Source organism: Sporosarcina contaminans, assembly GCF_042679045.1.
Taxonomy (GTDB): Bacteria; Bacillota; Bacilli; order Bacillales_A; family Planococcaceae; genus Sporosarcina; species Sporosarcina contaminans.
In genome coordinates, this window is the sequence record NZ_JBHTLT010000020.1 from 1 (window position 1) to 57,671 (window position 57,671).

Here is a 57,671-nt window from a genome sequence, read left to right on the forward strand (position 1 = left end):
GTGCGCCTGGAACGGAAAGCGACGGTTGTCAGGGGTTCCCCATTTATTCTCCAACCAGAAAGGGACTATCACAGAAAATCAGTTTTCACTGACTTTCTGGACAGCTCCTCTTTTTAATGTTTTGAAGCATCGTAATGAAGCTAAGGTATAAAACTCATAGCTCTCGATCAAGAAAAGCAACTGTCTCAAACATATTCGTCTTGCTTGCTCCTTTAATAAGGATTGTATCGTTTTTTTGAATGATCTTCAGTAATAATGCATGCAGTTTATCGCGGTCGGTAAAATGGAACACGTCACTTGGATGCATACCTTCTTTAATCGCTTGATTTCCAATTTCTTCTGTTCGGAAACCATACGTAATTAACAAATCGACCTTTTGCTTTGCTACATACGATCCGACTTTTTGATATTCTTGTTCCCGCAAGTCTCCTAATTCCCTCATTTGTCCGATAATCGCAATCTTCCTATGAGTAGATAGATTCATAAGTACGTCAATCGCTGCCTTCACACCCTCTGGATGGGAATGCACGGTATCATCGATCAGCTTAATATGATCTTTGCATTCATAAATGGTCAGTCTTCTTGGAGGCTTTTTGAATAACAATCCAGTTTTAATTTCAATAGGAGAAAATCCTAAATGATCGGCTATGGCTATTGCGGACAATGCATTATAAACGTGGTGCTCACCAAAAATTGGGATGAACATTTCGATTTCCTCGTGCTGTAAAGTCATTTTGAAGCTCATGCCACTGTCTGTATACGTAACATCTCTCGCCATATAGTCCGCTTCGTTTTGGATACCGACCGTTATGATTTTGCCTTTAAATTTGTCCGTCTCTAAAAACTTTGAATTGGCATTGTCATTATTTAGGCATAGAACCCCGTTTTGATCCATCCCGTGTATCAACTCTGATTTCGCCTTCGCGACTCCACGAGGATCACCACCGAAATTTCCGACATGTGCCAAGCCGACATTTGTTACAATGCTTATATTTGGCTGGATAATGCGGCAATGTTCGGTAATGACTCCTTTATACGCCATTCCATATTCCAAAACGACAGCTTGATGTGATGAATTAATTTCTGCAGCATGTTTTTTCGTATGCTCTGTCGTATTCCAATAATCCTTTGACTCAAACACTTTCCATTTTTTCGAAAGGATCGATGCTAAAAAAGCTTTCGTTGTTGTTTTCCCTGCACTTCCTGTTATTGCGATGACGGGGATTTCCCTATGATGCTTGGCGCGTTTTCGTTTCACTTCATCAATTTTAGCTTTGATGGCATGTTGGTTTTTGGCAATATACTTTGCGTAGAGAATTGTGTTTTTCACAACATCCAACTCTAAATAAAAAGCTGGGGGGCAGCCCGGACGCCAATTCACTTCGTATATCCATAATTTACGTTCTTCATCCATCCCAACGTCAACGCCTATTTCATCGATCGTCTCCCCGAACTTTTCCATTTGCAATTCATCTAAGTGGTTTGCTAACGACAACGAAAAGAACTCTAATTTCTTTCGAATATTAAATGCTTCCTCCCCGAATTCCTGCTCCAAAAACGGGTCTAAATAATTCGTGTATCCTCCGCTGTTAATATTGGCAATGATTGATCCTTTCGGTGCTACACGTGGATAAATGGTTGTGATTACCCAATTGCCTGTACCATTTTTTTGAACGTGCAAGCGGAAATCGAACACTTGGCCAGAATTTGTTACCGATCGAATGTATGGCTGAACGATAAATGTTTCATTCGATAATTTTTGTTTAATAAAGCCATTCATCTGGTTTTTTGTATACGTCCGATTTAATCCTTCCGCTTTTACAATGAACTTTCCATTTTCCTGGACTATGAAGTAGATGCCTTTTCCTTTTCTGCCGTCGATTGGTTTGAATACGACTTTATCAAATGCAGAAATAAACTTGAAAAAATGTTCCGGATTTTTTACTGATTCAGTTGGAATTAAATAATGGCTAAATTCTCCGGCTTCCTTCAACCGGCGATTCACGCTCCATTTATTTCCAATTGAATGGGTAGTGAATGGGATTTCCTGCTTCAGTTTATCTATAGTTTCCTTTGATTTCGATAGTTTCTCAGGACTACCAGCATTATAAATTACATCTGGAAAAGGCAGGATTTTCGATTTCCAAGCACCTTTCTCATACACTTGTCCGCGAATGGTCCGGTTCACAAAATTCACATCGCCCGGGGAAAAATAATAAAATACGCAGCCTTCAGCAACAGCTACAGCAGCAAAAGCGTATGCTTTAATGACTGTTACTGGATCTTTCCGGTGATGCAACATGCCGATAACTGTCATCATGTATCTCCTTCTCTCTTTTTCCAACTCCTTATAATACATTCAAAAAGCTTGGCAAGTGATAAGGACAACTGTTTATCAATAGGCATGAATGTAAAAACGTTATGATTTTGACTCAACAATCGGCAATGGTCGGATTAGAAGTTCAGGTGATAGCGGGGTGATAGCACAAAAGCAGCAAATATTAACAATAATGCAATGATCGGTCTTACGTAGCGCGAATAGATCGTTCATATGTAAAGTTTGCTGCCCTATCATATCAATTGGCTTTAGAAGCCGTAAACGAGCACAACAATTACTTATCAATTCTTCCAATCGGAAGTACGGTGTCGAACCGCGATTCAAAATGGCGGCAAAGGGAGTATGCTCGCCTGCTGTTTGCAGCATGAAAGGAATTGTGTCCAGCTTTTTTAATGCACATACAAATTGAAATGTACTGTGCAGCTTCGATAAAGTCTCTTGTTCTTCCAATAAAGTGTGCAGTTCCTCACATAGACAGCAATTTTTCATCTTCCCCTTCCACCTTTCAAATAGGATCAATATAAAACTTAATCAAAGCAACAGCCCGATCAGCATTTTCCTTCGCTTCCTCCGCCGTTTTTCCTTCTGCCATGACGTAGCCGTAACGCTGTCCCATAGAAACGGCAGGCAATAAAATTGTTCCAACTGCCGGCTTCACATGGACATCAATTACAGATGGACATTTTTTTGCTTCTTCTACGCCTTCCACTTTCAATAATTCTCCACAATGTTGGACTGTAATAAATGTCGTATGAACCGGCCGAACCCATTTCCACAATACATCCGGTTCATTTCCTAAATATAAGGAGATTGTCTCTTTTACTAAATGAATACCGAATGCGGATTCAATCATTTTATTCATCGCCCCGCCTGCAATTCGAGGATTCATCTCAATTAATTTCCATTGTCCAGAGCAAAAACGCAGTTCCATGTGGCATGCGCCGTTTGTTAAACCGATGTCCTCTACGATCGAGTGAACGGTCTGTCGTAGTTCTTTATAGAAAGATGGATCCATTTCAATAAGGACATCATATGCAGTCACAATAAATGATACATTTCTCTCAATTTCTTGTTTAATGACCGACACGATAATCGGATTCCTTCGTATAACGATCAATTCAACGACATATTGTTCACCTTCAACGTAGTCTTCAAGAATGAGTGGCTGCTTCGGAAATTTTTGTAACATTTTTCGCCATACTTCCACTATTTCAGCTTTATTTTCAATAAAACGAACTCCTTTTGATCCATTTGATAAGGTACTCTTCATTACTTTTGGAAAACGGTCGTTAACAAAAGACTCAAAATCACGAACCTCATTTAATTGTACAAAATCGATTGTAGCTCGATTCCCTCTTAATTTTTCTCGAACGAACAACTTATTTTCCATACAGCGCAAAGCTTGAGTTGAAATGGAACTATTGCAATATTCATTTGACAGCTCAGCTGCAAGAGAAACGTATGGATCTACAAAACTTATTATCGCTCTAATATGGTAACCAGAACTTAGGAGCTCGCTTATTTCTTTTTTAATTGAAGCTTCATCTATCTCTTCCATAAAAATGACTCGATGAATGAATGAAAGCAAATTATTATTATGAAATAAATAGTTGCGTTTTGTAATTGCAATCGATTGTAGCCCCATTTCATAGGCAGCTTTGAACGCTTCACTTGCCGACCCATATTGCGGGGTCTCTATGAATAGAATTGCGTCCACAATTTCACATCCGCTCTATTACCGATCCTTATTTTATTCATATGCTTTAAACGCCTAATTGCATAGGCAATCGGAGGAGCTGCAATATAAAAACACGAAGCCTCTTCACGCTTCGTGTTTTTGTATTAGGTTGAACCGTTTTAACTGGTCAATCAACCCTTCATTAAATAAGATATCGTGCTCATATTTACCAAATAAATCAAAATGAGGATAATCTGGACGCATATCGATCCATTCAGGCTTCAAACCATACTGCTTTCCCCATTCAACTAATTTTGCAAGATCAGCACAGCCCGCTTTCGTAACTGTTCTGCATTCAGGAAATCGTTCATCCAACCAATAATGGGTTAGAAAAGCGACCTCTCCCGAGCGAACAGCCTTTTGCCAAGCACGTAATTCAGTCCGGTCAATGCCGAATGCCATCAGTCCTGCACCCTTCTTATTTCCATATATTTTGCATCCCATATCGGATCGATTTTTTTCAAAGACACTGGACGGAAGCTGTCTTTCTTAACAAGTACATGTTCCGATGTCGCAGTTGCTGCAACTGTTCCATCTTCATGCAATATTTCATAGCCGTAAACAGTGCGCAATTTGCCGTGTGTTTCTATCCATGTACGCACCTTTGCAGTTTGGCCATAAGTCATTGCGGCTTTATATTGGATTGACAAGTCAATGACAGGTGACAAATAGCCTTCAGCTTCCAATCCGGCATATGTAAAACCTAAATCTTTAATTAAACTCGTCCTACCAATTTCCATCCATATTAAGTAATTCGCATGGTAGACGACACCCATTTGATCTGTTTCCGCGTAGCGAATTTCCACTTCTTTTTCACTAACAAACACTGTAATCACCTCTACGTTCCATTATACAAAATAGATCGGTACATTGCTGTTCATGCAACTTGTAACGAAAAGAAAACAACTATTTGTTGTTCGTTCGTATCAATCATGAAGTGAGTTCTAGCATTTTGTTCCTATTTCACTTTTTGTTAAATAATATTTCACACTAACTTCACAAAATAAAAATACCATAATTTGTTTAAAAATCCATGGGTTACATGTACTTCAAATATATAAAAGTAATTTAAGAACCTTTTGTGACAACGGTTCATAACTATTGTTTTCAAAATCAGAAAGGAATATTATATGTTGCACGAGGGAATTTATTTACTTTAAATGTCATTTAAATATCGGGTTATATTATTTCAAAATAATTTAAAGTGATAGATTTACTTCATCCTATATGAAAGAGGGGGTAACCCGTGAAGGCGAAATGGTTATTGGTTTCACTTTTCTTAACGCTTTCTTTACTTTTATCTGGTTGTGAAAATTCGTTGCTCATTTTTGATCCGAAAGGGCCACAAGCGAAAACATTGTCAGATACAATTCTTTTTTCCATCATTACGATGGCCGGAATCCTTTTTGTCGTGTATGTATTGTATACTTTCATGCTCGTTAAATATCGAGCCTCCAAAACTGGTGATGACTATGAACCGCCACATGAAGAAGGTAGTAAATGGCTAGAAATTACGTGGACAGCTATCCCAATCATCATTGTCATTATCTTATCGGTCGTTACTGTTCGATCCACAATGGATGTAGAAAGTGTGCCAGAGGCTTATGCAAATGAAGATCCGCTCGTAATCTATGCATCTTCTTCAAACTTTAAATGGCATTTCAGCTATCCTGAAGAAGGCATTGAAACGGTTAACTATGTAAATATGCCAGTAGACCGGCCGATTGAATTCCGGCTCTATTCCTATGGACCAATTACAAGTTTCTGGATTCCTCAATTGGCTGGCCAAAAATATGCGATGAGCGATATGGTGAACACAATCCATTTGGCAGCTGATACGACAGGATCCTTTGTTGGCAAAAACTCGAACTTCAGCGGTAAAGACTTTGCACATATGGAATTTGAAGCGCAAGTAATGACTGCAAAAGATTATGATGAATGGGTTCAAGATGTAAAAGATACTGCTCCTGCTCTAACTGAAGAAGAGTTCGATCAACTACTCGAACCAAGTGTGTTAGGACGTAAAACGTATTCTTCTACACACTTGACATTCAGACCAGCACCTGAAGGCGAAAATGCTGGCCATCATCACGGAAGTCACAAAGAAATGACAGATGAATCTTCTTCCCACAACATGCATGAAGAAGAGCATAAATAACCCATTACTCGAAAGGAGACAACATCTATGAAATGGGATGAATTTTTCGTCACGGGCGAGCCGATGATCTATGCGGCTATGGTTATGATTGTTGTCGTTTCTGTCGCCATCGTTGCTGGTCTTACCTATTTTAAAAAATGGGGCTATTTATGGCGTGAATGGTTAACGACAGTAGACCATAAAAAAATCGGTGTTATGTATATAATTGCAGCACTTCTAATGTTGTTCCGTGGAGGAGCAGATGCCCTCTTAATGCGTGCACAAACAGCTGTGCCTGAAAATGGACTGCTTGATGGACAACATTACAATGAAATCTTTACGACGCACGGAATTATTATGATTTTATTCATGGCAATGCCTTTCATCATCGGATTGATGAACGTTGTCATTCCACTTCAAATTGGAGCGCGCGATGTCGCATTCCCTCGTTTGAATGCAGTGAGCTTCTGGCTCTTCTTTTTCGGAGCGATGCTGCTCAATTTGTCCTTCGTTATCGGCGGTTCGCCTGATGCTGGATGGACAGCTTACTTCCCACTCGCAAGTACGGATTTCAGCCCAACAGTTGGGAATAACTACTATTCTCTGGCGCTTCAAATTGCAGGGATCGGTACGTTAATGACGGGGATCAACTTCCTTGTGACGATCCTAAAAATGCGTGCTCCAGGGATGACGCTAATGAAAATGCCGATGTTTACGTGGTCCATTTTGATCACAAGCATCATCATCATTTTTGCGTTCCCTGTTTTGACAGTTGCGCTTGCATTGATGATGTTGGACCGTCAATTTGGTACGCAGTTCTTCGCGATGCAAAATGGCGGGATGGATATGCTTTGGGCAAACTTGTTCTGGGTATGGGGCCATCCGGAAGTGTATATCGTTATTTTGCCAGCATTCGGTATTTACAGTGAAATTATTGCGACCTTCGCACGTAAAAACTTGTACGGTTACAAATCGATGGTCATCAGTATGGTTGCCATTTCCATGCTGTCATTCCTTGTATGGGTCCATCATTTCTATACAATGGGCCATGGGGTCATGGTCAACAGCGTTTTCTCGATAACGACAATGGCAATTGCGGTGCCGACCGGTGTGAAGATATTCAACTGGCTCTTCACGTTGCGGCGAGGTAAAATCAGCTTCTCTACCCCAATGCTATACGCATTAGCGTTTATTCCGATCTTTACAATTGGCGGAGTTACCGGGGTTATGTTGGCGATGGCAAGTGCCGACTACCAGTACCACAACACGATGTTCTTAGTCGCTCACTTCCATTATGTATTGATTCCAGGAACGGTGTTTGCGGTTATCGCGGGCTATCATTACTGGTTCCCGAAAGTGTTCGGTTTTAGATTGAATGAAAAATTAGGGAAATGGGCGTTCTGGTTCATTGCCATTTCATTCAACGTAACGTTCTTCCCGCTCTTCATTCTTGGATTGAACGGCATGACGCGCAGAATGTACACATATTCTGCAAGCACTGGATACGGTCCACTCAACATGCTCTCTATGGTTGGCGCGGTCGGACTCACTATCGGGTTTATTTTATTAGTTTACAATATTTACTGGAGCACTCGCTATGCACCACGCGATACGACAGGCGATCCGTGGGATGGACGTTCACTTGAGTGGAGTACACCAAGCCCTGTTCCGGAATATAACTTTGCGAAAACACCTGTCGTAAACAAATTAGATGCTTTTTGGTGGTCTAAAAAGGAAAATACGTCATTGACGGAAGGCGATTACGAGCCGATTCATATGCCGAATAACAACGGTCAACCGTTTATTATGGGCGTTGCATTTTTCTTGTTTGGATTCTTCATGGTATTTAGCTGGTGGGTTCCTGCTATTATTGCAGGTGCTGCCATTCTCTGTACAATGGCCTATCGCACTTTTGAGCAGGATCATGGTCACCACATTTCTGTCGAAGAAATCGAACGGACCGAAAAAGCATTGCGAGGTGAACAATCATGAAAGTAGATCATTCTATGCCACTTGAATATAGTACCGAGGAAAACCGTCTGAAGGTATTAGGCTTCTGGATTTTCTTAGGAGCGGAGATCGTTTTGTTTTCCACATTATTCGCCGTCTATTTCACTCTGGTGAATCGGACGGGAAATGGTCCCGCTGGCAGCCATATTTTTGAATTGACGCCAGTGATGATTGAGACGGTTGTACTACTTACGAGCAGTTTCACGATTGGTCTCGGCATCCATGCAATGCGGATCGGTTCAAAAAAAGCGATGATATCCTTTTTCGGTATTACCCTTCTCTTAGGAGCAGTTTTTTTAGGAGTAGAAATTACAGAATTTGTGACGTACGTTCATGAAGGAGCAACAATGCAGACGAGTGCATTCCTTTCAAGCCTCTTTACATTATTAGGTACACACGGAGCCCATGTCACTTTCGGTTTGCTTTGGGGCGGCGCGATTTTGTATCAGGTGAAAAAACGCGGGTTTACTCCTGAAACAGCAAATAAATCATTCATCTTTTCCTTGTACTGGCACTTCTTGGACGTTGTCTGGATTTTCATTTTCAGCTTCGTCTACTTGAAAGGAATGATGTGATATGAAACAGTTATTTCCCGTCCCGCATGTGATCGGATTCGTTTCATCCCTCCTCCTTTCACTTATTGCATTAGTCGTAGTAAAATTCAATTTGACCTTTGCAGCCGGTATGACGATTTTAGGAATCACAGCTTTATTCCAAGCAGGCTTGCAGCTCTTCCTTTTCATGCATGTCGGAGAAAATGAAGATAAACGATCTTTGCTCACAAATATCGCTTATGCACTATTCGTAGGGCTTGTCACCATTTTTGGTACATTGTTCGCGATGTTGTGGGGATATAATATGATTTGATTGCAAAAGGTACCTAGCCGAATCGGTAGGTACCTTTTCAATTTTTCTTCTGAAAGTAGAGAACGTATTAAAATAACTATTCTCTCAATCATTTATCGGTTTGTTATGTCCTTTTTCTATACTTATTTCATGATAATAATTCTTCTTGGATTGATCCAATACGAATAAATTCATGATAACTCCCAAAGCCAAAAAAGCAAAGGAGCCTATTAAATAGATGAACCGAATTCCATACAGCTCAGACAATACTCCAATTGCAGCTGTAAACACTATAATCAGTAATGCTTCCAATACTCCAAGGACACTTGAAAATCTACCCATTATATTTACAGGTACATTATTTTGATAGAAAGTGAAAAAGCCTGTATTTGCAAATGATAGAGCAAATGTCAATATGAAAAAACCTAACGACGCTGTAATAAAACTATGCGAAAATGCAAAAATCAAATAACCAATTGGTGTAAAGAGTGCTCCGAATCCTATAAGAATATTTGTTTTGCAGCGGTTAGCGAAAAAAGCATTTGTGATAGAGCCTATTATAATTCCGATACCGGCAACGCTGACAAGAAACCCATAAGCACTTTCAGATAGAGAGAGCACTTTTGTTGCAAATGAGGCTTCCAAAGAATCTAACCCAGTCATAAATACTGTCATTCCGCTAAATAGGACATAAATCAATGTAATATACGAGTTTGATTTGCTAAAACTAAGAATGTCTTTCCAATCATTTTTGATTAGCCTCAAGCTTACTTTTTCTTTCTTAATCGTATCTTCCTTTAATTCTAAATTCGGAAGCAAATAGATAATGATGGCTGATATACATAATGCTATGGCGTTTAATTGTATGGCTAAATTAGGAGTACCGATAATAAATAACAAACCCGCAATGGAAGGACCGATGATAAATCCGCTTGAATGAATGAAATTTCTAAGTGCGTTAAATCTTTGTCTATTTGTCTTCGGGATGAGCATTGTCATATAAACCATTGACGTAGGTTGGAATATCGAATTCGCAATGTTAATAATAAAAACCCATAAATACATTAAAATAAGTGAATCCATAATGGATAGCAAAATGATAAAGGTTGCTCTGAATAAGTCTAAGAAAATTATTACATTCCTTTTATTTAACCTGTCGATGAAGCTTCCAGACCAAAAATTTGTACATAAAGTAGCGATTGGTATTAAAATATATAGGACGGAAACAGCAAATGGTGAACCCGTCTTCTCTAAAACGATCAGATTAAGCGCGATCAAATAAATCCAAGCCCCTAAATTTGATACTCCAATCCCTAACAGAAGCAATAAGGGGTTTTTCCATTTTAAAAGCATCACGATCACTCCTAAATTCTTTTTTTGGAAACACAAAAAAGGAATCTCACCCCAAGTCAATAGACTTGAGGACGAGACTCCCTAAATTTAGAAGTTCGCGGTGCCACCTCAGTTTGTTCTTGTGTCACCACAAAAACCTTTTCAAGTATGTCTACAAAAACTGTAGATTTATACTCTATCTCATTAACGGGAGAAACCGGCACATCATCAATCTTGTAAAGGCAATATCCCATGTGCAGCTCCGAGGCTTGTTTCTATGTGCTTCTACATCCTCCTTCGCAGCTTACGGAGTTCTCTGTTATGCTTAAGCACATATACTTTTCTCATCATCGCTATTTGATTAAATCGTATATTACCACAGTTCGGTGAAAATAAAAATAGAGAGAATTAATAACCTAACAATGTTCAACCTTCAACGAACTACAGGATTACTATTTTTCAATCCGGCTAAAATCGTTACGATAATGCTGCAAATACTGACAATCATACCTATAATACCAACGACAATTACCCAAACATCAGGAATAAAAAAGCCGACAGGAACAAGTCCTAAAAACAAAATTACTGCAAAGCCTTGATAAATAGCAGAAATGATTTTTACGACCATATGATTAAAAAATGAAAAAATGAATGGGGGTATAAACAACATAATTACCATTCCGATGGATAGCATCAATATAAATGGCTCGTCAAAACTAACCGTATTAGGTCCTGTTGGATTTTTAGCGCCTAAAAGTAACGCAATAATCGCTAAAACCATAGTCAAAAATACGAAAGAAAATCTGATCCGCATGATTAAACCTCCCTTTATTGATCAGTATTTTTATTGTAGTCGGAATATAATATATCATCCATTTCACTCCTAACAGAATGAGCGGAAGTTGTAAAATGTATTAAGCCTTTAGCCTTAGCGAGATGAAGCTGGTAACTTGCAGCAGAAGACGAATGGCGGTAATGCTTTTTCTTACTTCCATATCCCGAAGAAAATTCGAAAAAAAAAGAGCTGCTTTTGCTGCTCTTCTTGTAAGTGGTGTAATTTCTGATAGTTAAACTCTTTCCAATTATTGATCATTAATGACTAACATATTTGAATTATCAAATTCCCAGTTTTCCCAATAAGCTACTTCCCAATAATAACCATCAAGGTCTGTAAAATGACCTCCATAGCCACCCAATCATTTTCCGTAGGTTCTTTTTGAAGAATAGCTCCTGCTTTTTTTGCTCTTTTTAAAATCTTATCAACTTCCTCCGCTGTCTTTGCATTATAAGATAGTGTTATTTCCGGGAAACCATTCGTAACAGCAGGTGGATTTTCCTCGTTTACATCTTTCGATAGTTCCTCTATTGGATACAAGGCAATTCTTGTTCGTTCATTTCTGAAAAAATAATGTATGGATTTGTTTCTGTCCCTCTAATGGAAGTATCAAATCTAAGCTCTTTAAAAAATTAATGAGATTTGACAATATCTTTGTACCTAATGTCATAAGATTTAATCTGTTTATCCATATTCTCCTAAAATATTATTTCTCAATCGATCTACTCTTTTTATCTGTTCTTTCCTTTACGTGCCAACAGAGGATCGTTAGAAAATGAATAAGCAAGTCTTAGGAAAGTTAATGTACAAATAAATCATAGTTGTGTAATAAACAATCTGTTTTTACTTCGCTTATTTTCCAATTTAAGTATTCAGTTCTTAATTGTATAATCATATGTTTCTTTACGAAACGTCTCTTGTTCAAGCGATTAATACGAACAAAATTGCCAATTGTCTACTCCTTTATACAGGCTAAATTTAGCTTTCATAATAATCACTTCGTCCATGCCTTGCCGATTTTCGATTTACAAATTCATTACATCTAACTCTTTTTCTAAAAACTCTTGAAACCACTCAGCACATTGAAATGTAGTTTCCCAATAAGGGTCACCGTCTTCTAAAGCCCAACACGCATATAATGTCGACATACCGACAGCTGCTTTCAATAAACGCTTACAATCCAATTGTAATAATTCGCAAATTTGATTAACTCGCTGGTGCAAAACTGACTTTGGGTCTTGCTTTTCCATAAGATGATTAATCAAATATGAAATTAAGTCAAAATACGGATCCCCTCCGACTCCCTTCGGATCAATTGCAAGCCATCCACGGCTTTCGGAATACAGTATATTCTCATGGTGCAGGTCGCCGTGCAATAAACGATAACCATCAGAAGTGTCCATCAATTCCTTAATGTATTTCGTCGCTGTATAAACAAATTCATTCGGTATTTTTCCCTCCGACTCTTTGTAATTGTCGATATATCGAGTGAGTGCAGTTGCCCATTCCGTTATCATCGGTATATTGTCATCTATAGGCAAATCTCTACGTAGTTTCATCCACACTGCTGTAAATATTGTTGTTGCCTGTTCGTCGTCGGTTACTTCCGAAAGCATCGTACCCGGATCTATTTTTTCAAGCAGTATCGCCCCATTTTCTTCATCCCATTTCACAATATTTGCGCAGCCAATTCCGTTATAAAGTTGCACAGTTTTCATTTCGTTGCGGCAATCAAAATTAGGAACACCTAACTTCAATATATAAGACACTTGTTGAGCATCTGTTACATTCAATACGTAATTATAAGAAAGATTCGATACAGGAGCTTTTATTGTTAAACCCCAATTGTCGGCAACATGATTTACTCTCTCATTTAACGTTAATAGCCACTTCTCCCCGTCTTTCCCAAAGCAGCTGCATATTTTCTGTTGAAATTCTTTTGGTATGTCCATATTGATTAGCTCCTAAACTTGTCTAATTCTGTTCCCTTGTCAGGGGAATTTGTAGGCATTAATACAACTCTTCACCCCTAAGCTTTATTAAATAGTACGTCAATATCCTCCCACCCATATGCCACTTCTATAAATTTCTCTCCACCAATCGTAATTGTTGTTTGATCAATTACTTTACCGCCAAGTCGCTCGTAAAAAAGCTTCGAACGATTTTGCTCAAGGACCCAAATAGGCATGGAAGTAAATCCGGTTGTTTGTAATTCAGTTGCCACTGCACGAATCAACGCAGTCCCGATTCCCTGCCCTTGTGCTTCTTTCAATAGATAGATTGCGTAAAGTTCCCCTTTATATTTATCGTATTTACCTGTCCTCTCTCTTCCTCCCGTTGCAAAACCGATTATTTTACCATCTTTACGTTCAGCAACATATAAAGGGTTCACCCCGATTCCCCTTTTCCAATTTGCTGTACGCTGTTCGTAAGACAAACCTTCTAGATAGGATGCTGCCACGATCCCTTCATAGGTTGTTCGCCAGCTATCGACATGCACTTTCGCAATACCGTCTGCATCTCGCAGGTCCGCTTTTCGAATGAACATTAAAACGCCCCCTAAAAAAATCCATCGACTGAATAATGAATCAATGAATACAATAAAAATCATATTAATTGATAATGCTGCTATGGAAAGTAATGTGAATGACCTTATCGCTTTTATAGGTTTAACAACTTTTACCCATAAAAAGCCAAGGCGCAATAAATAATAAAATTATAAATGGATGGATTCGCATAAATGCCACCTGCTATTTTTCCATTACGTCTGTTTTTACCATTATTCAAACTCTTCTACGGAAAAATTTTTAAATACACCTAAATAAATGGTTAGTAAATACCATTCGAGAAATAATGCCAAAATCCTTCAATTGGTAAATTTACGTTCTTCCATAATTTTTATCTTATAGATTGCAAAAAGATGTCGCTAACAGTAGCGACATCCATTCAAATATATTATTAACCAATTGCTCTTTTTTCTGTTCTCTTTGCAGGAATAATGGCGAGTACATTTTCGATGCTGAACGTCCGTTTTCCTTTTCGTAAGTAGCAAAATGCACGGAAAGAGGTGTTCCCGATTTGCAGCACTTTAATTGTACGCTTCGTAATTGTCCCGTCATTTGCCATATACACCATAAGCAGCACGTCGCCAAATTTCAAAGCTTTTTCAAGTTCTTTACGCACGAACGTTCCCCTCCTTAATTTTCATTATAGAGAATGCGCGTTCGCTTGTAAAGTTGATTGTTTTTCCATTTAAGTAAACAATTTTCTACTTCTAAATAGTACGACCGTTCCTATTAATAGCATTACACCTGATAACATAAATACCATTTGAACGCCAATTATATCTGACAAAATTCCCATCATGACAGAGCTGATGCCAAAAAGGCCCGTTCCTAAAGTACCTAAAGAGGTATATACAGCAGCCAATTGCTCCTTCGGCACACTTTTTTGTATGATTGTTTCCAAAGGTATGCTCTTTAATTGCCCAAAAAATCCAATGCATAATGATAAAATTAGAGCGATAATAGGGAAACGATTAAAGCTAAACAGCAATGTTACGACGCAACACGCAAGCGAGCCAATGAAGATAGAAGTTCCTACCCTCTTTTGAATAAAAGCAGCGTATTTTATACAATAGACACTTCCAATAATTAACCCGAAAAAGAATGCTCCGTTAATAAACCCCCACCATTTTTCATCTACGTTTAATGCATCGCTTACAAAAACATACAATATAGCGGCAATCCAAACTGTCCCTGCAATTGTTTCAACGGATTCAATCCAGGCGATTTTCCGCAAGACAGGCGTTTGAAATAATTTAATCCAGCCTTCTTTTATTTGCTCCAACTTTCCTGTTTCCTCGTTTTTCTGATGAGTTACATTTTGGAGTAGGCATAATAACATGCTTGATATCATAAATAAGCCAACTACCGCCCATGTTAGTTGAACTGGTCCTAATGCGACTAATAAAAGGCTTCCGGCAAACCACATAATCGTTTGAATCGTTTGCGTAACCGATTCAGATATACCATTCGCTTTCAACAAATGCTCATCCTTTACGTAATGTGGTATTAGCGTCTGTTTGATTGGGTTCGCGCAGCCATCAAGAAAAGCAATCATCCCGATCATTATAAAAAGCAAATAATAATTGGAAACTGTAATGGCATGTAAGGACAAGCAAAGAAAAGTGAGCAATACTGTTTTGCCGATTTGTGAACTTGCCAAGATCCATTTCAGATTCACTTTTCCGATAATTAATGGCGTTAACAAACTTGATAGAAACATAGACGTAGTAATTGTAAATGGAACAAATGAAGATGCAGCTGCCGAACCTGTTAAAGCAAAAATGGTACTAATAACGCTGAGCATATAAAGCACGTCACCAATATTCGCAATCGACTGGCCGGTTACAAGTAAAAAATAGTTTTTATTAAATTTCATATATATCTCCCATTGTTTAAAGCTTACATTACTTATTTTCGGGGGTTTTTAAATTGGACGAAACATCTCTATCATTCTCCTTTACGTAACGGACAAATCGGGGGATGAATTTATCGCAAATTTTGATTGCTACTGTATAGTGAAATTTCTGTTTTACTTGGCGATCGGTTTGCTTTATCTTGTCGTTTCTTGAAATTCAATGTCGACTAACTGTTCAGTTTCCGTTAGATATTTTACGTTAACGATCATACCGAATTCCCTGTTACCTTCTTTTAACCACAGTTTAAACTTTTCAATCGTCATACCATCATGCACCACTTTGCCTATGTGCAAGTAATCAATCACATTTGCGTTCGGATATTTTAATGCCGTTTCTTTAATGGCGATCTGGGACCATTTTGCATAAGAAGGAATTTGTTGTTGTGCAGAAACATTTGGCAACAGAATGCTATGTACTGAATGGGCTGTTGCTGTAATGGCAAATGCAATGAATAATTCTTTCCTCATTAAGCACATCTCCTTTTGAATAGGATGAATCATTCTCCATGAATCATTCTATATTGGAGATGCTTTAAACAAGATTCTTAGTAACTGCAATTTAATTTGCGATTATTACTTTTAGTTATAATGGATTTTTAATTGGTTCCATCTCAATTTCCAATTCTTTTGGTTGATTCGATTTTTATAAATGGCAATCCGTTCTTTCTTCTTTTGGAAGTGAATAGTAGGCTTAACTTCTAAATTTATTAAGTCCTTGATGCCATGGGGTGCTGTTAATACGATACGATCTTGGTCATCCAATTTTACTCCAATAGCGGTAGCTGTTTCAGGAAACTTGGAGATCGCATCGACAGATGATTGATATGGAGGCATATTGCTTTTCACATGCATTCTTGCTTCATTCTTTACCGACCAAGGGACAGTTGGGTTAAGAAAAGATAATTTTTCTTCAAGAAATAGATCTGCAGCTTCGTCTATATTTTTTGGATCAAAATAAATCACATCGATATCTGCAAGGGGCGTTCTTTCTTCGAAATTATGTAATATATCCCATACTATTGATCTAACAAAGCCGGCACAAATCCACCAATCCGGTAAGTGTAAAGATTCAACTAATTTTAAAAGCTCCATCATCCATTTGTCTTCTTTAATAATAGATATGATTTTATTCTCATCTAACACTAGGACTACCTCTTTCCAATTCAGTCTGTCTGTCTCGTTGAAGAAACTAACTCGGTACGATTCAAAGTACTTCTGACGAACGCCGCAAACTTCTCTTCTTCCTCAAAAAATGGATAATGATTGCTATAGTCAAATGAAGTGAATGTAGCATTTGGAAGGCATTCTGCTATTTCAACACCGAATTTATGCGGGCATTGGGCATCGTATGTACCTGCATATATATAAGCCGGTAAGTCAATTTGTTTCAAATCATCCCTGACATCATACGTCTTGCAGTCCACTTTTCTGAAATACGTCAATCGATCCCCGACCGTCTTGCCACTATTTGGTTTCTGAAAAGCCAACTCCATTTTCTCTTCCGAATGAAAAGACATCAAATTCCATTCACGGCCTAAAGCACGCCTTTCCTCCAATGCTACGTCTGGTGTATCGAGTCGATTCATTATTTCAACGATGCGTTCGAAATTCGGATTTTCTCGACAATAAATACTGTCTGGATCTGCACTATATTCAATGCTTGCAGCAGTGCCGCCAGCGATAATTTTCGTTAATGATTCTTTTCGCATCACAGCATATACAAGAGATAGCATGCCTCCTGTCGAATGTCCTGCAAATCCCCATTTCGGCAAATGGAGCGCTTCTCGTATCGCTTCCAAATCTAATACGGACTCTTTCATACTATATTGCTCTTCTGATTGTGCACACTCTGATTTCCCTGCTCCGCGTAAATTGATGAGGTAGACATAATAATAATCCGTAAAAGGATTTGCGAACGCATTTCCACGTTCATCATATTCACTGTATAGATGAGTGACGGCTAACGGCTCGCCTTCCCCTTTTTCAAAAATTTCAAACGTTCCTCTCGCCGTTTCAACGAATCTTTGTGTCCACATGTCAGAGCCCCCATAGTTCGATATTTTCTAACTATAATTAATTATAACTTTCCTATTTATGAAAAGAAATAGAAAAATAACCAAGCATAGTTACCGCTTGTAGTATAAGTATACTGTCATTGATAAGTATTTTGTGTTCACAAACGCAAGGAGATTCTCTGTGCACTTAGCTGCACTTTGTGCTCGCTCCTATACGTGCAGCTGCCATTATCAGAAATGCTGTGATCGGTAAGACGATTAAAGTTCTTAACAAGGTTTCTTCATTTACTTGTTCGATATTCCAAACTGAAACAATATGAAAACTACTAAATATGATTGTAAATAGCAGGCCGCCAATCATTAATGGCTGCAGTTGCTGTTGAGCAGGAATAAAAGTACTCGCACCAATTCCTAAACCGATAAAAATCGATAAATAAGCATAATTCAAGTTACCTATATCCCCGTCAATAAAAGCTTCACCAGTTGTCCATACTAACAAAATAGCAGATCCGTAAACGACTACGAATGAAGCAATCATCCCAATAAGAAAATATTTTAAAATAGGCTTGCTCAATTTGAAGTCCTCCCTCTCTTATGTAAGTATTAATAACTCTTCAATACTATTACGTTTTCTGTTGCGAATAGTAAACAAAAAAAAGAACCCTTTCGAGGTTCTTTTAAAAAAATTCTCGTTCAATATCGATCAACCGTAACACCTAAGACGGCAGTCCTAATATAGGGTGCATCCAAAAATTGTTTTAATTCATTAGGTTGCCCTGTCACAACAACACCTATAATAGGCAAACTTTCAGCTTCCCATTTACCCTTATCTTTCAATGCATTTATCATCTTCTTTGTTGGTTTTTTATACTGTCCACCATTTTCCTCTAACCACTCTAATTGCTGGACAAAAGACGTAGGTCCGCTTGCTTGAGAGAACCCGAACGTATCAAATCCAATAAAACCAGTTGCATCATCGCTGTTCAATTCCTCTTTCGAATATGTATCCACCCAGAACCAGCTTATATGATTCGAAAACATTTTTTCAACCTCTTTAATTGAATAAGAACGATCAAATGAAAAAGCGTATTCAACAACTTTCTTTTCATCAATTTCAAACAGTAAATTCCGTTCGTCAGGAAGATATTCATAATTTATGGTCGGGTGAAAAAACTCTATAACACGCTCTCCTTGATAATATAGAGGGATTCTCTTGTCAGTTATTGTTCCCATACCAAACATATTGAGTGATTTAGTCGAATTTGAACTTCCGAATATCGTAAAGGACTGCTGCCGTTTACCCCAAGGGAAAAGAATTCCATCCATATTTTTAATTTGTTCATTTACCGCTGAAGCACCAAAAGGCGAATAAATATACGACGTTCCTGCGTCCTCGACATTTGCCCCCTTTACATAATGCCATGCATTATCAATTTCAGATTGGCGTTCTAAACGGTATTGCATTATATACGAGCCAGCCATATATACGAATGTGAGAGATAATAGGCTGACCAAAACTGAAATAACAATATTTTTTATGTATGAAGTTCTTTTTGCCTTTTTTACAAGTTTCGAAAAGTCAGGATCATGAAAAGATAATCTTTCTTCTTCCATTTATATTTGCCTCCTAAATTTACTTATAAATTGCTTCCTTGCTCGATATAACGTAGTTTTAACTGAATCTGGTTGCATTCCATACATCTCAGCAATTTCCTGTATGGTCAAACCGGTGCTATATTTTAGTATTAAAAATTCACGATGCTTGCTGCTTACCTTTTGTAAAGTTTCTGTTATCTCTTTGCCAGTTTCTCGCTGCAAAACTTCTTCTTCGGCTGTTATCCCCTTAGATAACTGTTCCATATCAATCGATAAAATATGCTCTTTTCTTCGTTTTTGTTTTCTGCATAAATCGTAGTATTCATTGATCGCTACGCGAAATAGCCAACTTTTAATTGTATTAGGCTGTATCACATCCATATATTTAATAAATTTATAAGCAGTGTTTTGGATAATATCTTCTGCATCTTCCCTAGTGGCACCCATCTTTATTAAATAATTTAGGACAATCTGTAAATACTGGAATAGTTTTTTCTCTAATGTCATTTCATCCATTTTCAACCTCCCTTTTCTATAACGTTTTTGTACGCAAAAAGTGAACAAGATAATAGTAACCTTGAAAAAAGTGCCGTTAGGGGCACTTTTTCAGGGGTATGATAACATTTCTACCGCATCATTAAGCTGTAATTGTCCAATATCCCCTTCTTTTCGCTTCCGGACGGAAACCTTTTGATTTTCAACTTCCTGATCACCAACAATCATCATGTAAGGAACCTTCTGCTTCTCTGATTCCCTAATTTTCAACCCTATCTTTTCCGCACGGTCATCTATTGTTACGCGATATCCCTTTGCAACAAGCTCTTTCTTCACTACTTCGGCATAGGGAACATGCCTATCAGCTATTGGAATGATTCTCACTTGTTCAGGTGCGAGCCATAATGGGAATTCCCCTGCATAATGTTCAACTAAGATTGCAAGAAATCTTTCGACTGAACCGAAAATCGCACGATGGATAATAATTGGCAACTCAAGTTCATTTTGTTCATTAATGTATCGACAATTGAACTTCCCAGGCATTTGAAAGTCCAGTTGAACTGTACCGCATTGCCAGCTTCGTCCTAACGAGTCCAGTATGTGAAAATCAATTTTCGGACCATAAAATGCTCCATCTCCTGTATTAATTCGATAGGCCATTCCTCTTTGTTTCAATACTTTTTCAAGCGATTGTTCTGCTTCATTCCACAAATCGATAGAGCCCATATAATTTTCCGGCCTTGTCGATAATTCGACTTCATAACTAAAACCGAACTTCGAGTAGATCTCGTCGATCAAATCCAATACACGATCCACTTCCCGTTCAATTTGATCTTTTCGAACGAATAGATGTGCATCATCTTGTGTAAATGCCCGAACTCTTAGTAGTCCATTCAATGAACCAGAAAGTTCGTGACGGTGTACCAATCCTAATTCTGCATAGCGAATCGGCAACTCCCTGTAGCTTCTCCGTTTATGGTTGAAGATGAGCATCGCCCCAGGGCAGTTCATCGGTTTCAATGCATATTGCTGTTCGTCCACATCGGAAAAGTACATGTTTTCATGATAGTGATCCCAATGTCCGGATTGCTCCCATAGCTCCTGTTTCATCATAATCGGCGTTTTGATCTCCTCATAACCCGCTTCCTGATGCTTCCGTTTCCAAAATTGCTCCAACTCATTTCGAATAATCATTCCTTTTGGCAAATAAAACGGCATGCCCGGTGATTCCTCTGACGACATGAACAATTCAAGCTCCTCGCCTAATTTACGATGGTTCCTTATTTCAATTTCCTTTTGTACTGACATTGTAATTCCTCCTATTTTATTTATAATTTAAAAAACCGCATTCCTCCCAAATAAAGGGACGAATGCGGTCGTGGTGCCACCCTACTTCCACCATGCTGAAACAATAACTTGTCAAGTAAAACAAGTACCATGGTGCTCAAAGGATAACGGTCTCCCGATCATAGTTTTCTGCCAATGCAGTCCTCTATAATAGCTCAAAGGTGGTAAACCATTTCTTCCACTACGGAACTCTCAGCTATCATCCCGTTCTCTGTAAAGCTTTCAAAATGGTTCGTGTCCTTCTCAGCGCATATTATTCAGTTTTAACCTTTTGTAACAAATAAAAAACCGCATTCCTCCCAAATAAAGGGACGAATGCGGTCGTGGTACCACCCTACTTCCACCATGCTGAAACAATAACTTGTCAAGTAAAACAAGTACCATGGTGCTCAAAGGATAACGGTCTCCCGATCATAGTTTTCTGCCAATGCAGTCCTCTANAGGATTTTCAGCTATGATCCTGTTCTCTGTAAAGCTTACGAAATGATTCATGTCCTTATCAATGCATGTTTATGAATTTTAATTGTATTGAATTATATGTGAATAGTTTATGAATGTCAAGGACAATTTGTTATTTTTGTGCGAGGTGAAGAAAAGCATTGCACGAATGCATCCGTCAATAATACTGAAGTCCTCTGCCGCTCTCAGCAATTGCATGAGCGAGACGAATTGTTGACACTGCCAACTCTGCGTATGTCACTTCACGAGTAGGACTGAAATGATTTTGTTCAGCTTTTATAAGACCCATCGAGCTTGCCATTGCTACATAGCCCGTATTTTCAGTTTGTATTTGATCGGCATCTGAAAAGCCAAGCTTATATATACTGTTGTCTTTTGCTGCCCGCTCTAATCCCAAAACGCGGATCATCCAAACGGAAAGTTCTTCTCTTGTAATCGGAGCATCAGCATCAAATGTTGGGCGATCTGCTTTGATTATACCCATTCCAACCGCACGTTCGATCTCATCATATAGAGGATGTTGAGGGTCAATATTTTCAAAGGTTTGATTCGTGCTTTCCTGGCCGTAATAACTATTGCCGTGATAGAAATACGTAAGTGAATTTAGGATTACTTTCAAAGCTTCTCCTTTTGTAATTGCAGAATCGCCAGTGAAGTTCTTCACATCTTTTACTTCCATCACTTTGGCGTTAATTAAATAATTAAGTTCTTCTTCCGCCCAAGGATGTGTAACAGTTATTGAATCTTTGTTGCTAAACATGTTATTCCATTCCCCTGTAGTTGCATTTATATAACTAAATGGATCATCATTAAAAACCGGCGTATAAATTAAATCATAATGGTTTTCTTGTTCAGCTCTCACATGGTTCATATACGAAAGCTTAACATCAAGTGCCTCTTCCAAAATGGCCTTTGCCTTTTGCTCTGAAATCACTTCCTCACTGGATGGCCAATTATCTATTTCTTGATAATTGACGTATAAACTGTTTAATGAACCATCCACATTGATCCCTACACTAATTTGATCGCCTGCAACAATAATTCCATTCATAATTCTTGGAAAAATAAATTGGTAGGTACCTACCCTTTCGTCATAATAAGGTTCTTCGATCGGCATTGCATAATTGTGCAAATAAGAAGGGGTCCATTCTTTTAAATAGTTTACGGCTTTAGTAAGCGCTTCCTGTTCGGGAATCATTTTATCTATTTTTGGAGCTTCTCCAATATCCCTCAAAATGTAATCCTTCATGTCGTAGTATTGGATGATTTCTCCAGTATTTTTATTAATCTCTATACTAGATCCAGAGCTTCCATTTGCATAGTTATACGTATAATGTACGTTGATGACTGCCTGCCCGTTATAGTTTTCGATCTCCTGTATGGATTCAATTTTTAATTTTAGTTTATCTGAATCAATCGCTAGAAAACGTTCAGCAATTTTCTTCGCATCTTCTACAGTAATGCTCCCTTGTTTTACTGGGAATGGATTTGCTGCAATTGGATCAATTTTTGTATTCTTCGATAATTCTTCTGCATATCCGTTTGTTGTCATCCATTTCCCTGATATCGCTTCAATCCCTGTCAATTTCGCTGTTGGGCGATAGATGAGTTCTACACTCCGGTCTCCAGTTGGGTAATTATAGTTTATTTGATAATTTAAATCTACAGCAAGATTTTCTTTTACCTTTTTTAGTATGACCTCTTTATCTATGATTTTTGTAACGTCACTAAAAGTAACAGATTTTAACTGTGGAGATATTTTGTAAAAATTAACGACTTCACCATTTCCTAAAACAGACACTTCCACTCTTTGATCGGCAATGGGAACTTCATTTTGTGTACGTGTGTAAATAAATGAATAACGAATTGGCTCTGTTAATATTTGTTGCGGATAATACTGTAACGCATCTGTTTCTAATTGATAGTCTTTTCCATCGAGAAATTTCTTTATGAAGTTTTCTGCGATTTTCTTAGCTTCTTCTTTTGAAACTTTTGCTGGGAATAATGCATCTGTTATAGTAGGCGGTTGATAGGAAAAGTATTCAATCTCCAGTTCATTCCCAATAAAGCCTACATTACCGTATACTCGTTTCCCGTTAATTGTCTTACTAAAATATAAATCATGCCGCACCGTTTCATCTTCTGGATAAATATGCGCGCTGCTCACTTGAAAATCATTATTCGTTAAATAATCAAACTGATTTGGGAACATTTTTCGAAACTTCTTGATCAACTCATCTTTTGTAATGACAGCATCAGTCGCAGCAACTTGAATCTTCGCCTTTTCTGGTTGTCCATTCGTAATAGACGAAGCATCGGCAATCGATGAAAACAATCCAAAAGACAAAACAGAAGAGGTTAACATTATACCGACTTTATTCATTTTCATTCAAAAACCTCCTATATTCAAAATTTCATTTTATCTACGAAAGCGATCTTTAGATTGTATGATTGTCCAATGAAGAAAAGACATAGCTTTGACTAAAAAAGCATATTTTTTCTTTAAATAATAATTGAAAAAAGGCGCCCGATTTTACTCGGACGCCTTCTTTGTACTTATTAGTTATTTTTCATTTTATCACGAAGGACCATTTGAAGGATTCCACCGTGACGGTAGTAGTCGATTTCAACTTCGGAGTCGAAACGAGCCAATACGTCGAACTCTTTAACAGAGCCGTCTTTTGAAGTTGCTGTCACTTTCAAGATATCACGAGGTTTTACGCCTTCTGCGATGTTAACGCTAATTTCTTCTTCGCCAGTAAGGCCAAGTGTTTCTGCGCTATCTCCATTCATGAATTGAAGTGGAAGAACACCCATCATGACAAGGTTTGAACGGTGGATACGCTCATAGCTTTCCGCGATGACTGTTTTGATGCCGAGTAGTGAAGTACCTTTTGCAGCCCAGTCACGTGAAGAGCCCATGCCATAATCTTTACCTGCAATGATTGCAAGGCCTGTACCGTCAGCTTGATATTTCATCGCTGCGTCATAGATTGGCATGATTTCTTTTGTCGGCCAGTACGTTGTGAAGCCGCCTTCTGTACCTTTTGCAATTTGGTTACGAATGCGGATATTCGCAAATGTACCGCGCATCATGACTTCATGGTTACCACGGCGTGAACCGTATGAGTTGAAGTAACGTGGTTCTACACCGCGCTCGCGCAAGTATTTACCAGCTGGTGTATCTTTACCGATCGCACCTGCAGGTGAAATATGGTCAGTTGTGATTGAATCACCGAACTTACCGATGACGCGTAGGCCTGACAATGTTTTAATATCGCCCGGTTCTTTCGAAAGTCCTTCGAAGAACGGTGGGTTTTGGATATATGTTGAGTTTTCATCGAAATCGTACAAGGAATCATCCGTTGTTTCGATTGCATTCCATGCTTCGTTTTCAGTGAATACGCGTGCATACTCTTTACGGAACAAGTCAGGTGTAACCGTCGCTTTTACGACTTCCTGCACTTCTTCCGATGTTGGCCAAATATCTTTAAAGTAAACATCTGTGCCGTCTTTCGCTTTGCCGATCGGATCTTTTTCGAAATCAATGTCGACTGTTCCAGCAAGCGCATAAGCTACTACAAGCGGTGGTGAAGCCAAGTAGTTCGCTTTTACGAGTGGGTGGATACGTCCTTCGAAGTTACGGTTACCGGATAGGACAGATGAAACTAACAAGTCGTTTTCTGTAATCGTTTTTTCGATTTCAGGAAGAAGTGGACCGGAGTTTCCGATACATGTCGTACATCCATAACCGACTGTGTTGAATCCGATTTGATCCAGGTATTTAGAGAGACCGGAGTCTTCCAAGTAGCCAGTAACGACTTTTGAACCTGGTGCAAGTGATGTTTTTACATATGCAGGAGGTGTAAGTCCTTTTTCAACAGCTTTTTTCGCAACAAGCCCTGCGCCTAACATAACGTAAGGGTTGGAAGTGTTTGTACAAGACGTAATCGCTGCAATTGCAAGGTCTCCAGTTTTCATGCCTACTGTACGGCCGTCTGCAAACTCGACTGTTCCTTGTTTTTCGAATTCTTTAGGCGTCAATCCGAAACCTTGGTTTCCTTCAGGAGCCACTACGGAATCTCTGAATGAACGCTGTAATTCAGAAAGTGGAATCAAATCTTGTGGACGTTTAGGACCAGATAGATTTGCTTCAATTTTTGTAAGATCGATTTCGATCACTTCTGTATAAGTCGGATCTTCTTTATCTGCAGTGAAGAACATGTCATTTTCTTCAAGATATTTCTTGACAACTTGAATATGCTCTTCATCACGTCCTGTTAGACGCATATAATCAAGTGACTCTTCGTCCACTGGGAAGAATCCACAAGTTGCACCGTATTCAGGAGCCATGTTAGCAATTGTAGCACGGTCTGCAAGCGGCAATTTAGATACGCCAGGTCCAAAGAATTCAACGAATTTACCAACAACGCCATGTGCACGAAGTGTTTGCGTCACTTTAAGCGCAAGGTCTGTCGCAGTTGTTCCGTTTGGAAGTTCTCCTACAAGTTTTACACCGATCACTTCAGGAATTGGGAAGTATGACGGTTGGCCAAGCATGCCCGCTTCAGCTTCGATACCACCTACGCCCCATCCTAAGACGCCGATTCCGTTAATCATTGTTGTATGGGAGTCAGTACCGACAAGTGTGTCCGGGTACGTTTCAAATGTTCCGTCTTCGTTTTCCACTTCATGGACAACGCTTGCAAGGTATTCAAGGTTCACTTGGTGAACAATACCTGTTGCAGGAGGAACAGCACGATAGTTATCGTACGCTTTTTGCGCCCAGCTTAGGAATTGATAACGCTCAGCGTTACGCTCGAATTCAAGCTCCATATTAAGTCTTAACGCTTCAGGCGAGCCATAGCGGTCAACTTGTACGGAGTGGTCGATAACAAGATCGACTGGAATTTCAGGATTGATTTTGTTTGGATCTCCACCCATTTCAGCCATAGCTGAACGAAGGGAAGCAAGGTCAACTACAACTGGAACTCCAGTGAAGTCTTGTAGGATGACGCGCGATGGCTTGAAAGGAACTTCTGCGTCCTTATCTGCATCCTTGCCCCATTTTGCCAAGTTTTCAACGTGTTCATCTTTAATTACATAGCCGTCATGTTGGCGCAAGACGGATTCAAGTAGCACTTTGACTGAGTAAGGCAGTCTTGAAACATTTGCAATGCCGGCTTCTTCGAGAGCTTTTAGACGATAATAATTATACGTCTTACCATTCAACTCGAATGATTGGCGGCTATTGTGCAAGTTGCTTTTTGCCATTGTGATTTCCTCCTTTATCTACTGAAAAGGCCGTAAATAAGCATCTTTTCTCTACTCCATCATATTACAGCAATGTTCATAAGTAAAATACTTATAATTTATAGTCTATCATAAGAAAATCGAATGACTCATTATCTGTTGCGTTTCAGCTTCTTACTCTCCTAAAATCTCTCTAAAATAAGAGGTCATGAAGACGCCATACGGATCAAATTCCTTACGTAACTTTTTGAAAAGATCAATTTTCGGATAAAGCTTGACCATTTCTGTATATGTCAAATTATTCATTTTGCCAAAATGTGGTCTTCCCCCGTAAGATTTCATAATGCGATTTACCCATTTGAAATACGGTCCATTGTCCATTCCTTTGTACATATGAAAAGCGATAAATGCACTTTCTTCCCCTTGTGTAGGGCTCAGTAATGCATCTTCGCCAGCTGTCGTTCGGCATTCAATCGGAAAGTGAACATAAAAAGGATGTGCTTTCAATAATTCATGCATTTCTACTATGCACTCTTGAAACCTTTTTAGAGGAATGGCATATTCAGTCTCTGTAAATTTGACTCGTCTAGGTGAAGGGAAAATCTCGAAATAAAGTCCTTTTTTATCGCTATTCGGAATGGCTGATGCTGCAATTTGGGTCATTTTGCGAGAATAGGCCGGTTTTAATCGGCATAGCTCTGACATTAATTTAAAACCGGCTGTTTCGACAACTCCATTTGAAATAAAATCAATCGCCTTCGACTCTTTGCTTTGTTTTACCAATGGGACATCGTTCATCTCTTTCACTTGGACATTTTCATTTCCAGGAAAGTAAAACCATTCCATATGTCTATTCTTATATAATGACTCATCCCATTCTGCTATAGCCATATTAATGTTAACCTTTCTGCTTGACACGTGCAGGCTATAGAGTGGAACCGTGCGGAAGGTGAGTTTGACAAGAACCCCGAAAAGGCCTAAAGAGACACTTAACGCTTTGGACAAATCATCGTCTGCTCTTCTATGGTGACGCAAAATACCGTTGCCGTCGATATACGTCCATGCAACAACTTGGCTAGACAAAGAACCGAATTTAATCCCTGTTCCATGCGTACCGGTGCTGACAGCGCCTGCCAAAGTTTGCTGTTGAATATCTCCCATGTTTTCAAATCCCATGCCGATCTCTGATAGAATTGGCGCTGCTTCGTATAAATATGTACCTGCCCAAAAAGTAGCTTCCATCGCTTCCCTATCGAAGGAAACCAATCCTCTTAATTTGTCCAGTGATACCGCTTCATCATCAGGACACGCAACTTTGCTAAAAGAATGCCCTGCACCGATTGCTCGAAGGGTCTTCCCCCGAACTCTGCAGCTATCGACCAATTGCTGTATGTCCTCAATCGACTCCGGATAATGAAAATAATCGAGCGATGCTGTAACATTGCGAGACCAATTCGTCCATCTACTACCCTTCTTAACGGTCAAATGAAACATCCTCCTTCTCCCCTGTACGTTTTAAAGGCTTTCACATATTTGTCTCCACGCCTTCCGTGTATTTTTAGAAATCGTTCACAAAGCTCCCCAGCCTTTGCATGGCGGAAAAACACTGTATCTCCAACCGATAGAATACGATCCTTGTCCAATAATGGCGTTTGGACTTCTCCCGGCCCTTCATTTTTTAATAAATACAGGTTGTTTGGCCAAAAAGGTACAGGTGCTTTATCTATGCCGATTGCTCCTGAAGCCGTATAACCTCCGCCATGACAAACAGCGATTCCATCTTCTGGAATTCGAGTGACCCGAAGCGCATAAGACGCAGCAGGTTTAAAAGGCAATTGTTTATACCTTGAGAAAAGCGCAGGAAAATAAAAAGCGGATCCGATCGTCAGCTCTGTCACTTCTTTTGCCTGAACAGTAAAATCTATGCTGCCTGAACCGCCACCGTTAACAAATTGAATAGATGGACACGCTTTTTTTATTTGATTTACTGTATCTCTCCGAAGCTGTCCAATCAATGTCATCGATCGTTTTTTTAGAAATTGAATTAACGGCTGCTGCCATCGTATGACCGGCCTATCCACAACACCGGCGATTTGTGCTTCATAGCCCATGATTCCAATGACTTCCGTATTGGGGAACTCTTTCATTTTCATTAGAAGACTTTTGACATCTTCTACCTGCTTCAGAGAAGAGCGCTGCGTACCGAAATAGATCCATTTGAAATCAGTAGAGACATTCACATCGATACATACTTTCAAAACAATATTATGTTGTAAACCGATTTCATGCAGTAAGCGCCAATGCTCCTCACGGTCGATCATGAATGTTATGTCCGCACCTTGGGCAATATAAGGAATCATTAGCTCAATTGACTCCCTTTCCATTTGCGGATAGCCAAGCAAAATGTGAGTGAATCCTCTTTCAAGCAAAAAAAGAGTCTCTTGGCAATCAAATGTCATCCATCCTGAATGATTGTCCAATCTTTCTGCAATGTATTGAAGCAACTCTACCGACCGGATGGATTTTGTAGCAATTCGAATATCTTTTCCTTTCGACTGGACATTCACCATTTTAATATTCCAGTCCAGAGCTTCGAGATCAATGCAAGCAAATGGCCGAGCCAAATGTGCAAATGCGGTCAATGCTTCATCCAAATGATCACCTCCTTTACTTAAATCAATATTCTATTAAGTATATTCTGAATCTAATGATGAATCAATACTTCGGTTCTTTTAAATAATCTATTGTACTTGTATATCTATTAAGATGAAGGAACTTCTAGTGCTTGAAAAATTATAGTTTTTTAAAGAAGTTGTGTCTTTACACATATATATACTGCAAAATCATTGTGAGTATGGCATGATAATAAATGAGCAACTAAAAGGGAGTGTATATATTGAAAAAGGCATTATTGGTCATTGATTATACGTATGATTTTGTCGCTGAAGATGGTGCTTTAACTTGTGGTCATGCAGGGATTGCTCTTGAGCAGTATATTACAAATCTGACGAAATCATTCTTGGAAAAAGAAGAGCTCGTAATTATGCCTGTTGACGTACATGAGTTAAATGATCCTTTTCATCCAGAGTCAAAACTGTTTCCACCGCATAATATACGGGGGACGTCAGGAAGAGAACTGTACGGTAAACTTAAGAGCTTATATGAAGAATATAAAGAAAAAATTCTTTGGATGGACAAAACACGCTACAGTGCGTTTGCAGGTACCGACTTGGAAATGCAATTAAGAGCGCGCGACATAGCCGAATTGCATTTAGTCGGTGTATGTACGGATATTTGCATATTGCATACCGCTGTTGATGCATACAATCGTGGCTTCGATATTGTTGTCCACGAAAAAGGAGTCGCAAGCTTTGATCCTGCTGGGCATGAATGGGCTCTACGCCATTTCAAAAACACTTTAGGCGCAACTGTTTTACACTAATTTCCCATCTTTTTTCAGTCTTTCTTTTGCTTATTATGTTTGATGTATCGAAATAACGGATATTACAAATACTACAGAGGCAATTATGAAATACTGAAAAGGAGATGAACAAAATGAGTTTTATTTGGTTTTTGATCATTGGAGGCGTAATCGGTTGGCTCGCTGGCCTTATATTAGGTAAAGACATTCCAGGGGGCATCATCGGCAACATTATCGCCGGTATCATCGGTGCATGGGTTGGTGGAATGCTTCTCGGTAACTGGGGACCAAGAGTGTCCGACTTCTATATTTTGCCGGCACTTTTAGGAGCGATTATCCTTGTCTTCATTGTGAGCCTCATTATGAAATCCATGCGTAAAGCGACTTGATTTAACGCTATATTTTAGCGAAAGTCATCGTGTCATTTTCACAAACATCGTATGAATTCGCAAAAAAATCGATATGCAATTCCATATCGGTGTAATTCAATGTAAAAACGTTGGAGCCCCCTTCAAGGGATTCCAACGTTTTTACTGTTCTTGTCCAGTTTCTAGCGCAATCCGATGGTTTTCAAATTCATTGAAAAACCAGAGGACATCTTCTACGTACTTTTCACTTCGATTATAATGGAAAATTGCTTTTTCAATTTCCCCTTCAGCTGCCCCACTTTTGGAAAGATAATTGGCAGCACTGAAAATGGCGTCTTCGATATCATATGGATCGGCAATACCATCCCCATTTGCATCGACTCCGTATCCGCCATATTTCTTTATGATTTCCGGATTGGTTTTGTCTTCTTCTGGGATATTCCCTTTTCCTAATCCATCACAACCAGGATATCCCCAACCAACAAAAGTACAAGGCATAAATTGCATATGACCTTCCGCACCAGCTGGCGATAATAGCGGATCCATCGTAGAGAATCGTGTTTCAATCCGATGGTGGGCTGCTAAAAGCGTCCAAGGTATTCCATATTTTTCGGCTGCGGATTTATAAATGGGAATATATTCTTCTGGAATTTCCATTGCAGTATGTCGTTCCTGTATATCCAATAATGTGCTTGCAGACTTTTTTATAAGTTCTGGATGCTGTATGCCCGTCCAAATTATTGCGGTCAATGTAAAGGTAATGACAGCGATCGGTATCAATAAGACAATCATCAAGAGCTTTGTCTTAACAGATAACCCTTTCTTTTTCTTTTTACTCACTGCACCACCCTTTTCCTTCTATCAATCGTATCCCAAAACAGATTTTTGAGCAGTATCCCGAAAGGATTTATTATAGTTCAATGGAATATATGGTATCTGCTGAACTATAAATTCCAATGGCCATCCCGCCTTCTAAGATTTCGGCAGCTGACGCTTTGTCTTTAGATTGAATATCAAAGATTATTCTTTAATAAGTGCTTTCACATCTTTTATCATTTCCTCATATGGAACGTTTTCTACACCGTTGTAAGTTTTGACCGAGACACCTTCTTTATTGACTAGGCTATAAGTAATGCCGTGTGTGATATCGCCCCCCTCTGGAGATCTTAGGACAGCGGTCTTAAAAGAACCCATAGCCAAATCCTCAATTGTTTTGGGGCTATATCCGGTCAACATTACCCATTTGCTTTGATCGACTGGATCAAAAGTATCCAAATACTCTTGCAGCACTTCTGGTGTATCGTAATCTGGATCTACACTGAAGGAAACAATTTTATAGTCTTCGACGCCTTCCTCTTTTAACATACTTTGAAAGTCAGTCATGTTAGCCATCATCGGCAAACAAACGTCAGGACAATTAGTATAAATAAATTGTGCAAGCCAAACAGTTCCTTTCAAATCGTCAAGAGACACTTTTTCATTTTGTTGATCGGTAAATTCAAAGGGCTCGATCTTATACTTGTGGTCTGCTTTGAATCCTCCAAATGAACATGCTCCCAATACGAGCATGCATGCCATTAAAAAGCCCAAAAAAGTTATTTTTCGCATATGCAAACTCCTCCACTTTTCAATACTTACTTTATCATAGTGGATGGGAGTTTATCAAACAACCGGGGGTTACTCCCAAACTTGTCCAAAATTTGTCGAAAGATTGAACTTCACTTCACATTCATTCCTTTTTTAAAGAAACGAGGGCGCTATGGATCGCTTCTAATTTAGACTCAATTCGGTGCAATAGATAAAATGAGACGAAAATCGGAAAGCCGATTTGCTGAATCAGTTCTAACCATTGTTCCATTTAGAACGCCTCCTTCCTAATTATGCAGCGTAAGCAGAAAACCGGTTCCCAGTGTAAAACTGTAGAACCGGTAGTTTGTTTATGCTCTTATAAGCTCGGTTACATTTCGCTCAATAAGTCGAGCACTTTTCAACGTAGCGAGTGGGGAACCATCCACTTCAAATACATTGGCATCAATAATGAGCTGCATCGCATCTTCGACTTCTTCAGATGTCAAATCTCCTCTTGGATTATCAACAGACAATGTCGTCTGCTTTCCGGCAGCAGTGTTAAAATGTAATTGTAAAGTTTTCGCCATTTGTCATACCTCCTTAATTCATAATTTCTGCTGTTTCTACTTTTTCCGCGCCAATGAAAGACATTTCAGAAAGATTCGCTAACTGTGAAAGAGCGTTGTATAAATCGTCCGCAGTTGCATCTTCCGCGATATTGCGATAAGATTTCGATTTCCGAATTATTTTCCCCTCTTCTGTCATACCACCATCAAAATACACTTTACCGACCGCCTGCCTAAATTCGATCGTCGCCATTTGCTTTCCCCCCTTTCACTTGTTATATAGAGAACAAATGAAAAAAGGATACATTGTCCGTGTATTTTTTTTAGTTTGCTCTTATAATGAGTAGTAGTATGGAAGAGGTGAAGATATTGCAAGATTGGTTTATATGGTTCATCGTTTTCTGGTGTATTGTCCTAATCGTTTTCTTCGGCATTGGCGGATTTTTTATGTTCCGCAAATTTTTGAAGGTGTTCCCGAAAGATGATGGCAAATCTACACTTGATTGGGAAGAACATTACGTCAACGAGTCCCTTCATCTTTGGAACGAAGAAGCGAAGCTTATGTTAAATGAACTCGTGTCCCCTGTTCCTGAGCTGTTTCGCGATGTAGCTAAACAGAAGATTGCATCCAAAATCGGGCAGATCGCCTTGGAAGATCGGGCGAAAACGATCGGCTTTGACCATATTATTCGCGGATATATATTAGCGACACCGAAGCGCGATCACAAATTCCTAAGGAAAAAGCTGAGCTCTATGGACGTAGATATGACCCCTTATGAGCACTTATTTAATTGATAAAGACCTCCCCTACCGCGGACATGCGGTAGGGGAGGTCTTTTTAATTGAAGTTCCTTTTTATTTTATAATACTTCACTAACATTCCAATCCGCCATGGCAATATCATGGCGAATGCTAATATCCAAAACATCCCCGCCAATTCTCCTACATCAACGGAACTGCTTAAAATGAGCTTTGCAACAAGACGTACGACTAATAAACCCAACAGGATAAATAAGAATGCTTTTGACTTTTTCACATAGAGATGATTATCTTTTTGCTCAAAATTTGTCGTCTTTATTAAAATGATCGAAAAGAGCAACCCCGCTCCGATTGCTTCAAAAATTTGAGGGAGCGCAACACGGAATTCCTCGAATAGAAACATGAGCGCCCCTGTTGACATGAACAGAGGCGGCAAAATAATTCTTTTGGGAGAAATTGGTTTATTGGCAGCTTTAGATCTTACAATGAAAGCCATCGTCCCCATGAATAAAAACAAAACGGTTGAACCGACAATTAAATAGACGGACGGTATTTTTGTAAAGACAAAATCGACTATTTCCTGCAATTTAATCATTGGTCCTCCCCCATTCCGCCAATTCGTCCAACCGTTGCCGTAGCTGATCCATCTGAACAAATCGGGCGAAGCGGGCCATTTCTCTGCCTTGATGAAATAATAGGACGACAGGTGCTGTAAATAAAGATAACTGCCCTGCCATTTCAGGGACTTCGGCAACATTCACCTTATAAAAAGGGAAAGGATAATCATCGGTCAACGCATTCACTTGCGGATAAAGCCCTTCGCATACAGAACAATGATCTGTTTTGACGAACAACAACAGTTGCGGCTCCTGTTCCAACTTTTCATTCCATTCGTTAAACGATCCGATCTCATTCATCGGCGGTTCCTCCACTTCCACGCGCACATCTCTCTATTCATTATGGCTAACACATTATCCAAAGGACAATTAAAAACCTTGGAAATCTCCAAAGATCGGGCTCAGCAAGCTTGTCAAGAACACAATGCCATCAAAAAATAGCAATAAGCCGAATGCAATCATAACATAACCACCAATTTTCATGATGAGGTTACTATTTCTGCGAATCCATCCAAGGCGCGTAATGAAGAATGATAAAACAAAGAATGGAATCGCAAACCCTAATACATACATCATCATATATAGCATGGCAGACCCCGGATTTGCTGCAGACAATCCGATAATCGCTCCTATAATTGGCCCCATGCATGGTTGCCAACCGGCAGAAAATGCAAGACCGATCAATGCAGTTCCCAAATAGCCGGCAGGGCGGTTTTTAAATTGCAAACGGTGTTCTTTCATTAAAAACTTCGGTGTGAATAAGCCGATAACCATTAATCCGAATAATACGATGAAAATTGCACCAACCTGTCTTAGCAAGTCTTTATACTGGACAAAAAAGTTCCCAATAAAAGACGTACTGAAACCTAAAAATACGAATACGACCGAAAATCCTAATAAAAAGAAGATTGTATGCAATATACCGTTGCGGTTCATCCGTTTCGAATCTGAATTCAAGTCCTCAATGGACATGCCCGTAATATAGGATATGAAAGCTGGATACAATGGCAAGACGCACGGCGATATAAAGCTTAAAAAGCCTGCTCCAAAGGCAAGAAATACGTTCACATCAGTCGTCATCATTCTCTCCCCTTCAATTTTCTTCTCCCATCGTAACAAATCCTTGAGTAAATTACGCTCATTTTGACTGTGAACAGTTTATGAACGTTTCAATTGTTACATTTGTAAGCTGTTTGCGCTTCTATCCAACCTTCTATTATGGGCGGTTTTATAGTTCTCTGTCGTTTCTCAACAGTTGAAAATCGATTAACAGCTAAGAGTTTTTCTTCTACAGTGAGTTTAGTCAAAAAACTGCACCTCAATTGTTAGATGGTGTCTAACAATTGGGGTGCAGTTCATGCATGAGCAGTCGGTTTTTTCAAGTTACATGGCATCCTCAATGAGGCCGTTCTGAAGTTGGTACATCATATAGTAGAGACCTTTTTGAGATAAAAGTTGCTGATGCGTCCCACGCTCGACAATCTCTCCTTGATGGAGAACTAATATTAACTCCGCATCCTGAATAGTACTTAGTCGATGGGCGATTGCGATCGTTGTACGCCCTTTCCGCATCTTCTCCAAACTGTTTTGGATTGCGACTTCTGTTTCTGTATCAATGTTCGCAGTCGCTTCATCCAACACTAAAATTTTCGGATTTGTTGCAATCGTACGGGCAAAAGCGACGAGCTGGCGCTGTCCGCTTGAGAAAGTGGCACCACGTTCCGTCACTTTCTGTCCGTATTTTTCCGGCAGTTTTTCAATGAATTCATTTGCTTGGACAAATTCTGCAGCAGCACGAACGTCTTCCCCGCTCATAGACTTATTATGCAATCGGATATTGCTTTCGATATCTCCGTAGAAAAGGAATGGATCTTGTAAAACTAAACCGACCTTTTTTCGGATTTCCGACTTCGGTAAGTCTTTCAACGATATGCCATCAATTAAAATTTCTCCTTTGCTATATTCATAGAAACGCATGAGCAAATTAATAATGGAGCTTTTTCCGCTACCTGTATGGCCGACTAATGCGACTGTCTCGCCGGCATTCGCTGTAAATGAAATATTTTTCAGAACATCATTTTTGCCATCATATGAAAAAGTTACATTGCGGAACTCGATTGTTCCTTCTCCGATTTCCTTCTGTCCTTCTTCATTTTGCTGCGGCTCCATGTCCGGATCATCCATTAGCTTGAATACGCGTGAAGCGGATACTAAAGCTTGCTGGAAAATGGACATTCGCTGCATCACTTCCTGGACTGGATGAAATAAGCGGCCGATCAATGTCGTGAAAGCGTAAATTACGCCGACTTCAACTGCATGATCTATTGAAAGGAAACCAAAATATCCTAAGACGAACACAATGGCAATTGCATAGAGCAAATCTATAAATGGCGACAAGAGAATACTGTCGAATTTAATATTCCGCATACCTGTCCGGTAATGCCCTTCATTAATATCATCGAATTCCTTCGCCAACCGCTCTTCCTGCCTGAAAGCTTGAATCATTCCCATTCCGGACAATGATTCCGCAATTTTGGCATTCAACTGGCTGAGTCGCTCCCGAAGATCTTGATAGAAATCCGCACTATAGTGCCGATAAACAATAATAATGATTAAGAATAACGGCAACAATAACATGGAAACGAATGTCAGTTTCACATCAAGCGAGAAGAGGGCAAAGAACACTCCAATAATGACGAAGATCGCTTGTAAAAAAGTGACCATTACACTGACAAACATCTCTTTTATCGACTCTGTGTCATTTGTAACCCTTGATACGATACTTCCAGCCGGTGTCCGGTCAAAATAGCGCATGCCCAACCCTTGTACTTTCGTAAATACATCAATACGCATTTGCTGAATAATTCTAAGAGCAATATCTTGGAAGCGCAATTGCTGGAAATAAGAAATAACAACAATGAACACTTGTAAACCGATATAAATAAGCGCCAATGTCAGCACTTCATTTTTCGGGAAATGTAAAGGTGTCAAATAATCATCGATGAACGATTGGATAATAAGCGGCCCTACGATGCTTCCCGTAATTGTCAGTGCAAGGAAGAACAATGCGATGGCAATGCTTTTCTTATGGGGAATTGCATAGCGCATCAGTCGTTTGAATACGACCCATTGATCTTTTGCCGTCAATTTAGGCTGTTTCTCCATTTGCATCATTCTTCACCCCCTTGCTCGACAAGTACTTCCAATTGCTGCAAGTCATACATTTCTTTATATCGTCCATTTAAGGCGATCAATTCTTCATGTGTACCCGCTTCTACAATCGTACCCTCATGCATGACGATAATTTTATGCGCATGCTGGATTGCACTTAAACGATGCGATGTTATAATTGTCGTTTCTCCTGTGCGAGTTTGCTTTAATGATTCGAGGATCGCTTCTTCCGTCTTGGCATCCACTGCCGATAGGGAGTCGTCCAAGATGAGCAATTCAGGCTCCATAATTAACGCTCGCGCTATGGAAACGCGTTGTTTTTGGCCGCCTGATAAAGAAACGCCTCGTTCTCCGACAATCGTTTCATACCCTTCCGCGAAGCCGACAATATCGTCATGGATATGGGCTAGTCTTGCTGCCTCATAAATCTCTTCACGATCGAGTTTTGGATTGGTAAACGCAATGTTTTCTGCAATTGTCGTCGAGAAAAGGAAATGATCTTGCGGTACATAACCGATTGATTGGCGCAAGCTTTGCTGCTTGTATTGGTTAATTGGATGTCCTCCATATACAATGCTGCCTTTATATCCTTCGAACTCACGTAATAGCAGCTTTAATATCGCTGTCTTTCCTGAACCGGTCTTCCCTACAATGCCGAGGGTTTCGCCTCTTTTCAGCTCGAAATGTACATTGCGCAATGCTGGCGTTTCGTCATCAGGGAAATAGAACTCCTCAACATCAAAATATAAATCGCCTTCCGGGCGCCCGGCAATTGCTCCCGGAACGTCTTGTATTTCCGGATCGATCGATAACAATTCCGTAATACGGCTATAAGAAGCATTTCCGCGCTCTACGATATTGAACAGGAATCCGAAAGCTAACATTGGCCAAGTGAGCAATCCTAAATATGTACTAAATGCTACCATATCCCCAATCGTCATCTGTTCAGCGATAATAAACTTTGTTCCAAAATAGAATGATAAAATATAGGAAATTGCGAAAATTCCGGATATTGTCGGATCAAATAAAGCATCCACTTTTGCGACCCGCATATTTTTTGCTACGACATCCGTTGAAAGATCCGTAAAATCGTCAATATCTTCTTTTTGCTGTCCAAATGTTTTAATCACTTTAATGCCTGAAATACTTTCTTGTGTCTTGTCGTTCAAATTAGAGAATGCCTCTTGTGCAAAGCGGAAACGTCGGCGTAGCAATCTTCCATAATAACTTGTCAAGAAAATCATAAACGGGAATGGAATGAGTGCAATGAGCGTTAGCTTCCAATTAATTGTGAGCGCCATCGTCAAAATGACAAAGCCGCCAGTTGAAATGGAGTCAACAAGTGTCAAAATCCCCATTCCTGCCGTTTGTTGCACAGCGTTGATGTCATTTGTAGCATGTGCCATCAAATCGCCGACACGTCTTTTTTGATAAAATGACGGTGACATCCTCGTGAAATGATTGAATAGCTTTTCACGCATCGTCCTTGATAAGAGGACTGCCGACCCAAAAATCATGACACGCCAATAGTAACGGGACACATACATCAAAATACCCGCGGCTATCAAAATGGCTAACCATTTCGTAAGTGTCGCGGCTGTAAGCGTTCCATCAGTAATATGGTCGACAATTAGCCCAATAATTTTCGGAGGAAGCAATTGCAATAAGGAAACGAATACAAGCGCTGCAATGCCTAGTCCATATTGTTTCTTCCTTTGTTTGAAAAACCAGCCGAGCTGTAGTAAAACTTTCACATAACTTCCCCCCTATCTTTTTCTCTGTCCTTGAATAGTCTACCAAAAGTCTGAACAATAGAAAAGGTACGATTCTTAAATCATTCGGAAACTGAAATACTTTTCAATTCAGTAAATGGGATGCGATGAACTTCACCTTCCGTTTCACTGATAAAAAGAATATTCTCCACTTGATCGATTTTTCGAATAAATCCCTTTGCCTCCACCGTATCGTTTCCTATCCAGTAATGTACAATCACCGACAAATGCCGCTCTATCGCTGTAGCTATTTCATAATTCCATTCTTCTAACTGCTGCTCATCCGGCTCTGCCTTATTCACTTCATTTTCCTGCTCCTGCTGCAGCTGCCGCAGTTGCTGCACATGTTCTGGCAGCATCATCGCCGTCCATTTTATCCGCCCGCGATCGCGAATCATATGATCGACTTCCTTTCTAATTTTAATTTGTAGAATGATATAGAAAACGAGGTGTTTATATGCCGATCGACACAACCGTCTTCATCCTAACCATCCTATTCGCGCTTATCATCGGCGCTTTCATCCTCCGCTTCATCGTCCGGAGCACGATTGATTCTTCAATGCTTATGAAAAAGGTAGAAGAGGTGGAGGCTGAAATCGCCGAATTAAAAAGCGAATTGTGCGAACGGAAATAAGCTCTTCATTCATGAGAACAAATTATTTATAATGCCCGCCAATCAATTTAGAACGATGGACGGCAGTTCCTGCATCCGTATAGGATACTGCTCGCAAAACAGCGGCAGTGCCGTATTTTCTGCGTAAGCCATCCATCGCCTCTCCCAATTGGCGCTTTCTCCATTTGTCTTCTTCAAATAGGCTGAGCTGCATAGCATATTCATTTTCCAAATTGGATAAGCTAATCGCAATACGCCGCACCGGACGTCCGTCATGGAATTCATTGAACAGCTCCTTGCATAATCGAAAAATAACCATCGTGTCATTTGTTGCTGCATGCAGGGAGCGTGAACGTCCAAAGCCTCCTCCCAACGAATGCTTCGAATAGCCGATGGACAAATGGACCGTCCTTCCTGCTTTGCCTGCCTCTCTTGCTCTCATGGCAACGTCTTCACACATTTCAAGCAGGACAGCGAAAACATCTTCCGGTTTGGTGTAATCTCTATAAAGAATTTGTCCTTTACCATAGCTTACTTGCCCTTCGACAATCGGAGGGATGCCGACATCAGACAAATCAATGCCATGCGCATGGTAATATAATTGATTGCCCATAATGCCAAATTTTTTCTCTAACTGCTCAAGTGACGCATGAAGCTAAGTCACCGACTGAAAAAATGCCCATATTATTAAGCCTGCGTTCCACTTTGCTGCCGATTCCCCACATACGGCTTAACGGGGCAACTGGCCACAATTTTTTCGGCACATCTTCATATGTCCACCGAGCAAAGCCGCTTTTTTTCGCTTCAAGATCAAGCGCCAACTTCGCCATTAGCATATTCGGCCCCATGCCGCATGCCGATCTCAACTGAAACTGTTTAAAAAGCTCTTCCTGCATTCTTCTTGCCGTTTCCTCGGCAGGTCCCCATAATTGCTCAGTACCGCCCAGATCGACAAAGCTTTCATCAATTCTGTTGTCAAGTAGTTGTATATTATTTGTATTCTAAAGAGCGTTTTTCGGATTTTTGAACTCGATTGGGCAGTTGTTGTGCTCCAGAGAACACTACTGAAAGAAAAAGTATTTTAGAACTCATGGAAAATATATAACCTATAGCCGATCTTAGGGACATCGAACACACGGACAATTCTACCGACATTTATAACGGAAGAGCGTTAAGATAGCGTAACTGTCGATAACCGAGAATAAAATTGCAAATTATAAAAGGCTATGGAATTTTTTCATTCCATAGCCTTTTGCCAGCAGGCGATAACCATTAAAGATAAAGGGTTCCGCAGCGTTCAATCCGATTACCCAATGATATTCACTTTCGGTTCATACTCACTTAATACTTCAATCACATATTCAGATGTTATATAGACGTGATGTTCAACATTGGGGACATGTTCGCTTCCCAGCATCGCTATGCCATCATACCATTCAAGGAAATCAGAACTCTCCATTTTGTAAAAACTAGTATAATTGTCTGTCTGGTGTTTATTTTGTGCCTCCCTTACAAGATCTAGTAAGTCTTGTCTATCTCGTTCTGCGACCAAACGCATAGACCATATATATGAACCATTTATATATTGATCATAAATAACTTCATATATTTTTCCTGATAAATTAGAAAATCTTAATGTCAATCCTTTTTGTAAATTCATATCATAGAAATCCATACCATCAATAGTACCTGGGCATAGATCCCATGCATGTAAAACCCTCTTATCTATGAAATTCAACTCCCAACTTTATTATTAATCATAGTACCTTATTTTGTCTTTTCCAAACTCTAAAGTCCATGGTCTTAAAAGGTCGTCAGTACTACGATGTATATTAAAGGTACCAGCGGGAGTTGTTTTTAAATATATTACTTCTCCCTTACTATTCGTTGTTCTAATAGTTGTTCCTCCGCTAATGCTGTTTATGTCCTTTAAAGCATTGTTAAGTCCACCTCTGTTTGAATATATGCTTATACCTGTATTTGTGGTCTTAACAAAAGCCGCTTTTCCTTTGATTCCACCCCATTCTAGCTGTATAGTTTCGATTAACTTAGCATTCATTGCTTCAAAATCTTCGTCTGGTATTAAAACATTCAAATTCTCATTGGTATTCACGGTTTGAGATTGAATTTCGTTTGCCAAAACGGAAGGCGACATAACTAGCAGCATTAATAGACTAAGAATTGTTACAAATGTTTTTCTCATTCTAATCACTCCTTTTCTGTAATATATACACCATACGACATGGAATTTGAATTGTAAATATATTCCACGAAAAGGCATATTGAGAAAATTCATTGGGTAAATAGTCCAGTTACCAAGTGTTTTAACTAAACAATATCTTGAAAACTTGATGCATTAGCATTCTAAGTTGGGATAATTCCTTAAATAAAAGTAATTTTTCAATAATTATTATCATGAAAGATAAACCCAAAAAACACATTCACTCTTCGTTCTTTTTTTATAGAAAAACCGCTCCTCCAATATTTGTAGCTAAAGTTTTGTTATATAGGAATAGACTCAAGAAGTATTTGTAGTTTTTTGTTGATTCAGTATAATTAAATAGGTAGTTACAAGGGCTCAATATAATAACGAGGGGGTGTTAAATATGAGATATATGACAGTTGATAGAGCTAGAGAAGAAATTGACCGACTGCAGCAATATGTTGATTTAGTTGAATCATATGAAGCCGACACCTTAGAAAAATTTATCATCAAAAAGTATGCCCTAACCGGCAACTTGGAAAAAACATTGGATTTGGTTCACAGCTTTGGATTCGGTATGCTTTATGGGGTTTGTCTATCCTCAATTGGGGCATTCTTTGTATCAGGATAAGCTATGGGAAAAACATTAGATTCCGTATTTCAATATGATATGAAGAACAACAACATCGTTGGTATGATTGGCATATGAATGCGTACCGTCGGTAGAGAAGCTGATTGTATCATATTGACTCAAAATATATGCCTCACCATTAACATTAATGGTAATTGTGCCAGACATGACAGTTGCAATTTCAGTTGTATTATGATGATGCTTTTCCGGATGGTAGGTGCTATTAGGCTGTAAATAAGCACGGTACATTTCCGTATCATTATTTGTATTTTGAAAAATCGGCTCAATTGCCCAGTTATTTTCGTCTCCAACAATTCTTAACCCTTCACCGGCCCGCGACAGATTCACATTACTTTCAGTTGAGAAGAATGCCATGAGTGGTATGGATAAGCTTTTTGAGATTTACCATAACATCGCTACTGTTGGATTTGTTTCTCCGCGTTCTATATTTCCTAACGTTAGCTTACTTACACCCGATAATTCCGATAAATCTTCGAGACTTAAACGCTTTTCTTTACGTAGTTTTTTTAGTACAGCCCCAACTTGTAAAACAATTTGTTTTGGATCATCAGTTTCTAAATTCATTTAAAACCACCCTTTGCATTGTCATAGGTAAAATAATTATCAGTGTTTTACGTATTATAGTGGATAAAATAATAATGAACAAACCAAATTATATATTATAATATGCAAAACCGATAGTTGTATCTATTAAAATATGCCTTTCGAAACGATTTTTACTGTAGGGCTACCTGTTACGAATTCGAAATTCCTAACAAATGCCTCTGATTTAACGGCTTATGATTATTAAATTCTTTTTCATAAATACTTTTTCAAAACCCTCTGGTGATTCCTGCTTTATAAGTGGTGTTGGATCAGCCATGGTCTAAATTTCTTTTCGGATTCCTCCCCAAAATTCCCAAGCCATTGCAAAAAAATAGGATGGTGATTTCCATACTTTACATATTTAATACTCCTTGACTATAGAACAGAAGTTCGCATATCATAAAGGAACAAGAAAGGTGGTTTTTATGCATCCTATTCGTGATAGAGGGATTATAAAATGGCAAAGTGCAATGCTATTGCCTGAGCATATAAAAAAGTTAAAGGATTTTTACCAAGAGGTATATAAAGTTCAAAAGCCCATTTTAGATGAACAACAATTATCTGAACTTGATGTCCTTGTACGAGATGCAATGGAATATAATACTCCACTTCACTTTATATTTTTTGAAGATGGCGAGCTCATAAAACTTAAAGGATATATCAGTTTTATCGATATGATTGGTAAACAATATCGTATAAGGGATTTTCACAACATAAACCACTTTATAGCTTTCCACAAAATCATAAAAATCACTAAGGAATAGTTGGGAGGAAATTAATATGGACTACTCACAATTTCCCGCTCGAGACATTGCTATCGTTGATATGAAGAGTTTTTATGCTTCAATTGAGTGTGTCAGAAGAAATTTAAATCCCTTAACCGATTATTTAGCCGTTGCCGGTAATACACAACGTAACGGTTCTGTCATCCTTGCTGCCACCAAGAAGTTTAAGGAAATGGGTATCAAAACAGGGAGTCGTCTGTATGATATCCCTGAAGAATTTCGTAAATATGTAGTTTCCCCAAATATGCAATTATATATCGATGTGTCGGTGAATATTACACGACTGCTTAATCAGTATGTGCCAATTGATGATATATTTGTTTATTCAATTGACGAACAATTTATCGACCTCACTAGTTGCTCCTCTTTATACACCCCTTACGAAGCTATAACTGACATAAAACAAGCCATTTTCAATAGCTTCGGTCTTCCCTCGGCCTGGGGCCTGGGCGACAATCCTTTTTTAGCTAAAGTGGCCTTAGATATATATGCGAAGAAAGAACCCTCTGGTATAGCGGAAATTCGATATTCCGATGTACCGAATAAACTATGGACGATCGAGAATCTGGCTGATGTGTGGGGCATTGGGAATCGAACAAAAGAAAACCTGGCCAGACTGGGAATTAAAAGCTTATATGAAATAGCTCATTACCCTGTCGGAAAATTGGAGAAACGTTTTGGCATCATAGGTCGTGAGTGGTTTTTACATTCTTGGGGTATAGATACTAGCGTCTTTAATGGATTATTCATTCCTTACAACTCTGTTGGCTCTAATATGGGCAAACTCTCCAAAACAAAGGGATATGGTCGCGGTCAAACGCTTTTAAGGGACTATACCATTGTGGAAGCTAAGACAATTCTTTTAGAACTTTGCGAAGAAACCATGCGACAAGTTCGATTACACAAGTTTGTAGGCAAAACGGTATCTATCACTGTAAACTATAGCCGTGATGTAGCCGTTGATGGGTTCAATCGCTCAATGACTGTTCAGGAGCCGTTCAATGAAACCTTGAAGATGTATAATATAGCTTTAACAATTTATCAACGTTTTATTGAAAACTACCCAATCAGGTATATAAGCGTTCGTCTAACAAATCTTTCTAAAGATACAGACACATTTCAAATGTCACTATTTGATCCTAATGGCTTCCGTAAGAAAAAACTAGGTTTTGTCATGGATGCAATTCGAGAAAAGCATGGTTCTGCTTCTCTTGTACGCGCATGCTCTCTCACCTCTGCCGGTACTACTGTGGAAAGATCAAGATTAGTGGGAGGACATCAAGCTAATGAGCATTCATAATACGTTGTATTCGCTATTGATAAATTTTTCATGATACAGTAAACAGCCATTTACATAGGCAAGCGTTAAACAATGCACTTCAACTCAAATGGGTATTGTTTGAAGCTTGCCTAAATAATTATTGTTTATTATCCCCATGTTCCTGCGGCATCTATAAAGCTATTGCTTCCTAAATCACTTTGTTATACTCCTTCCATCCAACGTTTGAATGTTGGTTCCACTATTCTGAAGTTCATCCCATTTCTGTACTTCACATCATCACAGCCTTATTATTTTAAGGCAAACGAAAAGCACTCACCTCAATAGATAAGTGCCTACAATACAACTCCACTGCCCCTTTTGTAGATGAAAAAATAGTGCCATATTAGCAGCTTAACGATTTTCAACTAAGCACCCGTTAGCCATCCATGCAGCAAAAAACGCTGCACCACAGAGGATGAAAATTGTTTCAGAACGGGTATAGATGGCTGGCGAAGAAGGTCGATCAACTATGGTGCTATTGAGCCCATCTGTTAGTCTGACTCCAACGACCACGGTGCAGCACAGACTGTCGCACTCTATACGACTAGCACTCATGAGATATTAGTCTTACTCTGGTTATTGCACCAGCCTGCCTTTATTCTAAGAAGAATTGAGTTGGTTCCTAATTTAACTTTTTACTTAATATATTCATTCTGAAGGCTCAGCATTTTGTTAAAAAAACTTTTTCTGAGTCTCTTTTGTTATGCAATTTTGTAGATATTGATCATTTTTTAATTTTCATGGGAGTTGAAGAAGAAAAGTGAAGCTTATTCAACAATCGTGCCCGACTGTTTGAAGACAAACTTAAACAAATTAGGCATATTATGACTTTATCTTACTTATTTTTTATCGTATCTCTTTTCTCGACCGACGAGCGATAACGTTCGGGAAGCATCTCGTAGTTGATATTTGAATCGTAAAAGACATTATTAACATTGGCCTCCTCCTAAAAAGAACATACGTTTCCTTATAGTATATGCGGAACTTCTGCTCATATACAATGTTTTATATTGGAAATTAGGAGAATGGCGTCCAGTCAATTACATGAAAAAAGGTTATATATTTTTCGGAATCGGACATCATACATCATGTAAGTGAAATTATATTTCATTTAACGATAAAACGAAGGAGTGTTGAACGTGACAGAACGTCAAAACAGGGAAAATCAACGCAATCGGGACAACAACGAGCGCAACAACGAACGCAATAAAGACCAGAACCCGAATAACATCGAGTTTGCGGATGATTTCTTCGAGGACATCCCGAATAGAGACAATAACCGCAACGACAATACGAACCGTAACAGAAACAACCGTAAATAACAAAAAGAACCCGTGTCGCAGAAAAGCGACACGGGTTCTTTTACAAATATTGCCTTACACCATTTTTAAAAGCGCTTCTTCCCCGGTCATCCCCACTTGAATTCCGCACTGCTCCGCTTCGTACGTGACGGACTCCAAAGGCGCTTTCAACAATTGGTCAATCGTTTTGACGCCGACCGCCCGACCTGCAATAATTTTACGATCGGCCAACACATCATTCAATAACCCCACATCTAAAGCACCACACATGATATATCCTTTTTCATTTGATACTGTTAATAAAGTAGTCTTCGGCAAACTTACAGAAACGGCCGTAAACGGATGTCCTTCAATTATAATTGGTGACAATGTAATCAAATCACTCTCCCCCTTTCCATTCTATACATATGCAAAAGCATCAGAATGGGAACGCTTGGCGCCAATTCAATAGCCAACTTCGGTATAATGAACAACAGAAGGACAGGAAAAGGAGGAAGTGATGTTCTGTTGATGCAAAATCAGAAAGAAAAAAATAAAGATCCCGATGTTGAATCCGATGAAAATTTGACGGAAGAGGAATGGAATGAGCTCGTGTTAGAGGCGCAGCGGGAAGCTTTGCAGAAACAGCCCGAAACGGAGGTTAAAAAACACCCGTATCGCTGGATCATTTATCTTATAGCAGTCGTATTGGCAAGCAGCACATTTGCAGGTCTCCTCCAAATATATTCGATTCCCGCGATCGATTTTTTACGTACATCCACCGCTTTGTCAAAGCAGCCAGATATTGCTGCCTATAAGGAAGCCGTCGTCGTCGTTGTAACAGAAGATGGCAAAGGAACCGGATTTGCCATTTCCGACGATGGTTTTATTCTAACGAATCGGCACGTCATCGAAGATAACGAATCCATCACGGTTGTCTTCCCTGAAGCTGGCCGTTTCACGGCATCACTGGTCAATACGTATCCGGCTATAGACCTTGCTGTACTAAAAATTGACGGTGAAAATCTTCCTTATTTGCCTCTGTCAAGGAATGCCGAGCTTGCGAAGGATGAATCCATTACTTTTATCGGCAATCCGTTGAGTTTTAAAGGCATTGCCAATGAAGGAACGATTATCGCGCCGACTCAATTAAAAGATTGGACGGACGAAGTGATCATGATTAAAGCACCCGTTTATAGAGGAAATAGCGGAAGCCCAGTATTAAATAATAATGGCGAAGTGATCGGTGTTATTTTTGCCACTTTAGACGACGAAACATATGGAAAAGTAGGCTTGTTCGTACCGATTGATCTTTATTTTTCATATCAATAGAGCTAGCAAAGTCTGATATTGTTTTAGCTGATCATGCAATAGCACATCGAGGAGATACTAATGTCATCAAGGTAGTGGCCGAAAGAGATTGTAAGAAAAAGAAATGAAGCTATTTAAAAAATGCGGGGCTGGATCGGTTCCGTATTTTTCTTCGGAGGCAAACCATTTTTATTTTAGCCTTAAATAATTTATACTGTTCAATAGGAACATATAAATAAATAGACAATTTGTTCCAAATGATGGAGGGAAATGATTTGAAAAAGGTACTATCGGCATTAATTGCAATTACAGTGATCATGTCACCAGTTGGAAGCATTGTGCTTGACGATCATGTTACTGTTGAAGCAAAAGGCTACAAATCAGGCAAGAAAAGCTTTAATACAAATCACAACAATAACTTCAATAAACAAAAAATGGAAAAGAAAAAAGAAGAACAAACACCCGTTAATAAATCTTCTAACACAAATTCCTCAAAAGGTGGTTTCTTCTCTGGCGGTCTAATGAAAGGCTTATTTGTCGGCGGGATTGCAGGTCTTCTATTTGGTAGCCTCTTCGCCAACATGGGTATGTTAGGCTCGATTTTAGGATTCGCCATTAATGTTTTGGCCATCTTGCTCATCATCAGCATCATACGCAAGATCTTTACAATGCTAAAAGATAAAAAAGACAAGCAGGATATGAACCCATGGCAGAATTCGTAATATCTGAACAGGACATAGTCAATGCGATTTGCATAGATCAAGCTCGCAAACATCAATTAGAGCCCGAGCAAGTCGAAGTCGAACTATTTTACGATGACGATGATGGATTTTCAGCAGAAGCGTTCTGCAACGGCCAAAAGCAGATTTTGAATTCATTTAACATGATCCAAGCAATTCGGCTTTGGATAGAAGAAGTTTTAGGGCAAGATCCTTACGCGGCAGGCATAAAGTTGCTATTAGACCGGGAAGAAGGCATTATTGCCTCGGTCCATTAAGAAAAATCGTCCGGCAATGAGAAAGCTGGACGGTTTTTTTATTCGATTCATACAAATGATGGAATGTAAAATTGAACGAAGAATTTTAGTGAAAAGAGGGATTGAATGGAAATTGTCTATTCAACAGAACGTCTCCATTTATGTGTTTTTAATAGCCGCTGCCTAAGTGCAATGTCCGAAGTATGGGGAAATGATGATGTAATGGGATTATGCAACGGCGCTATTCCACACGAAAAGCTGCCACTTATTATAGAAGCTTATGCAAATTGTCACCATGAGAATGGTCTATCTGTCTATGCTGTACAAGAAAAAACGAGCGGAAAAATAATTGGAGCTGCCGGATTCAATCTAACAGAGCATATGGATACAATAGAATTAATTTATCATTTCAACAGAACGTCTTGGGGGAAAGGATATGCGACCGAGGCTGCGGCAGCTTGCTTGGAGATTGCTAAAAATCATAGCGGAACACATCTTATTACCGCATCAGCCGATCCACAAAATCAAGCCTCCCGTAAAATCCTTAAAAATATCGGATTTACGGAAATGGGCACGAAATGGTTCACTGATACCGAACAGGAAGAACCGTATTATGAATTGATCGTTTCTCGTAAATAAAGGGACACCGGCAATTTCGTTGTTGCCGGTGCTACTATCTTTGCTCACTTTGAATAATTGCTTCCATTTCTTCTTTGCTAATCACTTTTTTAGGGAATTGGTCATACACCCCTTTTAGCTGAACATTTATCTCTTCAAGTTCTGTTCCTTCAAAAAAAGGATATTCATAATAGATTGCATGACTACCCGCCTGAATAACGATTTTTAAAAGCTGCAAAGCCTGTCTACCAGAGACATCTTCATCTGAGAAGATCGGCTCTTCGGGATATTGATTCGATTGATTGACGAAAAGATGGCCGGTTTCCCCTTTTACAAAGTGTTTATGTGCGAAATCTTGAAGCTCCTGTAAGTTTGTCGCTCGTTTCAAATTCATCACCCCTATCTTTTTTCTTTCCTTTTATTCCATAGCGCAAACAAAAAGTAGTATATAAAAAATGTTTATTTTGCAAAGATCGCAGAATTTATATAGGTTAAAGCTTCAATACCATATTTTGGTCGAAAACTTTTCTTGCAATGAAACGTCTATATAGGTTGAGGCTTGCTTGCCTATCTCTTTTAATGCTATGATCTTGCAAGCGAACAATAACAATAAAGCAACTGAAAAATCTACTTATTATAAAGGTGGTTTCTATGAGAAGGACAGATAAAAAGAAGAAAAGAGGTCGAAAGGCTATAAAGATTGCCTTAGCCCTTTTGCTTATTTGTATTGGGTTAGGTGTATATTATTGGGTAGATCAATATAAGCAAGGACAGTCCTTAGCAGAGGATAGTTCATTTAATAAGAAAGACAAGGATGAAAATGACATATTCGACGGGCCTGAACCGCAATATGGTGAAATAAATGTACTCTTATTAGGAACTGATGCCCGTAAAGACGAAGATGGCCGTTCCGATTCACTTATGATCGCACATTACAACCAAGACAAAAAAGAAGCAAAGCTTATTTCGATTATGCGGGACACTTATGTAGACATTCCTAACCACGGAAAACAAAAAATAAACGCTGCGTTTTCAATAGGAGGCCCAGAACTTGTTCGTCAGACAATTAAAGAAAACTTCGGCTTAGATGTCCATTATTACGCAATGGTCGATTTTAAAGGGTTCCCTAAGATAGTCGATATTATCGCCCCTAACGGAATTGAAGTGGACATCCCTTATCCGATGTCGCATGGAATCGGAATGACTTTACAGCCAGGCGTGCAAACTTTGCATGGCGATCAACTATTAGGTTATGTCCGTTTCAGATATGATTACAAAAACGACTTTGGCCGAGTTGAGCGGCAACAAGAAGTCCTCACTAAGCTAAAAGAAGAAGCGGTCAGCTTGCATAGTCTTATGAGTTTACCGAAACTGTTAGGCGCCGCGGATGGCTATATTGACACGAATTTAGACAAAATGACAATGCTATCGATCGCCAAAGGAATATTAGATAATAAGTCGCAAAAAATAGCTACATTACGTATTCCGATTGACAATTCATATGACGATCCCGATACGAATGTAGGACGGGTGTTGGATATCGATTTTGAAACAAATATTAAAGCGATTGAACAGTTTTTGGATGATTCAACAGATTTAGCAGATAAAAATGATAAAGAAAACGTTGAATAATAGACTGCATTAGAGTAAAAGATCCTTTCCCATGAAAATGCGAGAAAGGATCTTTTTATTTTTACGAGGCAGATGTTATTTTTTATTTTTCTGCTTTGCGAGTTTAGGATATTCATTTTCCCAAAAATCGGCATTTTTAATTCCCAATTTCTTAGGTTCAAAAACCGGATCAAGCCCTGCCTTTTTCTGCTGTTCATAATCTTTTAGTGCAATCAATGCAGGTTTAGCCAACATTAAAATAGCGATGACGTTCAACCAAACCATAATACCTAAGCCTACGTCTCCTAAAGCCCAAGCAATATCGACTGTTCGGATTGTACCCCAGAATGTCGTCACAAGAATGATCAATTTCAAAATGAGCATAGCCGTATCCGACTTTCGATTTCGGAATAAGTAAGCGATATTCGTTTCAGCGATATAGTAATAGGCCATAATTGTTGTAAAAGCGAAGAAGAAAAGAGCAATCGCAACGAAACCAGCACCAAAACCAGGTAAAATGCTATCTACTGCCGCTTGCGTATAACCTGGCCCTTGCTCTACAGTCGGAATGTTTTGAACGATGAAGCCTCCTCCATTATCTTCCGTATTATACATTCCTGTAAAAAGAATCATGAACGCTGTTGCGGAACAGACGAAAAGCGTGTCAATATAAACGGAAAATGATTGAACCAACCCTTGTTTGACAGGATGAGATACTTCTGCTGCAGCAGCTGCATGCGCTCCCGTGCCTTGTCCCGCTTCATTCGAGAAAATGCCTCGCTTCACACCCCACGAAATTGCCATACCGACAATCCCTCCAAATGCCGAGTCAAGCGCAAAGGCACTCTTGAAAATCAGGCTAATAACCCCTGGCAATTCCGTAATGTTCATTAATATAATGACAACTGAAAATAGAATATACCCCAATGCCATAAATGGAACTAAAATTTGAGCAGTATGGGCAATCCTTTTAACACCACCTAAAATGATAAACCCTAATAACAAAATGATGACAAGACCGGTAATCCAATTCGGAATATTAAATGCGTTATGCATACCTTCTGCAATTGAATAAGATTGGACCCCAGGCATTAAAACAGCCATAGCGATCAGAGCTGCGATGGCAAACAACATGCCAAACCACTTCCAGCCTATCCCCTTCTCGATGAAATAAGCAGGGCCTCCACGGTATTGACCATCTTGATTCACTTTGTAAATTTGCGCCAAAGTCGATTCCACATAGGCACTGGCAGCACCGATGAAGGCAATCGCCCACATCCAAAAGACGGCTCCAGGCCCCCCATAGTAGATAGCAGTAGCGACCCCTGCAATGTTTCCTGTGCCGACTCGTCCAGATAATGCAATGGAAAGCGCTTGAAATGAAGAAATTCCTGCATCCGACCCTTTCCCTTTAAACATGAGACGCACCATTTCCTTAATATGGCGAACTTGTAACCCCCTTGTTAAGACTGTGAATAGCAAGCCTACTCCTAATAAAAAATAAATGACCGGTGTACTCCAAAGCACATTATTTAAGCCATCCACAAAAGCTTGCAAACTTATCCCCCCATTCTTTTCATTTACAATATGATAGAACAATTTTGGTTATACATTTCCCGAATAAGAAGAGAATAATCATAATCTTTGATGTACAGCAATAAAAAACCGCCTTGCATTTTTTGCAAGACGGATTTATATTATTTCGTTGTAATATCGGTAATTTGGTAATAGCCTTCTTCATCAATAATCACATTATATTCTTTTTGTTCCTCATGCATTGTTGACTTTTTCTTACCTTCAATCACTTTCACCGTCTCGTACGTCGTTACTATCGCATATTCTTCTTTCTCGTCAATTTTCACATCAGTCACTTCACTAGATTCAAAACTGATGATGATATCTTTTCCGTTAACCTCATCAATATGGTCATATAATTCATCATAAAGGTCGCTATCGATCAGCACCATATCTTCAATCCAATAGAAATCCTCGTAATAGAGCGCCATTTCATAATATCTCCTAAAATCGAGAATGAACGCTTCTAAAGAAGATTCATCGAAATAATAGTTATAAACTTCATCATCGAAATACGTATTCGCAGCATTATCATCTATAAAAGATTCGTAAAGATCAAACAGCTTGCTAATTTCCCGATCGGTCATCGGTTTTTCGACCCAAGAGTCGACAATATCAATCATACTATAAGCAGGAATTGAAAATGCAAAGTTGTTCTGGTTTGTATAAAGTAGTGAATTAATGCCGATTACTTTTCCTGTTTTCGCATCCAATAGTGGACCGCCACTGCTGCCTTGATCGATTTGCGCATCGACTTGATAAAGGTTTTTATAAGTAAAGCCAAAATCAATATCTCGACCTATTCCTGTTAAATAACCAATTGAAGCAGAGTTTTCAAACCCTTGTGGGCTTCCTAATGCGATGACTTCCAAACCGATGTCGGACTCTTCCAAGTCAATCGGTAACGGTTGCTCGCTGCGATAATCTTCTGCCTGAATGAGAGCAATATCAAATTCATCGGAAATGCCAATTAGTTTGCCAAGAGAATCTTCCCCTTTGGAATTTCGGACGATAACATTCGAATAGCCCGCAACGACATGGGCGTTCGTAATGATATAACCGCCTTCCCGATATAGAAATCCAGACCCCATACTGTCTTCTGTATATATAGTAAAGACCTTCGGCATCGCTTCTTTGATGACAAGTGTTTTATCCTTTGATTGTTTCAATTCATTATTATCTAACTGAGCTGCTGTTTCTACTGTATTGAATGAATCATCATTATGAGAAACTTCATTTTCTATCATTGCTTGCTCGCTATCAGCCGGCGATAATACAAATGAAATCAGGCTGTAAACACCTATGCAAAACGCTACAAAAGCTGCTACAGAAGCGCCGGAAGCAATCCATATCCATTTCCGCCGACTATTTTTATGCTCAGCTTTCAATTGAGCGCCACAATTGCTGCAAAATTTACCTTCCTCATTCTGTTGACCACATTTGCGGCAAATCATTCCATCACCTCACCTCAAGATTCCCATCTTTCGTTCCATGATTTTCTATATACTATAGTTAGTATACTATATGTTGCCGCTTCGTTGCCTTCGAATACTTAAGGATGATTTGTTTGGATTATCCCTTCATAGGTCTTTTCTATTACGGTTTAAGACACTAAGTAATAACGTAAATATGAATAGATACATCGCCCTAAAAGTAAGAGCATTTTAGTTACACGTACACGGCATGACAATATGAGAAAACGCATTTATCTGAATGAGCGGTTCGTTTTAAACTACCCCTTCATCTCGCCTAAAGAAGCCAAAAATCCCTACCGTTTGAACGACATTTGTAAATGCTTTTGGATCTGTTTCCTTAATGATATGTTCTAAATCATATAATTCGTACCGAGTAATGACTACATACAGCATGCTTTTATCATCATTCGTATAGGCGCCCTTCGCTGGCAAAATCGTAATGCCTCGCACCATTTTTTGATGGATCGCCTTCTGTAAAGCTTCGGCTTCGTGTGTAATGATCATTGCTGTTACTTTTTCATGGCGAGTATGGAGCATGTCAATGACAGATGTTGTTACGTATAACGCAATCATCGTATATAGCGCATTTTCAGGTTCATATAAAACGCCGGCGAGCACGATAATAACACCGTTCAAAATTAAGAAATACACACCGATCGGTTTGTCTTGCATACGTGACAGCACCATAGCAATAATGTCCATTCCACCAGTGGAAGCTCCCAATTTGAGAGAAATGCCGATGCCGACTCCGGCAATGACGCCTCCAAAAACTGCATTTAAGATAATATCGTTCGACAGAGAAAGAACGGGTAGCAATTCTAAAAAGATCGTTGTAAAAACGACTGAAATAATGCTATATATCGTAAAGCCTCTCCCTACCTTAAACCAGCCTAAAATAAATACAGGAACATTGAAAATAAACAATAAAATACCTGTACTCAATGCTATGTCGAAATGATCGGCAAGTACGCTTGAAACAAGTTGCGCAGCACCCGAGAATCCGTTCGCATAAACATTTGCATTAATTAAGAAAAAGTTCAATGAAATCGCCATCAATAAAGCACCAATAATAACGACAGCGATTCTTTTTGCTTCGATGAAAAACATGTTGACCTCCTGTTTATGAACTTCAATTTATAGATAGAATTCGATTATAACTATTCTTTCCATACAAAGATACTCCTAAGCACAAAAAAGGCATCGACAATGATCGATACCGAATTGTATAAATATAGAAAGTATTAGTAATCTCACTCGAAGTAGGAGACGACTTATCATATTACTGTAAATTCGCAAGCACATTTTTATTTTATGAAAACATTAGTGAAATAAAACAGTTAGAATTCTTTATATAAAACCCTATCATGCTTCCATATTCATCAGTCTGAACATTAGGTAAAATTTTAATCCTACAATCGGTAAACATCTTAATAATTCAACAAGCAAATCCAGACAATTCGATTATGACCAATCGAATGGACGAACGAGACGAAAGGATAAATGATAGGCGGCCATTCCATTTCTCTGAAAGACTGAATAACCATCTATCCTTAATAAGTTGTCATGTTCAGGCCCCGTTTTCCTCTATTGTAAACAATAAGAAAAGTCATGGATTTCGATTTGCTGTAGCTTATTCATTTCGCCAAACTTTGCCCAACAATTTTACCGCCAAACAAACAGCCACCTAAAAAAGTTCCTTCCAAAGCGCGGTAGCCATGCATACCGCCTCCTCCGAACCCGGTTACTTCTCCTGCCGCATACAGGCCGGGCACTGGAGTACCGGACTCATTTAGAACTCGGCCATTCAAATCTGTTTGCAAACCGCCTAATGTCTTGCGCGTCAATATATTGAGTCGCACAGCTATTAAAGGGCCATTTTTAGGATCTAATATTTTATGAGGCTTTGCAACTCGAATCAATTTATCCCCTAAATAATTGCGGGCACCGCGCATTGCTGTAATTTGCAAGTCTTTCGTAAATGTATTATCCATTTCACGATCTCTTGCAAGCAGTTGACGCTCAATCTTTTCCAATTTAATCAAATCTTTTCCCGTAATGTGGTTCATCCCTTCCACTAATTCAGGCAGCGTATTAGCTACTACAAAATCCTTGCCCCGATCCATAAATGCCTTCACTGGTGCAGGCGGTCCAGGTAGAATCCTTGAGAGCACTTTTTTAATGCTTTTTCCTGTCAAATCTGGATTTTGTTCTGAACCGGATAACGCGAATTCTTTTTCAATCATCTTTTCTGTAAGGATAAACCACGAATAATCATAATTTGTCTCTTGAATCGCCTGTAACGTTCCTAAAGTATCAAATCCGGGGAAATTCGGCGCAGGAAAACGATTCCCTTCTGCGTCAAGCCAAATGGATGAAGGTCCCGGCAAAATACGGATGCCATGCAAGGGCCAAATTGGATTCCAATTTTGGATTCCTTCTGTGTAATGCCACATTCGGTCTTTATTGACAATCCGACCGCCTGCCTTTTCCGTTATCGAAAGCATGCGGCCGTCGACATGAGCAGGCACGCCAGAAATCATCCTTTTTGGGGGAATGCCTAATCGCGTTGGCCAATTTTCTCTTACAAGATCAAAATTCGCTCCAATTCCTCCGCTCGTTACTACAACCGCTGTCGCTTTGTATGTAAAGTCACCGATAACTGTCCTTGAGCTTTTCTCGCCTCTTTCAATATCATCTTTTTCCAATATCTTTCCTTGCACGCCGATAACGGTCCCGTTATGGCTTATTAATTCATCAACCCTATGCCTTGGCTTATAGTCCACAAGCCCATTTTCCATTCCTGCCCGAACCATTTTTTCAAAAGGCTTTACAAGCCCTGGTCCTGTGCCCCATGTAATATGGAAACGAGGCACTGAATTGCCGTGGCCTTCAGATAAATATCCCCCTCGCTCCGCCCAGCCAACGACAGGAAAAAAACGGATACCTAACGAATAAAGCCAATTTCTCTTTTCTTCCGCGGCAAAATTCACATACGCCTCTGCCCATTTTTTAGCCCAATAATCTTCATCATCCAACCGATCGAATCCCGCACTCCCTAACCAATCTTGCCAAGCTAATTCTTTTGAATCTTTTATATCTAACCTTCGCTGTTCGGGAGAATCTACTAAAAATAATCCTCCAAACGACCACCATGCCTGCCCGCCCAGTGAAGTTTCAGGCTCTTGGTCCAATAAAAGCACCTTTTTCTTTGATTGAATCACTTCAGAAACCGTAACCAACCCTGCTAAACCAGCACCAACTACAATTACATCGTATTCCATAGTCATCCCATCCCTTATATAAGATTTACATGCTATTTATATTTCGCTATTTCTCCTAATAAGGCCTTTATTTCAGTGTGTCATTTACCGACCATGTATTCTTATTTTCAATATATGTTAAAACGATAGCTCCTTACTCTGTCTCCATGTTATACTAATTCAATCTTACGCTTGAAGGAGCGATTAAAATGACTGACACGAATATAAATATCAATTGTCCTATATGCGGAGGTTCGAATAATTGCTGTTATGGCAGAGA

The 57,671-nt window shown here is 39.2% G+C and carries 62 protein-coding genes, 1 pseudogene and 1 other annotated feature (1 of these 64 running past the window's edge); of the genes and pseudogenes, 18 read left to right on the forward strand and 45 right to left on the reverse strand.

The window, feature by feature from the left end; genetic code table 11:
* Positions 1-154: 154 nt before the first annotated feature.
* From ACFQ38_RS04025 to ACFQ38_RS04045, 5 genes are all read right to left on the reverse strand, one after another.
* The gene (locus ACFQ38_RS04025; RefSeq protein WP_336823954.1) at positions 155-2,317 is read right to left on the reverse strand and encodes a YheC/YheD family protein; all 2,163 of its coding nucleotides are present in this window, start codon (positions 2,315-2,317) and stop codon (positions 155-157) included.
* 102 nt (positions 2,318-2,419) lie between these two features.
* On the reverse strand, positions 2,420-2,827 hold the full coding sequence (locus ACFQ38_RS04030; RefSeq protein ID WP_336823953.1) for a CotY/CotZ family spore coat protein: 408 nt from the start codon (positions 2,825-2,827) through the stop codon (positions 2,420-2,422).
* Between the two features lie 16 nt (positions 2,828-2,843).
* A complete protein-coding gene (locus ACFQ38_RS04035) occupies positions 2,844-4,055 on the reverse strand; it encodes an ATP-grasp domain-containing protein (protein WP_381479844.1) in 1,212 nt (403 codons plus the stop codon).
* A 105-nt stretch (positions 4,056-4,160) separates the two neighbouring features.
* Positions 4,161-4,478, reverse strand: coding sequence for a hypothetical protein (locus tag ACFQ38_RS04040; protein ID WP_336823951.1), 318 nt, complete (start codon positions 4,476-4,478; stop codon positions 4,161-4,163).
* A complete protein-coding gene (locus tag ACFQ38_RS04045; protein WP_336823950.1) occupies positions 4,478-4,903 on the reverse strand; it encodes an acyl-CoA thioesterase in 426 nt (141 codons plus the stop codon). Before ACFQ38_RS04045 ends, ACFQ38_RS04040 begins: the two co-directional genes overlap by 1 nt.
* A gap of 419 nt (positions 4,904-5,322) precedes the next feature.
* Between ACFQ38_RS04045 and qoxA the strand changes: the two genes are divergently transcribed.
* The 4 genes from qoxA to qoxD are packed head-to-tail and all read left to right on the forward strand — an operon-like array spanning position 5,323 to position 9,090.
* Positions 5,323-6,234: a cytochrome aa3 quinol oxidase subunit II gene (gene qoxA / locus ACFQ38_RS04050; protein ID WP_336823949.1), complete on the forward strand. Its 912-nt coding sequence runs from the start codon at positions 5,323-5,325 to the stop codon at positions 6,232-6,234.
* Between the two features lie 27 nt (positions 6,235-6,261).
* Entirely contained in the window at positions 6,262-8,205 is a 1,944-nt protein-coding gene (gene qoxB, locus ACFQ38_RS04055; RefSeq protein WP_381479845.1) for a cytochrome aa3 quinol oxidase subunit I, read from the forward strand.
* Positions 8,202-8,798 (forward strand): cytochrome aa3 quinol oxidase subunit III, encoded by a 597-nt coding sequence (gene qoxC / locus ACFQ38_RS04060; RefSeq protein WP_336823947.1) that lies wholly within the window; start codon positions 8,202-8,204, stop codon positions 8,796-8,798. Before qoxB ends, qoxC begins: the two co-directional genes overlap by 4 nt.
* 1 nt (position 8,799) lies before the next feature.
* Positions 8,800-9,090, forward strand: a complete 291-nt coding sequence (gene qoxD, locus ACFQ38_RS04065) for a cytochrome aa3 quinol oxidase subunit IV (protein WP_336823946.1) — start codon at positions 8,800-8,802, stop codon at positions 9,088-9,090.
* Positions 9,091-9,174: 84 nt separating this feature from the next.
* On the opposite strand, the gene ACFQ38_RS04070 is transcribed toward qoxD, so the two are convergent.
* The 18 genes from ACFQ38_RS04070 to ACFQ38_RS04155 all read right to left on the reverse strand — a co-directional run bounded on the left by ACFQ38_RS04070 (position 9,175) and on the right by ACFQ38_RS04155 (position 29,537).
* Complete coding sequence (locus ACFQ38_RS04070) at positions 9,175-10,422, reverse strand: MFS transporter (protein ID WP_381479848.1); 1,248 nt, start codon at positions 10,420-10,422, stop codon at positions 9,175-9,177.
* Between the two features lie 64 nt (positions 10,423-10,486).
* Positions 10,487-10,761, reverse strand: a binding site (T-box leader).
* A 73-nt stretch (positions 10,762-10,834) separates the two neighbouring features.
* Complete coding sequence (locus tag ACFQ38_RS04075; protein ID WP_336823944.1) at positions 10,835-11,215, reverse strand: hypothetical protein; 381 nt, start codon at positions 11,213-11,215, stop codon at positions 10,835-10,837.
* Positions 11,216-11,542: 327 nt separating this feature from the next.
* A complete protein-coding gene (locus ACFQ38_RS04080) occupies positions 11,543-11,776 on the reverse strand; it encodes a VOC family protein (RefSeq protein ID WP_336823943.1) in 234 nt (77 codons plus the stop codon).
* 485 nt (positions 11,777-12,261) lie between these two features.
* Positions 12,262-13,188 carry an aminoglycoside phosphotransferase family protein gene (locus ACFQ38_RS04085; RefSeq protein ID WP_381479850.1) on the reverse strand — a complete coding sequence of 309 codons (927 nt, stop codon included), beginning with the start codon at positions 13,186-13,188 and terminating at the stop codon, positions 12,262-12,264.
* A gap of 77 nt (positions 13,189-13,265) precedes the next feature.
* Positions 13,266-13,784 carry a GNAT family N-acetyltransferase gene (locus ACFQ38_RS04090; protein ID WP_381479851.1) on the reverse strand — a complete coding sequence of 173 codons (519 nt, stop codon included), beginning with the start codon at positions 13,782-13,784 and terminating at the stop codon, positions 13,266-13,268.
* 410 nt (positions 13,785-14,194) lie between these two features.
* Positions 14,195-14,419, reverse strand: a complete 225-nt coding sequence (locus ACFQ38_RS04095; protein WP_336823940.1) for a transcriptional regulator — start codon at positions 14,417-14,419, stop codon at positions 14,195-14,197.
* 69 nt (positions 14,420-14,488) lie between these two features.
* On the reverse strand, positions 14,489-15,679 hold the full coding sequence (locus ACFQ38_RS04100; RefSeq protein ID WP_381479852.1) for an MFS transporter: 1,191 nt from the start codon (positions 15,677-15,679) through the stop codon (positions 14,489-14,491).
* Between the two features lie 174 nt (positions 15,680-15,853).
* Positions 15,854-16,186, reverse strand: a complete 333-nt coding sequence (locus ACFQ38_RS04105; RefSeq protein WP_336823938.1) for a DUF3889 domain-containing protein — start codon at positions 16,184-16,186, stop codon at positions 15,854-15,856.
* A 111-nt stretch (positions 16,187-16,297) separates the two neighbouring features.
* Positions 16,298-16,813: a nucleotidyltransferase family protein gene (locus ACFQ38_RS04110; protein WP_381479903.1), complete on the reverse strand. Its 516-nt coding sequence runs from the start codon at positions 16,811-16,813 to the stop codon at positions 16,298-16,300.
* Positions 16,814-16,881: 68 nt separating this feature from the next.
* Positions 16,882-17,754 carry an alpha/beta fold hydrolase gene (locus ACFQ38_RS04115; RefSeq protein WP_336823937.1) on the reverse strand — a complete coding sequence of 291 codons (873 nt, stop codon included), beginning with the start codon at positions 17,752-17,754 and terminating at the stop codon, positions 16,882-16,884.
* A gap of 166 nt (positions 17,755-17,920) precedes the next feature.
* Positions 17,921-18,307 carry a hypothetical protein gene (locus tag ACFQ38_RS04120; RefSeq protein ID WP_336823936.1) on the reverse strand — a complete coding sequence of 129 codons (387 nt, stop codon included), beginning with the start codon at positions 18,305-18,307 and terminating at the stop codon, positions 17,921-17,923.
* 119 nt (positions 18,308-18,426) lie between these two features.
* On the reverse strand, positions 18,427-19,347 hold the full coding sequence (locus ACFQ38_RS04125) for an anti sigma factor C-terminal domain-containing protein (RefSeq protein WP_336823935.1): 921 nt from the start codon (positions 19,345-19,347) through the stop codon (positions 18,427-18,429).
* Positions 19,348-19,845 (reverse strand): RNA polymerase sigma factor, encoded by a 498-nt coding sequence (locus ACFQ38_RS04130; RefSeq protein WP_336823934.1) that lies wholly within the window; start codon positions 19,843-19,845, stop codon positions 19,348-19,350.
* A gap of 90 nt (positions 19,846-19,935) precedes the next feature.
* Positions 19,936-21,132, reverse strand: coding sequence for a threonine--tRNA ligase (gene thrS, locus ACFQ38_RS04135; RefSeq protein ID WP_336823933.1), 1,197 nt, complete (start codon positions 21,130-21,132; stop codon positions 19,936-19,938).
* Between the two features lie 655 nt (positions 21,133-21,787).
* Positions 21,788-24,019 (reverse strand): YcdB/YcdC domain-containing protein, encoded by a 2,232-nt coding sequence (locus tag ACFQ38_RS04140; protein WP_336823932.1) that lies wholly within the window; start codon positions 24,017-24,019, stop codon positions 21,788-21,790.
* A 170-nt stretch (positions 24,020-24,189) separates the two neighbouring features.
* Positions 24,190-26,904, reverse strand: coding sequence for an aconitate hydratase AcnA (acnA, locus tag ACFQ38_RS04145; protein WP_336823931.1), 2,715 nt, complete (start codon positions 26,902-26,904; stop codon positions 24,190-24,192).
* A gap of 153 nt (positions 26,905-27,057) precedes the next feature.
* A complete protein-coding gene (locus ACFQ38_RS04150; protein ID WP_381479853.1) occupies positions 27,058-28,368 on the reverse strand; it encodes a D-arabinono-1,4-lactone oxidase in 1,311 nt (436 codons plus the stop codon).
* Positions 28,365-29,537: an alanine racemase gene (locus ACFQ38_RS04155; protein WP_381479854.1), complete on the reverse strand. Its 1,173-nt coding sequence runs from the start codon at positions 29,535-29,537 to the stop codon at positions 28,365-28,367. Before ACFQ38_RS04155 ends, ACFQ38_RS04150 begins: the two co-directional genes overlap by 4 nt.
* A 242-nt stretch (positions 29,538-29,779) precedes the next feature.
* Between ACFQ38_RS04155 and ACFQ38_RS04160 the strand changes: the two genes are divergently transcribed.
* Together ACFQ38_RS04160 and ACFQ38_RS04165 are read left to right on the forward strand one after the other, a co-directional pair.
* The gene (locus tag ACFQ38_RS04160; protein WP_336823928.1) at positions 29,780-30,325 is read left to right on the forward strand and encodes a cysteine hydrolase family protein; all 546 of its coding nucleotides are present in this window, start codon (positions 29,780-29,782) and stop codon (positions 30,323-30,325) included.
* Positions 30,326-30,438: 113 nt separating this feature from the next.
* Positions 30,439-30,693 (forward strand): GlsB/YeaQ/YmgE family stress response membrane protein, encoded by a 255-nt coding sequence (locus ACFQ38_RS04165; RefSeq protein WP_336823927.1) that lies wholly within the window; start codon positions 30,439-30,441, stop codon positions 30,691-30,693.
* A 141-nt stretch (positions 30,694-30,834) separates the two neighbouring features.
* Here the strand turns inward: ACFQ38_RS04165 and ACFQ38_RS04170 are convergent, their stop codons facing one another.
* From ACFQ38_RS04170 to ACFQ38_RS04190, 5 genes are all read right to left on the reverse strand, one after another.
* Positions 30,835-31,512, reverse strand: coding sequence for a lytic transglycosylase domain-containing protein (locus ACFQ38_RS04170; protein WP_336823926.1), 678 nt, complete (start codon positions 31,510-31,512; stop codon positions 30,835-30,837).
* 180 nt (positions 31,513-31,692) lie between these two features.
* Positions 31,693-32,280 (reverse strand): SCO family protein, encoded by a 588-nt coding sequence (locus ACFQ38_RS04175; protein WP_336823925.1) that lies wholly within the window; start codon positions 32,278-32,280, stop codon positions 31,693-31,695.
* Between the two features lie 121 nt (positions 32,281-32,401).
* Positions 32,402-32,530 (reverse strand): YvrJ family protein, encoded by a 129-nt coding sequence (locus ACFQ38_RS04180; protein WP_336823924.1) that lies wholly within the window; start codon positions 32,528-32,530, stop codon positions 32,402-32,404.
* A 79-nt stretch (positions 32,531-32,609) separates the two neighbouring features.
* Positions 32,610-32,828 (reverse strand): DUF2922 domain-containing protein, encoded by a 219-nt coding sequence (locus ACFQ38_RS04185; RefSeq protein WP_336823923.1) that lies wholly within the window; start codon positions 32,826-32,828, stop codon positions 32,610-32,612.
* A 13-nt stretch (positions 32,829-32,841) separates the two neighbouring features.
* Positions 32,842-33,060 carry a DUF1659 domain-containing protein gene (locus ACFQ38_RS04190; RefSeq protein WP_336823922.1) on the reverse strand — a complete coding sequence of 73 codons (219 nt, stop codon included), beginning with the start codon at positions 33,058-33,060 and terminating at the stop codon, positions 32,842-32,844.
* 113 nt (positions 33,061-33,173) lie between these two features.
* Between ACFQ38_RS04190 and ACFQ38_RS04195 the strand changes: the two genes are divergently transcribed.
* Positions 33,174-33,602 (forward strand): DUF2621 family protein, encoded by a 429-nt coding sequence (locus ACFQ38_RS04195; protein WP_336823971.1) that lies wholly within the window; start codon positions 33,174-33,176, stop codon positions 33,600-33,602.
* Between the two features lie 43 nt (positions 33,603-33,645).
* On the opposite strand, the gene ACFQ38_RS04200 is transcribed toward ACFQ38_RS04195, so the two are convergent.
* From ACFQ38_RS04200 to ACFQ38_RS04225, 6 genes are all read right to left on the reverse strand, one after another.
* Positions 33,646-34,161, reverse strand: coding sequence for a CcdC family protein (locus ACFQ38_RS04200; protein WP_381479855.1), 516 nt, complete (start codon positions 34,159-34,161; stop codon positions 33,646-33,648).
* Entirely contained in the window at positions 34,154-34,483 is a 330-nt protein-coding gene (locus ACFQ38_RS04205) for a thioredoxin family protein (RefSeq protein ID WP_336823920.1), read from the reverse strand. Before ACFQ38_RS04205 ends, ACFQ38_RS04200 begins: the two co-directional genes overlap by 8 nt.
* A 69-nt stretch (positions 34,484-34,552) precedes the next feature.
* Positions 34,553-35,263: a cytochrome c biogenesis CcdA family protein gene (locus ACFQ38_RS04210; RefSeq protein ID WP_336823919.1), complete on the reverse strand. Its 711-nt coding sequence runs from the start codon at positions 35,261-35,263 to the stop codon at positions 34,553-34,555.
* Positions 35,264-35,566: 303 nt separating this feature from the next.
* A complete protein-coding gene (locus ACFQ38_RS04215; protein WP_336823970.1) occupies positions 35,567-37,348 on the reverse strand; it encodes an ABC transporter ATP-binding protein in 1,782 nt (593 codons plus the stop codon).
* 5 nt (positions 37,349-37,353) lie between these two features.
* Positions 37,354-39,108, reverse strand: a complete 1,755-nt coding sequence (locus ACFQ38_RS04220; RefSeq protein WP_381479856.1) for an ABC transporter ATP-binding protein — start codon at positions 39,106-39,108, stop codon at positions 37,354-37,356.
* A gap of 80 nt (positions 39,109-39,188) precedes the next feature.
* Positions 39,189-39,524 carry a YolD-like family protein gene (locus ACFQ38_RS04225; RefSeq protein WP_336823917.1) on the reverse strand — a complete coding sequence of 112 codons (336 nt, stop codon included), beginning with the start codon at positions 39,522-39,524 and terminating at the stop codon, positions 39,189-39,191.
* Positions 39,525-39,583: 59 nt separating this feature from the next.
* Between ACFQ38_RS04225 and ACFQ38_RS04230 the strand changes: the two genes are divergently transcribed.
* A complete protein-coding gene (locus tag ACFQ38_RS04230; protein WP_381479857.1) occupies positions 39,584-39,760 on the forward strand; it encodes a hypothetical protein in 177 nt (58 codons plus the stop codon).
* 22 nt (positions 39,761-39,782) lie between these two features.
* Here the strand turns inward: ACFQ38_RS04230 and ACFQ38_RS04235 are convergent.
* From ACFQ38_RS04235 to ACFQ38_RS04245, 3 genes and pseudogenes are all read right to left on the reverse strand, one after another.
* Positions 39,783-40,707: pseudogene (locus ACFQ38_RS04235) on the reverse strand (DinB/UmuC family translesion DNA polymerase); the annotation flags it as partial.
* 338 nt (positions 40,708-41,045) lie between these two features.
* Positions 41,046-41,399, reverse strand: coding sequence for a hypothetical protein (locus ACFQ38_RS04240; protein WP_336823915.1), 354 nt, complete (start codon positions 41,397-41,399; stop codon positions 41,046-41,048).
* 93 nt (positions 41,400-41,492) lie between these two features.
* The gene (locus ACFQ38_RS04245; RefSeq protein WP_381479858.1) at positions 41,493-41,942 is read right to left on the reverse strand and encodes a hypothetical protein; all 450 of its coding nucleotides are present in this window, start codon (positions 41,940-41,942) and stop codon (positions 41,493-41,495) included.
* 403 nt (positions 41,943-42,345) lie between these two features.
* On the opposite strand from ACFQ38_RS04245, the gene ACFQ38_RS04250 reads away from it, so the two are divergent.
* A complete protein-coding gene (locus ACFQ38_RS04250) occupies positions 42,346-42,573 on the forward strand; it encodes a hypothetical protein (RefSeq protein WP_336823913.1) in 228 nt (75 codons plus the stop codon).
* 15 nt (positions 42,574-42,588) lie between these two features.
* Here the strand turns inward: ACFQ38_RS04250 and ACFQ38_RS04255 are convergent, their stop codons facing one another.
* Positions 42,589-42,921, reverse strand: a complete 333-nt coding sequence (locus ACFQ38_RS04255) for a cupin domain-containing protein (protein ID WP_381479859.1) — start codon at positions 42,919-42,921, stop codon at positions 42,589-42,591.
* A gap of 54 nt (positions 42,922-42,975) precedes the next feature.
* Positions 42,976-43,158, reverse strand: coding sequence for a helix-turn-helix domain-containing protein (locus tag ACFQ38_RS04260; RefSeq protein WP_336823911.1), 183 nt, complete (start codon positions 43,156-43,158; stop codon positions 42,976-42,978).
* Positions 43,159-43,604: 446 nt separating this feature from the next.
* Between ACFQ38_RS04260 and ACFQ38_RS04265 the strand changes: the two genes are divergently transcribed.
* The 3 genes from ACFQ38_RS04265 to ACFQ38_RS04275 all read left to right on the forward strand — a co-directional run bounded on the left by ACFQ38_RS04265 (position 43,605) and on the right by ACFQ38_RS04275 (position 46,607).
* On the forward strand, positions 43,605-43,943 hold the full coding sequence (locus ACFQ38_RS04265) for a YolD-like family protein (protein ID WP_336823910.1): 339 nt from the start codon (positions 43,605-43,607) through the stop codon (positions 43,941-43,943).
* A 16-nt stretch (positions 43,944-43,959) separates the two neighbouring features.
* On the forward strand, positions 43,960-45,264 hold the full coding sequence (locus ACFQ38_RS04270; RefSeq protein WP_381479860.1) for a Y-family DNA polymerase: 1,305 nt from the start codon (positions 43,960-43,962) through the stop codon (positions 45,262-45,264).
* Positions 45,265-46,424: 1,160 nt separating this feature from the next.
* Positions 46,425-46,607, forward strand: a complete 183-nt coding sequence (locus ACFQ38_RS04275; RefSeq protein ID WP_336823260.1) for a hypothetical protein — start codon at positions 46,425-46,427, stop codon at positions 46,605-46,607.
* Between the two features lie 54 nt (positions 46,608-46,661).
* On the opposite strand, the gene ACFQ38_RS04280 is transcribed toward ACFQ38_RS04275, so the two are convergent.
* Entirely contained in the window at positions 46,662-46,964 is a 303-nt protein-coding gene (locus ACFQ38_RS04280; RefSeq protein WP_336823259.1) for a YunC family protein, read from the reverse strand.
* Between the two features lie 132 nt (positions 46,965-47,096).
* Between ACFQ38_RS04280 and ACFQ38_RS04285 the strand changes: the two genes are divergently transcribed.
* The 4 genes from ACFQ38_RS04285 (at position 47,097) to ACFQ38_RS04300 (ending at position 49,491) form a co-directional block, all read left to right on the forward strand.
* The gene (locus ACFQ38_RS04285) at positions 47,097-47,897 is read left to right on the forward strand and encodes a S1C family serine protease (RefSeq protein ID WP_336823264.1); all 801 of its coding nucleotides are present in this window, start codon (positions 47,097-47,099) and stop codon (positions 47,895-47,897) included.
* A 254-nt stretch (positions 47,898-48,151) separates the two neighbouring features.
* Positions 48,152-48,598: a hypothetical protein gene (locus tag ACFQ38_RS04290; RefSeq protein ID WP_336823258.1), complete on the forward strand. Its 447-nt coding sequence runs from the start codon at positions 48,152-48,154 to the stop codon at positions 48,596-48,598.
* A complete protein-coding gene (locus tag ACFQ38_RS04295; protein WP_381479861.1) occupies positions 48,583-48,873 on the forward strand; it encodes a YxcD family protein in 291 nt (96 codons plus the stop codon). The genes ACFQ38_RS04290 and ACFQ38_RS04295 overlap by 16 nt, the downstream gene beginning before the upstream one ends.
* Before the next feature lie 105 nt (positions 48,874-48,978).
* Positions 48,979-49,491, forward strand: coding sequence for a GNAT family N-acetyltransferase (locus ACFQ38_RS04300; protein WP_381479862.1), 513 nt, complete (start codon positions 48,979-48,981; stop codon positions 49,489-49,491).
* Positions 49,492-49,525: 34 nt separating this feature from the next.
* Here the strand turns inward: ACFQ38_RS04300 and ACFQ38_RS04305 are convergent, their stop codons facing one another.
* On the reverse strand, positions 49,526-49,858 hold the full coding sequence (locus tag ACFQ38_RS04305) for a hypothetical protein (RefSeq protein ID WP_381479863.1): 333 nt from the start codon (positions 49,856-49,858) through the stop codon (positions 49,526-49,528).
* A gap of 263 nt (positions 49,859-50,121) precedes the next feature.
* Between ACFQ38_RS04305 and ACFQ38_RS04310 the strand changes: the two genes are divergently transcribed.
* Positions 50,122-51,102: an LCP family protein gene (locus ACFQ38_RS04310; protein ID WP_381479865.1), complete on the forward strand. Its 981-nt coding sequence runs from the start codon at positions 50,122-50,124 to the stop codon at positions 51,100-51,102.
* 75 nt (positions 51,103-51,177) lie between these two features.
* Here ACFQ38_RS04310 and ACFQ38_RS04315 read toward each other — a convergent pair whose 3' ends face one another.
* From ACFQ38_RS04315 to ACFQ38_RS04330, 4 genes are all read right to left on the reverse strand, one after another.
* A complete protein-coding gene (locus tag ACFQ38_RS04315) occupies positions 51,178-52,638 on the reverse strand; it encodes an alanine/glycine:cation symporter family protein (protein ID WP_336823253.1) in 1,461 nt (486 codons plus the stop codon).
* A 140-nt stretch (positions 52,639-52,778) separates the two neighbouring features.
* Positions 52,779-54,110 carry a trypsin-like peptidase domain-containing protein gene (locus ACFQ38_RS04320; RefSeq protein ID WP_381479867.1) on the reverse strand — a complete coding sequence of 444 codons (1,332 nt, stop codon included), beginning with the start codon at positions 54,108-54,110 and terminating at the stop codon, positions 52,779-52,781.
* A 273-nt stretch (positions 54,111-54,383) separates the two neighbouring features.
* On the reverse strand, positions 54,384-55,238 hold the full coding sequence (locus ACFQ38_RS04325; protein WP_381479869.1) for a YitT family protein: 855 nt from the start codon (positions 55,236-55,238) through the stop codon (positions 54,384-54,386).
* 527 nt (positions 55,239-55,765) lie between these two features.
* Positions 55,766-57,412, reverse strand: a complete 1,647-nt coding sequence (locus tag ACFQ38_RS04330; protein WP_381479871.1) for an FAD-binding dehydrogenase — start codon at positions 57,410-57,412, stop codon at positions 55,766-55,768.
* Positions 57,413-57,600: 188 nt separating this feature from the next.
* Between ACFQ38_RS04330 and ACFQ38_RS04335 the strand changes: the two genes are divergently transcribed.
* Positions 57,601-57,671, forward strand: the 5' end (the start) of a protein-coding gene (locus ACFQ38_RS04335) for a cysteine-rich CWC family protein (protein ID WP_381479872.1). It continues 166 nt past the right edge of the window; 71 of the gene's 237 nt are visible here — the first part of the coding sequence; it begins with the start codon at positions 57,601-57,603; its stop codon lies off the right edge, out of view.

Coding starts and splice junctions, on each gene's coding strand:
- ACFQ38_RS04025 (WP_336823954.1), bottom strand. CDS start 2,317: ATGACAGTTATCGGCATGTTGCATCACCGGAAAGATCCAGTAACAGTC.
- ACFQ38_RS04030 (WP_336823953.1), bottom strand. CDS start 2,827: ATGAAAAATTGCTGTCTATGTGAGGAACTGCACACTTTATTGGAAGAA.
- ACFQ38_RS04040 (WP_336823951.1), bottom strand. CDS start 4,478: ATGGCATTCGGCATTGACCGGACTGAATTACGTGCTTGGCAAAAGGCT.
- qoxB (WP_381479845.1), top strand. CDS start 6,262: ATGAAATGGGATGAATTTTTCGTCACGGGCGAGCCGATGATCTATGCG.
- qoxC (WP_336823947.1), top strand. CDS start 8,202: ATGAAAGTAGATCATTCTATGCCACTTGAATATAGTACCGAGGAAAAC.
- qoxD (WP_336823946.1), top strand. CDS start 8,800: ATGAAACAGTTATTTCCCGTCCCGCATGTGATCGGATTCGTTTCATCC.
- ACFQ38_RS04070 (WP_381479848.1), bottom strand. CDS start 10,422: ATGCTTTTAAAATGGAAAAACCCCTTATTGCTTCTGTTAGGGATTGGA.
- ACFQ38_RS04075 (WP_336823944.1), bottom strand. CDS start 11,215: ATGCGGATCAGATTTTCTTTCGTATTTTTGACTATGGTTTTAGCGATT.
- ACFQ38_RS04085 (WP_381479850.1), bottom strand. CDS start 13,188: ATGGACATACCAAAAGAATTTCAACAGAAAATATGCAGCTGCTTTGGG.
- ACFQ38_RS04090 (WP_381479851.1), bottom strand. CDS start 13,784: ATGTTCATTCGAAAAGCGGACCTGCGAGATGCAGACGGTATTGCGAAA.
- ACFQ38_RS04100 (WP_381479852.1), bottom strand. CDS start 15,679: ATGAAATTTAATAAAAACTATTTTTTACTTGTAACCGGCCAGTCGATT.
- ACFQ38_RS04105 (WP_336823938.1), bottom strand. CDS start 16,186: ATGAGGAAAGAATTATTCATTGCATTTGCCATTACAGCAACAGCCCAT.
- ACFQ38_RS04110 (WP_381479903.1), bottom strand. CDS start 16,813: ATGATGGAGCTTTTAAAATTAGTTGAATCTTTACACTTACCGGATTGG.
- ACFQ38_RS04115 (WP_336823937.1), bottom strand. CDS start 17,754: ATGTGGACACAAAGATTCGTTGAAACGGCGAGAGGAACGTTTGAAATT.
- ACFQ38_RS04125 (WP_336823935.1), bottom strand. CDS start 19,347: ATGGAAGAAGAAAGATTATCTTTTCATGATCCTGACTTTTCGAAACTT.
- ACFQ38_RS04130 (WP_336823934.1), bottom strand. CDS start 19,845: ATGGATGAAATGACATTAGAGAAAAAACTATTCCAGTATTTACAGATT.
- thrS (WP_336823933.1), bottom strand. CDS start 21,132: ATGTCAGTACAAAAGGAAATTGAAATAAGGAACCATCGTAAATTAGGC.
- ACFQ38_RS04140 (WP_336823932.1), bottom strand. CDS start 24,019: ATGAAAATGAATAAAGTCGGTATAATGTTAACCTCTTCTGTTTTGTCT.
- acnA (WP_336823931.1), bottom strand. CDS start 26,904: ATGGCAAAAAGCAACTTGCACAATAGCCGCCAATCATTCGAGTTGAAT.
- ACFQ38_RS04165 (WP_336823927.1), top strand. CDS start 30,439: ATGAGTTTTATTTGGTTTTTGATCATTGGAGGCGTAATCGGTTGGCTC.
- ACFQ38_RS04175 (WP_336823925.1), bottom strand. CDS start 32,280: ATGCGAAAAATAACTTTTTTGGGCTTTTTAATGGCATGCATGCTCGTA.
- ACFQ38_RS04180 (WP_336823924.1), bottom strand. CDS start 32,530: ATGGAACAATGGTTAGAACTGATTCAGCAAATCGGCTTTCCGATTTTC.
- ACFQ38_RS04185 (WP_336823923.1), bottom strand. CDS start 32,828: ATGGCGAAAACTTTACAATTACATTTTAACACTGCTGCCGGAAAGCAG.
- ACFQ38_RS04190 (WP_336823922.1), bottom strand. CDS start 33,060: ATGGCGACGATCGAATTTAGGCAGGCGGTCGGTAAAGTGTATTTTGAT.
- ACFQ38_RS04200 (WP_381479855.1), bottom strand. CDS start 34,161: ATGATTAAATTGCAGGAAATAGTCGATTTTGTCTTTACAAAAATACCG.
- ACFQ38_RS04205 (WP_336823920.1), bottom strand. CDS start 34,483: ATGAATGAGATCGGATCGTTTAACGAATGGAATGAAAAGTTGGAACAG.
- ACFQ38_RS04210 (WP_336823919.1), bottom strand. CDS start 35,263: ATGACGACTGATGTGAACGTATTTCTTGCCTTTGGAGCAGGCTTTTTA.
- ACFQ38_RS04215 (WP_336823970.1), bottom strand. CDS start 37,348: ATGGAGAAACAGCCTAAATTGACGGCAAAAGATCAATGGGTCGTATTC.
- ACFQ38_RS04225 (WP_336823917.1), bottom strand. CDS start 39,524: ATGATTCGCGATCGCGGGCGGATAAAATGGACGGCGATGATGCTGCCA.
- ACFQ38_RS04230 (WP_381479857.1), top strand. CDS start 39,584: ATGCCGATCGACACAACCGTCTTCATCCTAACCATCCTATTCGCGCTT.
- ACFQ38_RS04240 (WP_336823915.1), bottom strand. CDS start 41,399: ATGAATTTACAAAAAGGATTGACATTAAGATTTTCTAATTTATCAGGA.
- ACFQ38_RS04245 (WP_381479858.1), bottom strand. CDS start 41,942: ATGAGAAAAACATTTGTAACAATTCTTAGTCTATTAATGCTGCTAGTT.
- ACFQ38_RS04250 (WP_336823913.1), top strand. CDS start 42,346: ATGAGATATATGACAGTTGATAGAGCTAGAGAAGAAATTGACCGACTG.
- ACFQ38_RS04260 (WP_336823911.1), bottom strand. CDS start 43,158: ATGAATTTAGAAACTGATGATCCAAAACAAATTGTTTTACAAGTTGGG.
- ACFQ38_RS04265 (WP_336823910.1), top strand. CDS start 43,605: ATGCATCCTATTCGTGATAGAGGGATTATAAAATGGCAAAGTGCAATG.
- ACFQ38_RS04270 (WP_381479860.1), top strand. CDS start 43,960: ATGGACTACTCACAATTTCCCGCTCGAGACATTGCTATCGTTGATATG.
- ACFQ38_RS04285 (WP_336823264.1), top strand. CDS start 47,097: ATGCAAAATCAGAAAGAAAAAAATAAAGATCCCGATGTTGAATCCGAT.
- ACFQ38_RS04295 (WP_381479861.1), top strand. CDS start 48,583: ATGGCAGAATTCGTAATATCTGAACAGGACATAGTCAATGCGATTTGC.
- ACFQ38_RS04300 (WP_381479862.1), top strand. CDS start 48,979: ATGGAAATTGTCTATTCAACAGAACGTCTCCATTTATGTGTTTTTAAT.
- ACFQ38_RS04310 (WP_381479865.1), top strand. CDS start 50,122: ATGAGAAGGACAGATAAAAAGAAGAAAAGAGGTCGAAAGGCTATAAAG.
- ACFQ38_RS04320 (WP_381479867.1), bottom strand. CDS start 54,110: ATGATTTGCCGCAAATGTGGTCAACAGAATGAGGAAGGTAAATTTTGC.
- ACFQ38_RS04325 (WP_381479869.1), bottom strand. CDS start 55,238: ATGTTTTTCATCGAAGCAAAAAGAATCGCTGTCGTTATTATTGGTGCT.
- ACFQ38_RS04330 (WP_381479871.1), bottom strand. CDS start 57,412: ATGGAATACGATGTAATTGTAGTTGGTGCTGGTTTAGCAGGGTTGGTT.